Source organism: Desulfotruncus alcoholivorax DSM 16058, from assembly GCF_000430885.1.
Taxonomy (GTDB): domain Bacteria; phylum Bacillota; class Desulfotomaculia; order Desulfotomaculales; family Desulfallaceae; genus Desulfotruncus; species Desulfotruncus alcoholivorax.
In genome coordinates, this window is sequence record NZ_AUMW01000021.1 from 1 (window position 1) to 54,791 (window position 54,791).

General features: G+C 47.7%; 71 protein-coding genes and 1 pseudogene (1 of these 72 running past the window's edge). 19 read left to right on the forward strand and 53 right to left on the reverse strand.

Annotation, left to right across the window (positions count from 1 at the left end):
• Positions 1-299: P-loop NTPase family protein (locus H569_RS20140; protein ID WP_169726464.1), on the reverse strand; the 299-nt coding region annotated here is incomplete at its 3' end.
• Here H569_RS20140 and H569_RS23650 point away from each other — a divergent pair.
• The 3 genes and pseudogenes from H569_RS23650 to H569_RS0111085 all read left to right on the forward strand — a co-directional run.
• Positions 294-380, forward strand: a pseudogene (locus H569_RS23650) (hypothetical protein); the annotation flags it as partial. The gene H569_RS20140 and the pseudogene H569_RS23650 sit on opposite strands and share 6 nt — an antisense overlap.
• 12 nt (positions 381-392) lie before the next feature.
• Positions 393-845, forward strand: a complete 453-nt coding sequence (locus H569_RS22765; RefSeq protein WP_027365046.1) for a hypothetical protein — start codon at positions 393-395, stop codon at positions 843-845.
• Positions 838-2,646, forward strand: coding sequence for a UvrD-helicase domain-containing protein (locus tag H569_RS0111085; RefSeq protein ID WP_027365047.1), 1,809 nt, complete (start codon positions 838-840; stop codon positions 2,644-2,646). The genes H569_RS22765 and H569_RS0111085 overlap by 8 nt, the downstream gene beginning before the upstream one ends.
• Before the next feature lie 654 nt (positions 2,647-3,300).
• Here H569_RS0111085 and H569_RS20145 read toward each other — a convergent pair.
• Positions 3,301-5,016, reverse strand: a complete 1,716-nt coding sequence (locus H569_RS20145) for an ATP-binding protein (RefSeq protein ID WP_051273597.1) — start codon at positions 5,014-5,016, stop codon at positions 3,301-3,303.
• Positions 5,017-5,450: 434 nt separating this feature from the next.
• Here H569_RS20145 and H569_RS0111095 point away from each other — a divergent pair, with 434 nt between their 5' ends.
• Both H569_RS0111095 and H569_RS22550 read left to right on the forward strand, forming a co-directional pair.
• The gene (locus H569_RS0111095) at positions 5,451-5,768 is read left to right on the forward strand and encodes a hypothetical protein (RefSeq protein ID WP_027365048.1); all 318 of its coding nucleotides are present in this window, start codon (positions 5,451-5,453) and stop codon (positions 5,766-5,768) included.
• A gap of 310 nt (positions 5,769-6,078) precedes the next feature.
• The gene (locus H569_RS22550; protein WP_157833518.1) at positions 6,079-6,231 is read left to right on the forward strand and encodes a hypothetical protein; all 153 of its coding nucleotides are present in this window, start codon (positions 6,079-6,081) and stop codon (positions 6,229-6,231) included.
• A 62-nt stretch (positions 6,232-6,293) separates the two neighbouring features.
• Here H569_RS22550 and H569_RS0111110 read toward each other — a convergent pair whose 3' ends face one another.
• Complete coding sequence (locus tag H569_RS0111110; protein WP_027365049.1) at positions 6,294-6,608, reverse strand: SWIM zinc finger family protein; 315 nt, start codon at positions 6,606-6,608, stop codon at positions 6,294-6,296.
• Positions 6,609-6,834: 226 nt separating this feature from the next.
• On the opposite strand from H569_RS0111110, the gene H569_RS0111115 reads away from it, so the two are divergent.
• Both H569_RS0111115 and H569_RS0111120 read left to right on the forward strand, forming a co-directional pair.
• Complete coding sequence (locus H569_RS0111115; RefSeq protein WP_027365050.1) at positions 6,835-7,014, forward strand: hypothetical protein; 180 nt, start codon at positions 6,835-6,837, stop codon at positions 7,012-7,014.
• Positions 7,015-7,047: 33 nt separating this feature from the next.
• A complete protein-coding gene (locus H569_RS0111120; protein ID WP_027365051.1) occupies positions 7,048-7,242 on the forward strand; it encodes a hypothetical protein in 195 nt (64 codons plus the stop codon).
• A gap of 885 nt (positions 7,243-8,127) precedes the next feature.
• Here H569_RS0111120 and H569_RS20150 read toward each other — a convergent pair.
• From H569_RS20150 to H569_RS0111220, 15 genes are all read right to left on the reverse strand, one after another.
• Positions 8,128-9,207: a helix-turn-helix domain-containing protein gene (locus H569_RS20150; RefSeq protein WP_051273598.1), complete on the reverse strand. Its 1,080-nt coding sequence runs from the start codon at positions 9,205-9,207 to the stop codon at positions 8,128-8,130.
• Positions 9,185-9,772, reverse strand: a complete 588-nt coding sequence (locus tag H569_RS0111140; protein WP_027365054.1) for a hypothetical protein — start codon at positions 9,770-9,772, stop codon at positions 9,185-9,187. Before H569_RS0111140 ends, H569_RS20150 begins: the two co-directional genes overlap by 23 nt.
• 324 nt (positions 9,773-10,096) lie before the next feature.
• Positions 10,097-10,723, reverse strand: coding sequence for a D-Ala-D-Ala carboxypeptidase family metallohydrolase (locus H569_RS22885; protein WP_207637552.1), 627 nt, complete (start codon positions 10,721-10,723; stop codon positions 10,097-10,099).
• A complete protein-coding gene (locus tag H569_RS0111150) occupies positions 10,723-10,911 on the reverse strand; it encodes a YvrJ family protein (RefSeq protein WP_027365056.1) in 189 nt (62 codons plus the stop codon). Before H569_RS0111150 ends, H569_RS22885 begins: the two co-directional genes overlap by 1 nt.
• An 80-nt stretch (positions 10,912-10,991) precedes the next feature.
• The gene (locus tag H569_RS0111155) at positions 10,992-11,216 is read right to left on the reverse strand and encodes a DUF2922 domain-containing protein (RefSeq protein WP_027365057.1); all 225 of its coding nucleotides are present in this window, start codon (positions 11,214-11,216) and stop codon (positions 10,992-10,994) included.
• A 170-nt stretch (positions 11,217-11,386) separates the two neighbouring features.
• Positions 11,387-11,614 carry a DUF1659 domain-containing protein gene (locus H569_RS0111160; protein WP_027365058.1) on the reverse strand — a complete coding sequence of 76 codons (228 nt, stop codon included), beginning with the start codon at positions 11,612-11,614 and terminating at the stop codon, positions 11,387-11,389.
• Between the two features lie 212 nt (positions 11,615-11,826).
• Complete coding sequence (locus H569_RS22555; RefSeq protein WP_157833519.1) at positions 11,827-11,988, reverse strand: hypothetical protein; 162 nt, start codon at positions 11,986-11,988, stop codon at positions 11,827-11,829.
• A gap of 230 nt (positions 11,989-12,218) precedes the next feature.
• The gene (locus H569_RS0111175; RefSeq protein WP_027365059.1) at positions 12,219-12,902 is read right to left on the reverse strand and encodes a hypothetical protein; all 684 of its coding nucleotides are present in this window, start codon (positions 12,900-12,902) and stop codon (positions 12,219-12,221) included.
• A gap of 132 nt (positions 12,903-13,034) precedes the next feature.
• A complete protein-coding gene (locus H569_RS0111180; protein ID WP_027365060.1) occupies positions 13,035-13,493 on the reverse strand; it encodes a hypothetical protein in 459 nt (152 codons plus the stop codon).
• Positions 13,494-13,881: 388 nt separating this feature from the next.
• On the reverse strand, positions 13,882-16,167 hold the full coding sequence (locus H569_RS20155) for a heavy metal translocating P-type ATPase (protein ID WP_081410985.1): 2,286 nt from the start codon (positions 16,165-16,167) through the stop codon (positions 13,882-13,884).
• Positions 16,168-16,191: 24 nt separating this feature from the next.
• The gene (locus tag H569_RS0111195) at positions 16,192-16,545 is read right to left on the reverse strand and encodes an ArsR/SmtB family transcription factor (protein ID WP_027365061.1); all 354 of its coding nucleotides are present in this window, start codon (positions 16,543-16,545) and stop codon (positions 16,192-16,194) included.
• Positions 16,546-16,698: 153 nt separating this feature from the next.
• Positions 16,699-19,068, reverse strand: coding sequence for a heavy metal translocating P-type ATPase (locus H569_RS0111200; RefSeq protein ID WP_027365062.1), 2,370 nt, complete (start codon positions 19,066-19,068; stop codon positions 16,699-16,701).
• A gap of 222 nt (positions 19,069-19,290) precedes the next feature.
• Entirely contained in the window at positions 19,291-20,454 is a 1,164-nt protein-coding gene (locus tag H569_RS0111210; protein ID WP_027365063.1) for an anti-sigma-I factor RsgI family protein, read from the reverse strand.
• A 149-nt stretch (positions 20,455-20,603) separates the two neighbouring features.
• Positions 20,604-20,726 carry a hypothetical protein gene (locus tag H569_RS23345; protein ID WP_257720105.1) on the reverse strand — a complete coding sequence of 41 codons (123 nt, stop codon included), beginning with the start codon at positions 20,724-20,726 and terminating at the stop codon, positions 20,604-20,606.
• 11 nt (positions 20,727-20,737) lie between these two features.
• Positions 20,738-20,986: a hypothetical protein gene (locus tag H569_RS0111220; RefSeq protein WP_027365064.1), complete on the reverse strand. Its 249-nt coding sequence runs from the start codon at positions 20,984-20,986 to the stop codon at positions 20,738-20,740.
• A gap of 347 nt (positions 20,987-21,333) precedes the next feature.
• Between H569_RS0111220 and H569_RS0111225 the strand changes: the two genes are divergently transcribed.
• Genes H569_RS0111225 through H569_RS22775 form a run of 3 tightly spaced genes read left to right on the forward strand, consistent with a single transcriptional unit; the run spans position 21,334 to position 23,508 of the window.
• A complete protein-coding gene (locus H569_RS0111225) occupies positions 21,334-21,900 on the forward strand; it encodes a FeoB small GTPase domain-containing protein (RefSeq protein ID WP_027365065.1) in 567 nt (188 codons plus the stop codon).
• Positions 21,881-23,335: a ferrous iron transporter B gene (locus H569_RS0111230; RefSeq protein WP_027365066.1), complete on the forward strand. Its 1,455-nt coding sequence runs from the start codon at positions 21,881-21,883 to the stop codon at positions 23,333-23,335. Before H569_RS0111225 ends, H569_RS0111230 begins: the two co-directional genes overlap by 20 nt.
• On the forward strand, positions 23,335-23,508 hold the full coding sequence (locus tag H569_RS22775) for a hypothetical protein (protein ID WP_169726465.1): 174 nt from the start codon (positions 23,335-23,337) through the stop codon (positions 23,506-23,508). Before H569_RS0111230 ends, H569_RS22775 begins: the two co-directional genes overlap by 1 nt.
• A gap of 92 nt (positions 23,509-23,600) precedes the next feature.
• On the opposite strand, the gene H569_RS0111240 is transcribed toward H569_RS22775, so the two are convergent.
• Positions 23,601-24,842 (reverse strand): IS110 family RNA-guided transposase, encoded by a 1,242-nt coding sequence (locus H569_RS0111240; protein ID WP_027365067.1) that lies wholly within the window; start codon positions 24,840-24,842, stop codon positions 23,601-23,603.
• A gap of 290 nt (positions 24,843-25,132) precedes the next feature.
• On the opposite strand from H569_RS0111240, the gene H569_RS21855 reads away from it, so the two are divergent.
• Complete coding sequence (locus H569_RS21855) at positions 25,133-25,435, forward strand: FeoA family protein (protein ID WP_207637553.1); 303 nt, start codon at positions 25,133-25,135, stop codon at positions 25,433-25,435.
• A 154-nt stretch (positions 25,436-25,589) separates the two neighbouring features.
• Here H569_RS21855 and H569_RS0111250 read toward each other — a convergent pair whose 3' ends face one another.
• From H569_RS0111250 to H569_RS0111260, 3 genes are read right to left on the reverse strand one after another with little or no spacing between them, the layout of a single operon-like run.
• Positions 25,590-26,243 carry a hypothetical protein gene (locus tag H569_RS0111250; RefSeq protein WP_157833520.1) on the reverse strand — a complete coding sequence of 218 codons (654 nt, stop codon included), beginning with the start codon at positions 26,241-26,243 and terminating at the stop codon, positions 25,590-25,592.
• Between the two features lie 39 nt (positions 26,244-26,282).
• Positions 26,283-26,996: an RNA polymerase sigma-I factor gene (gene sigI / locus H569_RS0111255; RefSeq protein ID WP_051273599.1), complete on the reverse strand. Its 714-nt coding sequence runs from the start codon at positions 26,994-26,996 to the stop codon at positions 26,283-26,285.
• Between the two features lie 43 nt (positions 26,997-27,039).
• A complete protein-coding gene (locus H569_RS0111260; protein WP_027365071.1) occupies positions 27,040-27,507 on the reverse strand; it encodes a hypothetical protein in 468 nt (155 codons plus the stop codon).
• Positions 27,508-27,812: 305 nt separating this feature from the next.
• On the opposite strand from H569_RS0111260, the gene H569_RS0111265 reads away from it, so the two are divergent.
• Positions 27,813-28,496, forward strand: coding sequence for a response regulator transcription factor (locus H569_RS0111265; protein ID WP_034630364.1), 684 nt, complete (start codon positions 27,813-27,815; stop codon positions 28,494-28,496).
• 26 nt (positions 28,497-28,522) lie between these two features.
• On the forward strand, positions 28,523-29,920 hold the full coding sequence (locus H569_RS0111270) for a sensor histidine kinase (RefSeq protein ID WP_027365073.1): 1,398 nt from the start codon (positions 28,523-28,525) through the stop codon (positions 29,918-29,920).
• A 281-nt stretch (positions 29,921-30,201) separates the two neighbouring features.
• Here the strand turns inward: H569_RS0111270 and H569_RS22560 are convergent, their stop codons facing one another.
• The 8 genes from H569_RS22560 to H569_RS23350 all read right to left on the reverse strand — a co-directional run bounded on the left by H569_RS22560 (position 30,202) and on the right by H569_RS23350 (position 35,781).
• Positions 30,202-30,438, reverse strand: a complete 237-nt coding sequence (locus H569_RS22560) for a hypothetical protein (protein WP_157833522.1) — start codon at positions 30,436-30,438, stop codon at positions 30,202-30,204.
• 139 nt (positions 30,439-30,577) lie between these two features.
• A complete protein-coding gene (locus tag H569_RS22565) occupies positions 30,578-30,781 on the reverse strand; it encodes a hypothetical protein (protein WP_157833523.1) in 204 nt (67 codons plus the stop codon).
• 306 nt (positions 30,782-31,087) lie between these two features.
• A complete protein-coding gene (locus tag H569_RS0111285) occupies positions 31,088-31,528 on the reverse strand; it encodes a YqhR family membrane protein (protein WP_114679293.1) in 441 nt (146 codons plus the stop codon).
• 203 nt (positions 31,529-31,731) lie between these two features.
• Positions 31,732-33,288 carry a methyl-accepting chemotaxis protein gene (locus tag H569_RS0111295; RefSeq protein WP_027365077.1) on the reverse strand — a complete coding sequence of 519 codons (1,557 nt, stop codon included), beginning with the start codon at positions 33,286-33,288 and terminating at the stop codon, positions 31,732-31,734.
• A 221-nt stretch (positions 33,289-33,509) separates the two neighbouring features.
• Positions 33,510-34,046 (reverse strand): hypothetical protein, encoded by a 537-nt coding sequence (locus H569_RS0111300; RefSeq protein ID WP_027365078.1) that lies wholly within the window; start codon positions 34,044-34,046, stop codon positions 33,510-33,512.
• 93 nt (positions 34,047-34,139) lie between these two features.
• Positions 34,140-34,445, reverse strand: a complete 306-nt coding sequence (locus tag H569_RS0111305) for a hypothetical protein (RefSeq protein ID WP_027365079.1) — start codon at positions 34,443-34,445, stop codon at positions 34,140-34,142.
• Positions 34,446-34,494: 49 nt separating this feature from the next.
• Positions 34,495-35,082: a hypothetical protein gene (locus H569_RS0111310; RefSeq protein ID WP_027365080.1), complete on the reverse strand. Its 588-nt coding sequence runs from the start codon at positions 35,080-35,082 to the stop codon at positions 34,495-34,497.
• Between the two features lie 564 nt (positions 35,083-35,646).
• Positions 35,647-35,781, reverse strand: a complete 135-nt coding sequence (locus H569_RS23350) for a hypothetical protein (RefSeq protein ID WP_257720106.1) — start codon at positions 35,779-35,781, stop codon at positions 35,647-35,649.
• Positions 35,782-36,189: 408 nt separating this feature from the next.
• On the opposite strand from H569_RS23350, the gene H569_RS0111325 reads away from it, so the two are divergent.
• The 3 genes from H569_RS0111325 (at position 36,190) to H569_RS0111335 (ending at position 37,164) form a co-directional block, all read left to right on the forward strand.
• On the forward strand, positions 36,190-36,498 hold the full coding sequence (locus tag H569_RS0111325) for an SWIM zinc finger family protein (RefSeq protein WP_027365082.1): 309 nt from the start codon (positions 36,190-36,192) through the stop codon (positions 36,496-36,498).
• Positions 36,499-36,548: 50 nt separating this feature from the next.
• Positions 36,549-36,683, forward strand: a complete 135-nt coding sequence (locus H569_RS23355) for a hypothetical protein (RefSeq protein WP_257720107.1) — start codon at positions 36,549-36,551, stop codon at positions 36,681-36,683.
• Positions 36,684-36,966: 283 nt separating this feature from the next.
• Entirely contained in the window at positions 36,967-37,164 is a 198-nt protein-coding gene (locus H569_RS0111335) for a hypothetical protein (RefSeq protein WP_157833524.1), read from the forward strand.
• A 558-nt stretch (positions 37,165-37,722) separates the two neighbouring features.
• On the opposite strand, the gene H569_RS0111340 is transcribed toward H569_RS0111335, so the two are convergent.
• The 12 genes from H569_RS0111340 to H569_RS20165 all read right to left on the reverse strand — a co-directional run bounded on the left by H569_RS0111340 (position 37,723) and on the right by H569_RS20165 (position 45,342).
• Complete coding sequence (locus H569_RS0111340) at positions 37,723-38,088, reverse strand: hypothetical protein (RefSeq protein ID WP_027365084.1); 366 nt, start codon at positions 38,086-38,088, stop codon at positions 37,723-37,725.
• 11 nt (positions 38,089-38,099) lie between these two features.
• Positions 38,100-38,462, reverse strand: a complete 363-nt coding sequence (locus H569_RS23140; RefSeq protein ID WP_027365085.1) for a hypothetical protein — start codon at positions 38,460-38,462, stop codon at positions 38,100-38,102.
• Between the two features lie 51 nt (positions 38,463-38,513).
• On the reverse strand, positions 38,514-38,678 hold the full coding sequence (locus tag H569_RS23500) for a RusA family crossover junction endodeoxyribonuclease (protein ID WP_081410991.1): 165 nt from the start codon (positions 38,676-38,678) through the stop codon (positions 38,514-38,516).
• 229 nt (positions 38,679-38,907) lie between these two features.
• A complete protein-coding gene (locus H569_RS0111355) occupies positions 38,908-39,300 on the reverse strand; it encodes a hypothetical protein (protein ID WP_027365087.1) in 393 nt (130 codons plus the stop codon).
• A gap of 19 nt (positions 39,301-39,319) precedes the next feature.
• Positions 39,320-40,291 carry a replication protein gene (locus H569_RS0111360; RefSeq protein ID WP_027365088.1) on the reverse strand — a complete coding sequence of 324 codons (972 nt, stop codon included), beginning with the start codon at positions 40,289-40,291 and terminating at the stop codon, positions 39,320-39,322.
• Positions 40,292-40,308: 17 nt separating this feature from the next.
• A complete protein-coding gene (locus tag H569_RS0111365; protein WP_027365089.1) occupies positions 40,309-40,518 on the reverse strand; it encodes a hypothetical protein in 210 nt (69 codons plus the stop codon).
• A complete protein-coding gene (locus tag H569_RS0111370; RefSeq protein ID WP_027365090.1) occupies positions 40,515-40,856 on the reverse strand; it encodes a hypothetical protein in 342 nt (113 codons plus the stop codon). Before H569_RS0111370 ends, H569_RS0111365 begins: the two co-directional genes overlap by 4 nt.
• 76 nt (positions 40,857-40,932) lie before the next feature.
• The gene (locus H569_RS0111375; RefSeq protein ID WP_027365091.1) at positions 40,933-41,379 is read right to left on the reverse strand and encodes a DUF5348 domain-containing protein; all 447 of its coding nucleotides are present in this window, start codon (positions 41,377-41,379) and stop codon (positions 40,933-40,935) included.
• A complete protein-coding gene (locus H569_RS0111380) occupies positions 41,366-43,390 on the reverse strand; it encodes an AAA family ATPase (protein ID WP_027365092.1) in 2,025 nt (674 codons plus the stop codon). Before H569_RS0111380 ends, H569_RS0111375 begins: the two co-directional genes overlap by 14 nt.
• A 95-nt stretch (positions 43,391-43,485) precedes the next feature.
• On the reverse strand, positions 43,486-44,739 hold the full coding sequence (locus H569_RS23150) for an ATP-binding protein (protein ID WP_238492532.1): 1,254 nt from the start codon (positions 44,737-44,739) through the stop codon (positions 43,486-43,488).
• A 140-nt stretch (positions 44,740-44,879) separates the two neighbouring features.
• On the reverse strand, positions 44,880-45,104 hold the full coding sequence (locus tag H569_RS0111390; RefSeq protein WP_027365093.1) for a hypothetical protein: 225 nt from the start codon (positions 45,102-45,104) through the stop codon (positions 44,880-44,882).
• Between the two features lie 4 nt (positions 45,105-45,108).
• The gene (locus H569_RS20165; RefSeq protein WP_238492537.1) at positions 45,109-45,342 is read right to left on the reverse strand and encodes a helix-turn-helix domain-containing protein; all 234 of its coding nucleotides are present in this window, start codon (positions 45,340-45,342) and stop codon (positions 45,109-45,111) included.
• 163 nt (positions 45,343-45,505) lie between these two features.
• Between H569_RS20165 and H569_RS0111400 the strand changes: the two genes are divergently transcribed.
• The 3 genes from H569_RS0111400 to H569_RS20175 are packed head-to-tail and all read left to right on the forward strand — an operon-like array spanning position 45,506 to position 47,923.
• Entirely contained in the window at positions 45,506-45,916 is a 411-nt protein-coding gene (locus H569_RS0111400) for a helix-turn-helix domain-containing protein (protein ID WP_034630351.1), read from the forward strand.
• A gap of 7 nt (positions 45,917-45,923) precedes the next feature.
• Positions 45,924-46,355: an ImmA/IrrE family metallo-endopeptidase gene (locus tag H569_RS20170; RefSeq protein ID WP_051273603.1), complete on the forward strand. Its 432-nt coding sequence runs from the start codon at positions 45,924-45,926 to the stop codon at positions 46,353-46,355.
• On the forward strand, positions 46,352-47,923 hold the full coding sequence (locus H569_RS20175) for a recombinase family protein (protein ID WP_051273604.1): 1,572 nt from the start codon (positions 46,352-46,354) through the stop codon (positions 47,921-47,923). The genes H569_RS20170 and H569_RS20175 overlap by 4 nt, the downstream gene beginning before the upstream one ends.
• An 86-nt stretch (positions 47,924-48,009) precedes the next feature.
• Here the strand turns inward: H569_RS20175 and H569_RS0111415 are convergent, their stop codons facing one another.
• The 11 genes from H569_RS0111415 to H569_RS23155 all read right to left on the reverse strand — a co-directional run.
• A complete protein-coding gene (locus tag H569_RS0111415) occupies positions 48,010-49,104 on the reverse strand; it encodes a hypothetical protein (protein ID WP_027365095.1) in 1,095 nt (364 codons plus the stop codon).
• Between the two features lie 793 nt (positions 49,105-49,897).
• The gene (locus H569_RS0111425) at positions 49,898-50,299 is read right to left on the reverse strand and encodes a hypothetical protein (protein WP_027365096.1); all 402 of its coding nucleotides are present in this window, start codon (positions 50,297-50,299) and stop codon (positions 49,898-49,900) included.
• Positions 50,300-50,311: 12 nt separating this feature from the next.
• Positions 50,312-50,698 (reverse strand): PIN domain-containing protein, encoded by a 387-nt coding sequence (locus tag H569_RS22890; RefSeq protein ID WP_207637554.1) that lies wholly within the window; start codon positions 50,696-50,698, stop codon positions 50,312-50,314.
• Between the two features lie 65 nt (positions 50,699-50,763).
• Positions 50,764-51,084: a hypothetical protein gene (locus H569_RS0111435; protein ID WP_027365097.1), complete on the reverse strand. Its 321-nt coding sequence runs from the start codon at positions 51,082-51,084 to the stop codon at positions 50,764-50,766.
• A 123-nt stretch (positions 51,085-51,207) separates the two neighbouring features.
• The gene (locus H569_RS0111440) at positions 51,208-51,447 is read right to left on the reverse strand and encodes a hypothetical protein (RefSeq protein WP_027365098.1); all 240 of its coding nucleotides are present in this window, start codon (positions 51,445-51,447) and stop codon (positions 51,208-51,210) included.
• 26 nt (positions 51,448-51,473) lie between these two features.
• Positions 51,474-52,121 (reverse strand): RadC family protein, encoded by a 648-nt coding sequence (gene radC, locus H569_RS0111445; protein WP_027365099.1) that lies wholly within the window; start codon positions 52,119-52,121, stop codon positions 51,474-51,476.
• Positions 52,122-52,499: 378 nt separating this feature from the next.
• A complete protein-coding gene (locus H569_RS0111455; protein WP_027365101.1) occupies positions 52,500-53,336 on the reverse strand; it encodes an ArdC family protein in 837 nt (278 codons plus the stop codon).
• A gap of 69 nt (positions 53,337-53,405) precedes the next feature.
• A complete protein-coding gene (locus H569_RS21385; protein WP_051273605.1) occupies positions 53,406-53,996 on the reverse strand; it encodes a CHC2 zinc finger domain-containing protein in 591 nt (196 codons plus the stop codon).
• 126 nt (positions 53,997-54,122) lie between these two features.
• Positions 54,123-54,257, reverse strand: coding sequence for a hypothetical protein (locus H569_RS23360; RefSeq protein WP_257720108.1), 135 nt, complete (start codon positions 54,255-54,257; stop codon positions 54,123-54,125).
• Between the two features lie 67 nt (positions 54,258-54,324).
• The gene (locus tag H569_RS0111470; RefSeq protein ID WP_027365102.1) at positions 54,325-54,627 is read right to left on the reverse strand and encodes a hypothetical protein; all 303 of its coding nucleotides are present in this window, start codon (positions 54,625-54,627) and stop codon (positions 54,325-54,327) included.
• Positions 54,628-54,736: 109 nt separating this feature from the next.
• Positions 54,737-54,791 carry the end of a hypothetical protein gene (locus H569_RS23155; RefSeq protein ID WP_027365103.1) on the reverse strand. It continues 380 nt past the right edge of the window, so only the last 55 of its 435 coding nucleotides appear in the window; its start codon lies off the right edge, out of view; it ends in the stop codon at positions 54,737-54,739.

Below are 54,791 nucleotides of genomic sequence, written 5' to 3' on the forward strand. Positions count from 1 at the left end.
GGGTCAGAATTGTCATTTAATGCCTGTTGTAACCCATCCTCACCGGGTGGACAATTCAACCAGGTATGCACACTGAACTTCTTATAGTCTATATCCACCAATGCTATCTTATAGCCTTCCTGCACTACTGTAACTGCCAGATTAACAGCAACAAAAGTTTTACCTGACTGTACCGGTGAGCTAACGGCAACAACTTTCTCCAGTGACGATTTACCGTTGTTATTTGCTTTTTTAGGCAACCTCGGTACAGATACAGATATATTTTTCTTTAAATCTCCACCGAATATGGTTGCATTCATAGTTTTGCCGAAAAACTTGGCGTATCGCTAGATGATTACGGCATCTGCGTTATAAATGCAAGAGGCGAAGAGTCAATCAAGCCGCTTCGCCAATTGCTAGATAAATTCAAAATCCCAAGCATTGCTATCTATGACGGTGATGTTAGGACTGGACATACCCCAGCTAATAACGAGTTTTTCACACAAGAACTCTGCTTTGAAATTGAAATTGTTAAGAAACTATTTTCAAATGGTCAAACTGCCCTGGTAAGGAAAATTGCTAAGGATTTATCCAGCAATGCAGAATCTGTCGAGATGGATGCCGATTTTGTGCGGAAGCACTTCAAAAAGATGGGCATTGATATGACAGGCTATGTACCTAAGAAGCTATCAGATGTCAGTGATGATGATGAGAGTGAGTTCTGCCAAATGTACTCCGCTTGGTTTATGGCAAAGAAGGATGTTCTCCTGGGACGGATTATCGGCGAAGCGCTACCCGCTGACCTCATACCTGCTTGTTATGCCGATGCAATTAAAAAAGCGCGGAAGGTGGCGAGCAATGCCTAATGCCATTCTTGCTGAACTAAAGGAGAAAATTTCAAAGCAGCACGAGGGCGATGAAAAGCAACTTGAAGTTATCTTTTCAGACAGTCCACGCTTGATAGTGGAAGCACCCGCCGGGTATGGTAAAACGACCACTATGATTAGCCGTATTGCGTATCTGTTTGCTTCCGGTGGCATACCAAACCCAAAGCGTATACTTGGACTAACCTTTAGCGTGAATGCCGCACTGAAAGTCAAACGGGAAGTCGCAGAGAAATTGCCTGTACTCCTTGGTGAAAAAAACAGCCCGGTTGCCATAGGCGAGAAAGTAACTGTCACGAACTACCACGGGTTTTGTAAGGGGATTCTGAAAAAGTACGGCTATCTCATCTCTGACGTATTGCGAAAAGATATCAATCTATTCAAGGCGATCAGCGACAGTGAAATTAGCAGACGCCAAGGTCTAAATACTACTTTATCTGCATCAGAAACCCAGCGGCTTGAAGGTATAGAAAACTCCATCAAGGCTTCCAGTGCTCCTGATGCACAGACTATACACGAATACAATGACATCGTTATTAGGAAGCTCCTGCCTTTGGAATACATTACACACAACGCTGTCATTCTGTTTGTGCTGGAGATTTTCGCCCGCTTCCCTGAGGTACGGAAGTTCTATCAGAGCTACTACCCGCTACTCGTTGTCGATGAGTTTCAAGACACAAACTGCATTGCTTGGTCTTTACTGGAATCAATCATCTCCGACCATACCCAATTGGTTTTTCTTGGAGATCCTTTGCAGCGCATTTACGGTTTCATAGGGGCGTTGCCTGATATTATGTCCACGGCAGCAACGAAATATGGTATGGTTCAAGTAGCACTTGCCAGGAACTACCGCTTCCGCAACAATCCAGAGATGCTTAAGCTGGACACAAATATTAGGGCGAACGCAGCGACTTGCTTCGACCCAGAGATTACTGATTCTGATACTGCAAAACTACCAGCATTTTGGGGAAGCACTCAGAAGGAGGAGGCGTGCAAGGTTGTTGCGAAAGTTCAGAGCCTTCTACAAGACGATACGGGTAAAATAGCTATACTCTTTCGCGGACGTGGAAAAAACGCCGAAATTGTCGAAGAGGAACTTTCAAATAACAGTATCCCGTATTTCTACGGTATGTTTACTGACGAAGATTTGGAATATGTAGAGTTCCACAACAGATGCCAAGAAATGTTCATCAAGAAGTTTGACAAATCTAAGAACATAAATAAGAAAGCCCTAATCGCGTTTGCTGAAAGCGTAAAGACTGCTTATTCACAATCAAACGTAAAGACTATTGATTCCTTGCTTTACTTGCTTGACGCTCTTGTAGAGAAAGTATCGGTTGATTATTCCGATTTGTTGTCTGAGGACAAATACACGTTGTTATTGGATATCTTTGAGAACAGACAGCTGAAACAGGCAATGGAGTATGTAGATTCTCGGGTGATACTCTCGACTGTCCATGGAGCGAAAGGGCTTGAATGGGATTATGTTATTCTATCTGATGTTGAACAGTGGGTTTTTACTTTCTTGTGCAGAGATTGTCCAAGCCTAAGAAATACATCAAGCAGTACAGTATGCAAACTGCCGAAAACGCTACCTGAACAAATGAAGAACCTGATATTGGACGATCTTTGCGTGTTTTATGTTGGCTTGACAAGAGCTAGAAAACAAGCATATCTTTCAGCAAGCGGTGAACGGTTTAATGCACGAGGTCAACAGTTCACAAACGGAAAAATCTGCTGTTTAGCCTCGGTAGATGGCGTAAAGTTGGTGAAAGCCGATTAGTTGCAATTAAGGACACAATTTTAACGTTTCCCCAAACTTTCAACGATTACCTGATGGCGATGCACACCCCCTGCTAAATTTCAACGATTACTCCAGTCAACCTCAACGGAAAATGGCCGGATTATATTTCGTCATCGCCAAAATAACCCACCAGAAATCGAAAAACCGCTCCGCTAAAATGCAGGAACGGCTTTATTACTGGACTTTTAGTCAAAACATAAACCACCTGCCGGTAAAATATATTTTATCAATAGATGGTAGATAATCTGGTGGAGGCGGACCGTACCTTATGGTAACCAAATATATCCCCTACCTCCCACACAAATGATATATTAACTTAAAGACCAAGTAAATACTATACCCTTACAATAATTAATGCTTTATGCTTGAACCCCTAACTCTTTAAACAAAATATAAGTTACTTACATCATTTCATATTTACTATTAGTTTTACCAATAATCTGATTAACCTTCCGCAGCCTGGTGGAAGGGCGCAAGCGGTAGCGCGCGAATGGCCGCAGCCGCGGCCCCTGCCCTCGGGGGTGGCAGCGCCACCCCACCTTCATGGGCTTATTATGAAAAATATTTTTTCATATAAACTTCGGAAAATAAATTCCGAAGTCTTTCCGAAGTTCATTAAGCTGAAATAATTTATTATATTATTATATATTTTCTGTTACTAGCCTTTTCCCGAGTGTTTGTCGGAACTATAAGCTTCGCCTCTACCATTTTTTCTAGCCTGTAATCAATTTGGTTAGGAGAGAATGTATTTTTGAGACCTTTTATAATATCTTTCCGTGCTACCGGCTGGTTATCTTTTATATATTTCCAAATCAACTTGGAATCAGCAGGAAGATTCTTAAACTTCATATCTTCCTCAAGCCCTGATAGCTTTGGAGAAAGCTCATAAAAAGCCCACCGGCGCGTTCCCGTCATACTCAGCGCCCCAGCGTGGACCATTTCTCCGAGCTCGCGTGTGGCAATTATTGTATCTACACCGCATAGCCGTTGATACTCTCTGTTGGTTATACGTCCCTCATTTCTTGCATACACAAGAGCCAGCCTCTGGTTACTATTTAAGTGACCTATATTAGTAGTTTCAAGCCACATAAGGGCGTCATGCCCAAGTAAATGGTGATTCTTAAATGTTAAGCCAAACCGGCTCAAAGTATTCTTAAATAATGGCAGGGATAAATTATGCTTACGCATAGCTGAAATTATTGCACCGACACCTCCGCCACGGTTTTCAACGATTCCTAAATCCTCTGCAATACGCATTAAAGCCGAATTCCTTGCTTGTTGAACATCAGGTTGGTCAATATTATCCAGAGTTACTGTTCCAAAAAGACCACCCGGATTTGAAATAGTTAACCGGTCGGGATATAAGGCAACCTGAATCTGACTTCCCCTGGCTTGTGGTGAATAATCCCTGTGCAAAAGCGCATTTGCCAATGCTTCCCGCAATGCTTCCCGAGGGTATTCCCAGGATTCTTCGCGTTCGATAGAACCAGTAATCACAGTTCTCTTCTGCAAGTGTCTTCCTAATAATATAATTATTCTGTGTAACATAGCCGGAATATTACCTTCCACCGGTTCATTAACCAAATAACGTTCTCCGTTGGGACCAGGCTGGTTAGGATCACTATTAGGATAAACCAGGAACACGACACGTAAGTTTGGGAAAAAAAATTGGGGCACTTTACCAAACATTAATAGTCCGGATACAGTAGGTACCAATTTACCTTCTCTTTCAGCTAAAACATGAGTAGATCGTAAGATGGTAAAATTATCTGCATCAGCAATAGGGCCATGCGAACGTTCTCTTACCCTATTAACAAAAGATTCTAAAACTTTGCTGTCTAAAACCGCATCATAATCTACATCAACCACTTCCATGTCATGTCTTGGCTGCCCTCTGTTTTCCAGCAATTTTAACACTTCATATTCAGTAAGTTGGTGGTCACCATCAGCTTGACGTATAAAAGAACCATGATATATACCGCGAGCTCTGATATGAACAGGTTTTTCCGAGGTACCTGCTTCAGGTACCTCTATTATCAGTAAGGATCTCCCTGATATATTGTGCAGAGAAAATTGGGGACGTATTGGAGGATCGAGTTCCTGGGCACACATATTTGCTACAGCAGTTTGTAAACTCTCAATATTTTCAACCCCTAAAATAGGAAAGGTAGGTGCATCCCCCACTCCCAATAAAATAATTCCACCGCCGTGGGTATTACTAAATGCTGATAATGTTTCCGAAAGGCTACGCGGGATATTTCTACGGGCTTCTTTACACTCTATTTTTTGGGTTTCTACTCTACCCAGCTTTAACTCTTCAATTAATTCCAGCAATTCGTCAGTTAGCATAACAAACCACCTTATAATATTTCCCAAAAAGAAAAGTTTATCAATGCCTAAAAACTTACGTTAGGTTTATATTCAATCCTTAAAGACAATTACTTTTATATCAGTATTATTTTCTGTATTCTAACTTATACCATGTTAATTAGCAATAAATTGTAAGTCAGAACCGTACATTATGCCCGTCTGCTGATAGGGAGGATAAGTTTAATTAAATGCCTGGCGATCAACGCTTCTGCATCAGCTGTGGTGTGACATGACCAGTTCGCTGCTCCCAGCACCCGTATCCGTTTAACCAAGACATAATTGTCTCAGTTCCATTGAGGGCGCAGCCGCGCCCCACATGCCAGACCGCAGCAGCGGTCTCTGGTTAAATACATACCGGTATTGGTATACATGATAAAGCCAAATAATAACTAACGCAGTGGGGAGTTTATATCATGGACCCTCAAAGGCCGGCGAGCACGCTGCCGGGAATTCACGACCCCAGAGATTGCAACAGAGGAATTACCGGCAGGGTGCGGCCCCCGCCCCCAAAGGATGACCCCGATAGGACCGGAGCTGGTGCACGCAGTGAAACGGAGCCGCAGGGAGCGGAGCGGGACTTGCGGCTGACCCAAAAGGTATACCCCAAAGTGATAGCCGCTGGTCAAGCGGAGAGACCGGAGGCGCAGTGGAGCAGAATGCACGAGCGGAAGTCCCGGACCCGAAAGAAAAGCCCATACGAGGACCCCAAAGAATTGCCGTTAGGCACATGACCCCATAGCTGGCCGCACTCCGGGCCGGACCTGAAAGCTAAACCCTAAAGCTCGGCCCGGTGTGCGACCGACATGCACAGACCGCCTACCACCCACGTTTCTTCCGGGCAAGGTGTGGACGGCAATGACCCGTGAGGATGCCCACAAAAGGCCGGCCACACTTTGCCCGGCGGCAGTATGTTTGCCGAATCAGCCTGCCACTAGCCCGCCGGTTATCACCATCCAAGTAAGGCGGCACTTCGGAGCAGGGCGGTAAATTTCCTCTGTTTATAGCCCTGCTTCGATGTGCGCCGCGCCGTAGGTTGACCATGTGAGCGTTACCAACAAAGTGAGGCACACGACGGCCCGGGCCGGGACTCACATAGCCCGGCCTATAAGCGGCCCGGGCTGTGGTGTGCCCGGTGAAAGGCAGCTCGGTGGGGAGGCAGTCGATTCAGCAACCCAGCTGCTTACAGCTGCATAGGGGCGCAGCCGCGCCCCCGGTGGCAGGGGTGCGGGATACCGTGCGACCAAAAAAGGGGCGCCTTAGCGCCCCAGCTCCTCCAACTGCCGGTGCTTGCTGCGGGCCGCGGCAGCCAGCCCCAGCTCCGACATAGCCGCAAACGCCACATGCTTGCACAGCACACCGCGCTTGACTGCATCCTCGCAGCTGCACCGGGCAGCGCCACCGCGGCCCCGGCGCTCAATTACCACCATGCGCTCTTTAATGCCATCGCGCACGAAACCCTCAACCAACCCTGCTTCTCGATTCTTGCACTCCCACTGCCAGCCGGCCTGCATGCCAGCCAGCGCGCGGCCAAACCTGCCATCTTCAATTCTACCCAACAGCCTTCTTAACATCTTACCAACCTCCCGTTTTTCTTCGCACACCGCTGCCGGTGCCGCGTGTCAAGGGCCGGGCGCTTTTTACCCGGGCTGATAAAAAAATTTTTTCCGACATGCAGAATTAGCCCAAGGTAGAAAAATTTTATTTATCGGCGTACCCTTGACACGCGGCAGCCAGGGGCCGGCCACTGGCAGGCAGAGGTACAATAGAAAGAGCGGGAGGGGAGGCAACCACTAACGTTTGGGCCTGGAACACCGCTGGGGGTGTGGGGGCCGGCGGCCCCTGCCGGGGTGCGGGGCAGAGCCCTGCGGACCGAAAGAAAGACATGCAAGGACCCGCGAAGGCGAGGCCGGCGGGCCGGGCCGGTCCATCTTTTCCGGCCGGCCCGGCACTCTGCCCGACCGCAGCGCTGATGAATAAAAGCGCCAGGGGCGGGCCTGGCGGCCTAAGAGGATGCCCCCAGACCAGGGCCGCACCTGGCGCTACCTTTTGCCAGTGTTAGTGATACTGCTGCTGACAGCTCCGGTGCCGGCGCTGATCCGCCCCGCCAATGCCTGCGTTTTTCCCACTCGATTACGCTCACCCGCTGCCAACACCTGGTTACGTCCGGGAACCCGGGCTGCAGCCGCGGCCCCCTGGCATGTATAATAGAAAAAACGCGCTGCGACCGTTCCGGGAAATACCCGCTCGATCACAAAAAAAGGCTGGTTTTGTACAGGGAAACGTGTGTTTTGTCACACCTGGCGGGCTAGGCCTGGCCACGCCTTACTTCCAGGAAGTCGCACCAGGTTGTCAATCCGGAAGTCTTTACACGCAATGGAGGCCGGGCAAGTCCCGGACCAGCTTCCGGGCTTGGCTCACTGGTCGGCCCGGCACATGCCTGGCTATTATTAAACCTAGCCGGGACCCCACCCCGGCTTGTATGTCGGCCAGAGTGGCCGGGGAAAAGCGGCCAACCACCCTGGCCAGCCTTCGAGGTCCTCTTGCATGCCGGGCTCTGCGGGAAAGGGGCCGCAGTTGCGGCCCCCATTGGGCGACCGGTGGCACTAGAGAAATGCCCCGGACCGGATGCACCCCTGGCGCTAGCTTCTGGCGGGGGGAAGTTCGAGGGGGGACGGTGCCCCCCTGCGGAAAGTAACCTGTCGAGCGGGCGGTAAAACTTGTGGCACCGCAGTCAGGTATGGGCGTGGCCGACCCCAGAGCTGGCCAGTGTGCCGGAAAAGCCAGGACCGGTGAGCCAAGCCCTAAAGGGCTTTTCCGGCACTCTGGCTGACATGCACGAGACCCGGGTGTCATGGCATGCAGGGTACAATAAAAGCCACACATGACCAGGACCGACCCAAAAGGTTAACCCCAGAGCTGGGCCTGGTGATGTGTGGCTACCTTTGGATAGCCTGTCAATAGCTTTTCGGTGGCGGAAGGCAATTGAAAAGATGCAGTATCGGTAAGACGCGGCAGGGCTAATTTGCGATTTGCTGAAGGTGGTGAATGTATATGGGATTTTGCAAGGCCCATACACACCATTTTAAGAGTTTATTTAATTATTTTTAATAATTTATTGTTATTAAAATAAATTTGGCGTGTTTCCTGTTCCATCAAATTAAGTTTTTTACTTAATTCCTTCGCTGTATAGCCTAGCTCGTTTCTATAAACGTCAATAATTTCTTGAAAAAGGGTTGGTACTTCCTTGGGTATTTCAAGTGGTTCCTTTGTCTTGTAACCAAGTTTACTCATTTTCATCCATAAGAATCGATATTGTCTTTCAGTTATCTCTCCTAAATCAGCTGCACGCTTTAACAAAGCAGCCATAGAAACTTTCCAATGAATTTTTAATTCAGCTAATCGTTGAATAGATAAATTTCTTAAATATGGACGGATTTCCTTTGCAGGCATTAAAAACTCTGCGGAAAATCGGTCAGCTTCCTTCTCCATGTTAGGATTGGGATCTTTTTGGTGCATTATAATGTGTGCTAATTCGTGGGATAAAGTAAAACGCATCCTATCACCAGGGTAATTAATATTTATGAAAAATAGCGGTGGTAATTTAGGTAAGGCAAGACTTATTGCGTCAATTCTAGGCGTTCCAAAATCAAAAGGAATTATAATTCCACCGTTATCTTCTATTATTCTTGAAAGGTTAGCAATTGGGCCTGGTGGGATATGCCACAAGGCTCTTACCGTTTTAGCGATATTTTCGATGTTATTATCAAAATCCATAAGATCAAAAATAGGTATATTAACTTCGCAAATATCAACATCACGTAACAAGCGGGTTAACTGCATTCTTCTCAAATTGAGTTGGGCATGTATCGTTTGAAGCTTTTTGACTGGAATATCCTGGCGCTTTCTGTTAAATAGCTCGCTGGGTCCAAATCCATAAATCATATCTGTTTGATAAAAGAATTCAACAGGATACCCCAGAATATTTGAGAATTGCTCTACAATCTCATCGGAGATTGGCCTTAAATTGCTTTCAATTCTTGAAAGCCAACCCTGATTTACACCAAGTCTATTTGCTAAATCTTTCTGGGTTAGCGCACGTGATTCTCTCCCGATTACTAGCATTTCGGGGTTAAACTTCTTGTCTTGTTCATTCGTCACCTTCTTTAACATCTTGTTCCACCTTCCTAGGCGTTACGCGTTTACGCTTAGTTTGAGCATTAATAGGTATAAGTTCTGATATTGCAGATTTTTCCGAGATTAGTTCAATGACCCAAAGATTACTGCTTCCATCCGGGCAGGTAATAAAAAAACCTTCGTGTTCGGTTTGTAAATAATTCCACCTATATCCAGCAAATATATTGGTTACAGCCGGAGGTAAATCAGGAAAGTTAAGAAAATTTTCTTGCTGATTTATAAATTTAAGTACTTGTTGAGTAGGGATATTTCTAGTTTTTAAATTTTTATCAAACATTTTAAATTTAAGCTTGAACTTATCTTGTATAAAAAAGTAAAAACAATTCCTTTTAAAGCTCCATCTTATACCTGGTTCATTTTGTAAATATTTAAAAGCGTAATCAATTATTAAATCATTAATAATGCTAGCCCTTGTTCTTTTGGAAAATTGAATTCTACGAACGTTAAGTAGATATTCTTGTACAGCCGCTTCGATACATTTTGTTATGCTTGGAATGTATGGGGCAAGTATCTGTTTTGCTTCATTTTCGGGTATTGCCAAATTGCAAACCTCCTGATCTTGATTTTACAGAATTATGGTAACATATGGTTTGTCAAAAATCAAGTAAAATATGCCAAAAAATATGCCAATATCACGAGTTGGTTGGTGCTAAACCCCAAACACCCATCATCTCACACATCACTCGGTCGGTGTCCGTCATTGTATTTAATATGGTAAAAAACCCACGCCGTGTGCATGGGTTTTTGTGGGGGTAAGAAAAAGTTGAAGCGTAGAATATGCATTGTAAAGTATAAAAAATCAATCCTACTACCTGGTTTTTAAATTACATCAACTTTAATTGATTACCCCATCAAAGAATCCGATTTACCTTGTTTCCGTCCATCTAGCCGGCCCACTCTGCCTGACATCAACATGGGCGAATGTTGGGTAAAGTCCCACGCCCAGGAACCCGACCTGCCCGGCAGCAGTCGCCACTTCTCCCGGGACAAGTCCATCCACTTCAATATCCACTGCATTACCCAGCAGGTGCTGACTTTGCTTTGCGCCGCCCACTATACGGTTATGCTCCGGACAGCGGTAGCCGGAGGTAATAACCACCGGCCTGCCGCCCAGGCGCTCGCGCAGCTGCTCCAGCATATCCACCAGGTAAAGGTTAACCCGAACCAGGCCGCAGCAGCGGCAGGCGAACTCTTGCTCCTTAAAGTGCGGGCTGAGGCGGCGGCCGGGCTCCGGCCGGTGCGGTAAGTGGAATGCCAGCGCCTTTAATGTATTTGGCCCGGCGATGCCATCCGCTGCCAATCTGCAAATTTGCTGCAGTTGTACAACCGCCTGGCGGGTGCGCGGCCCATACACTCCGTCCGCCGGGCCCGGGTCAAAGCCAGCCGTGGCCAGCTGCCGCTGCAGCTCGTATACCGGCGCCCCTCTATCGCCCGGGAACGATACCAACTGCAACCCGGGAACCGGCACCCCTTTATCGCCCGGGGCCGGCATCAGCTGCCGCCCTCTACTATCTGGCGCATTTGTTCCACATCCACATCCGACTGCTTGGCCACCACCAGCGTTAGCAGTGTAATTGATTTTTGCAGCTCCTTGATCAGCGGCTCCAGCCTCACTAAAAGGTACCCTGCGACTACCATTGGAAAACCGTAGTTCGCTGCCAGTTTCATTATTTCTTCCATTATAATTTAACCCCCTCGAATAACAATAAAGGTGGGGCTGTATTCCCCACCTTGAACCTACCAGAAACCCCGTGTTAACTTTATGCCTCATAAATGATGTTGACGGTCCGGTCAACGATTTGCGCGCTATCCTTACTCACCAGGTCGCCGCCGCTGGTGACGAAAATATTTTTAGCAATGATTTGGTCCATTGCCGCAGTAACCTCGGCCTCGGTAAGAGTATCCTTTGGATTATCCAACGAAATAGTTACCCGGTTGCCCGCCTGGGTTACAAAACGCATTTGTAGGGTTTGCGTAGTAGCCATAGGCTATAACCTCCTTTCTTGGACCGATACACCCGGTCCATTAATCACCGCTTTATTGGGGACATACCTCCTACCTATAAGACTCGTCCTGAAAGCGGAGGTGTGTCCCCTTTCCTATTTTGCGGTCCGGTATTAATACGTTCGAGATGCCTTTATCTATGCCGGAAAGTTTAAATCGCTTCTTCCAGCCTGCCGTAATCAACGCGCATCACTGATTCAGCAGTGTATTCCTGCAGCTGGGCCAACGCCAGGGCCACATCGTAAATATCCTGGTCCGCCGCCGTGTCTTTGACATTATTCAGACTCTTGGTACTGTAAACCGGATTGCCGTTGCCGTCCACCCCGGTCTGGAACTGGATGCGCAGCGTAGTCCCTACAATAACTTTGTTAACTGCCATATCGTTTCATCTCCTTTCGTCAATGATATCTTTCTTAATACCTGTTTAATTAGTGTTTGGCGGCGGGAGTGGCCGGACCCCCGCCGCCAAAAAAGAAAAGCCGGAAAATTCCGGCCGATTTAAAGTTAGCACAGGTAAGTTACACTGATCAAGTAAAATTTTGCAATAATTTAAAAAATATCTTTCACCTTATTGTTTAATTATAGATACTGTTAGTGCCAGGTAATGCCGTCCAGGTAAATGACTGCTGCTTCCACCTGCTCCGCAACACCCAGCCGAAAATTCCGGTAAACCATGTCGATGTTCTGACCAAAGGTGGACTTTAGAATGGCCTCGTTATCCTTAAGGCCGGTAAACAGTGGGATATGCTCCACCGGTTGGCCAGGCTGGGTTACCGTCCGGTAGGGCTCGGGCAGTTCCTGACCCTTATTCCCGGAGACACGTTTTTTTTAAAACGTTTTTCATTTTTCTCGCCCGCTGGAATGCCACTGGGCCCGTACCTCTCCCTCGAAAAAGCTGCCGCTTAAATTATCCGAACCGGCCAAATTTCCATAACTATCAATAATTTGACATTAATTTGGCAGTAAAATGATTTGAAATTCAGTTAGTGATAACTATTACCTCTACTTGTAGACTGTCGACTCTTAAACCGCGGATAGAGTCGTCTTAACTTGGTTTTTGCATCGTCATTTATACCCTTTTGATTTTTAGCAGAGTCTCCATTTTGAGCCCCGGTATCATTAACTTCACTGGGTTTCCAGCCGATACAACTATTATGACGACTCTCAGGTGACAGCATTTTTTGCTGGATACCATTATCTGGCGGATAAGGACTCTCTTTAAAAAGAGTAGGATCTCCTAAGGCGGTGATGATTGAGGCAGCGGTTATTCCAAAAACTGTATGTATGCCTCTGCAAAGTATATTGCTGTTTGGATTTTGCTTAACCTGTGGCAATACTCTTGTAAAGGCATTAAAAACTTGATCTAATACCCCATTGCCGACTATAGTACCTTTCAACCAACCGTAATCCTTACCGGTGAGCGATAGGGTATAACTTATTAGAACACCTGTCAGACATGCAATGGTCATGTCTGTAGTCGTACCAAGAAACCAACCCTTCCAAGTTTTGGCGTCTTTTTTGTTTAATAATACTAACGGAACCATCCTTCTGCACGTGTATTTGGTCAGCCCTGAGCGGACTCCCGTTTCTGCAATTGCTTCCTTGACAAGGTTCGCTCCCAAGCCAGCGATTAATCCTAAAGTTATTCTATCTTTGATGCGTTGCACGTGATTGTTCCTCCCTTAATATTATTAAATTATCTTTAGATATCTTCCGTACAGCAGGTAGTCTATAGCTGTCTCGACAATGATTGCGATAATACCGGCCGTAACAATCCCCAGATAACATTGCTTAAAATTTTAATCACCTATTTTATCTGGTTCCTGCTTAGAAAGAAACTGCAAAACAAGACCTGTTACCAGACCAAATAAAGCTTCGAAAAAAAAGCAGGCCAAAACCATTACGGGAGGCAGGACTGAATAAACTCTTGGCACCATTGAATTAGGAATTATGGCCACGTGTACAGGCCATAAAACGACCCCAACTCCCATGCCTTTCAGCCAGGCATAGTCATTTCCCGTTCTTTGGAGAAGAAATGAGATTATTACACCTACAAATGAACCGGTGACAAATGAGGCTAGCACTCCTATAGTCATTGTTAATGTATTTATCGGGGTTCCGGGAGGATTTAAAAATACGGCATTATAATGGATTCCGGTATAAGGTAAAAGGCCAAAGTGATAAAGCAGCCAGTTGGTTCCCCCATATGCCGCCACCCCAATAGAACCGGCAATACCACCACGTAAAACTATATCCATCCACCCTGGTCAAATTTTATTTGACCATTTTCACCTCTTTCATCAAACTGTCCTTTGATTATCAGGTATCAGGGATCTTCCATGCTGGCTAAAAATTATATTTTCCAAAAAAAAAAAAACATGTAAATTAATAACATATAGTTTTAAACTAATTTACCGGGTATGGGCATATTTCTTAAATAATAGCAGCGGCTTTATTGAATAATTTTAGTTGGCAACTACTCAGTTCGAAAACGGCCGCTGCCATTAATTCGGGCTTATTGCCTTTTTCCCTGTTATTTTGCCAAAACATGGCACGAGCAGCACAAGAGGTGTCTTGGGCCGGATTAGTTTTAATTTCCATCTTGGTTTTGATTTTTATAAATTAGTGTTTTTTCCGGCCAAAGAACTAAGAATTCTGATATACCACATCGCCAACGATGTCTTGCTGAGGCCCCGCTAATGAAGTATTACCACTTACCCTCATCAGGCGCATACCATTAGCTATGACCATTAACGCCGCCCCGGTATCTGCAAACACGGCCATCCAGAGATTGGTCACCCCCCAAAGTGTGCCAGCGATAAAGGCGGCTTTAACCAGCAGGGCAAAAATAATATTTTGCTTGATAATCTTTAAAGCCCGGCGACTGAGGTCGACTGCGTAGGGTAAGTTGGACAGGTCGTCCGCCATCAGCGCGATATCGGCAGTTTCCAGGGCCGTATCCGTGCCCGCGCCGCCCATTGCAATACCTATATTGGCGGTGGCCAGTGCCGGCGCGTCATTGACCCCGTCACCGACCATACCCACCTTGCCGTACTGCTGCTGTAAATGCTTAATTACTTTCAGTTTGTCCTCCGGTAAAAGCTCTGCTCTAAAATCATCAAGCTTTAGCTCGGAAGCAATAGCCCGGGCGGTATCAGAATTATCACCGGTTAACATGATCATCTTTTGGATGCCGGCAGCCCGTAAACCCTGCACAGTATCAGCGCTGTTCGTCCGCATCTGGTCCGCCACGGCAATGATGCCCATGATGGTAGCGCGCGAGCCGATCAGCATGGCCGTTTTACCTTCCTTTTGCAGCCTGGTTAGAGTTTGGCGCAGGCCGGTTGTATCCACCCGCAAGTCGTCAAACAGCCTGGCGTTGCCGATATAATAAGGATTACCGTTAATTATAACGCTAGCCCCCTTACCGGTAATGGACTGAAATTCCGTGCTTGCAGGAGGCGTTACCGCCAATTGCCCGGCATGGCGCAGAATGGCGCGGGCCAGGGGGTGCTGGGACCGGTTTTCCACTGCGGCAGCAATGGCCACCACGTCTTTTTCAGCATGTCCACCCACGGGGATAACATCGGTTACCGCGGGGCTCCCCTCGGTCAGAGTGCCCGTTTTGTCAAAGGCCACTACTTTTAGCGCGCCGGCTTCCTCCAGGTAAGCGCCCCCTTTGATTAAAACGCCCCGCCGGGCGGCGCTGCCGATGGCCGAAACGATTGATACAGGCGTGGAAATAACCAGCGCGCAAGGGCAGGCAATCACCAGCAGAATCAGCGCCTTTTCCAGCCAGGGCTCAAACGGCAGCCCCAGCGCAAGGGGAGGGATGACAGCGATGGCCAATGCCGCGGCTATTACAACCGGTGTATAATACCGGGCAAAGACGTCCACAAACTGCTGGGAGGGTGCTTTTTGCGCCTGGGCCTCTTCCACCATGTTGACAATTTTGGCCAGTGTAGTATCCTGCACCAGCCTGGTAACCTCGATTTCCAGCGCGCCCGCTTCATTGATGGTACCGGCAAATACTTCGGCGCCCGGACTTTTCTCCACCGGCATGGACTCACCGGTAATGGGTGCCTGGTTAACCATTGAAGTTCCTATCAGCACCCGGCCATCCATTGCGATACTCTCACCCGGCTTAACAATAACGATGTCACCGATTTTAATTTCTTCCACCGGCAGCACCATTTCCCGGTCACCACGGCGCACCAGGGCCTGCCTGGGTGAAAGCTCCATCAGCGCCCGGATGGAATTTCTGGTTTTATCCATACTGTAGGCCTGCAAAGTGTTACCGAGGGCAAAAAGGAAAACCACCGTGGCTCCCTCGGCCCACTCGCCGATGGCGGCTGCCCCAATTACAGCAACAGACATGAGCACGTTCATATCTATGCTTAACGATTTAATTGAGTAATAAGCGTTTTTGGCTGTAATGAGCCCGCCGGAAAGCATGGCTGCAATAAATAAGGCCACGATCGCCTGGTTTGGCGCATTAAACAATGATGCCGCAAATCCTGTCAGCAATAACAGCCCGGAAAACGCGGTCAGCAGCAGCTTGACATCTTCCCAAAACAGCGCCGGTTTGTTTTCTACGGTTACCCCGGCCGGTTCAGCACCGTAACCTGCTTCTTCCACCGCCCGGATGATTTCCTTCACACAGGCGCTGTGCCGGGCAGTCAGCTTGGACGCGCCGAAGTTTACTTCAACACTCTCCACCCCGGCCATTTGGGCCAACCTTTTTTCCAGTTTGGCCGCGCAGTCCGCGCAATCCAGGCCGGTAAGCCGAAAGGTATCCAGCCTGCTCCGGGCATCCTCACCCGATAATACCTGGCCGGCCCGCCGCACGGTTTTTATGCCCTCTAATTGGGCTGTAGATCCACGATTATTGGAACAACTGCAGCTGCATTTAGGGTCGTTGCATTCTGCCATGATTTAACCTCCCATACTGTGCTTTTATTTTGTTGCGCCATGTTCCCCTTGATAATGCCGCAGGGCGGCTTCGACAATGGTTTTGGCACAATTATCGCTTAAAGAATAAAAAACCATCTTGCCCTGTTTCCTGCTCCTGGCCAGGCCCATGTTTTTCAGCAGCCGCAGGTGGTGAGAGGCCGCCGCCACGGTGGCGTCAATAATCTGAGCCACATCACACACGCACAGCTCCTCCCGGGAAAGGGCATAGATTATCTTTATCCTGGTTTCATCGCCCAGGGCCTTAAATATATGCCCCAGGCCTTCGGTTGCCGCCACTTCTTGCTTAATGCGGTTAACCTTTTCTTCATCAAAGCAAAATATCTCGCAGACAGACATATTTCCTCACCCCATTCTCATTCTCATATTTAAATGCATGTTTGAATGTTAAAACGCAATAGGTCTTTTGCACCGGCATGAATCTCGGCCATGAGGCTAAAATATATTTTTTATAAGGATAACAAACCATTGTTTCAGCTTTGTTACATTTTTTTAAACTTTTTGTGACATTAGATGGACATTCATTACCCGCATCGCGTTGATAATCGCCAGCAGGGCCACTCCAACATCGGCAAAAACCGCCTCCCACATGGTGGCGATGCCGCCTGCGCCGAGTGCCAGAACTATGGCCTTCACCCCCAGAGCAAGGATAATGTTCTGCCACACAATCCCTTTGGTACGCCTGGCAATCCTGATAGCCGTCACCAGCTTGGAGGGCTCATCGGTCATCAGCACCACGTCCGCCGCCTCAATGGCGGCGTCGGAGCCCAAACCGCCCATAGCCACACCCACGTCGGCCCGGGCCAGCACCGGGGCGTCGTTGATGCCGTCCCCTACAAAAACCAGTTTTTCCCCGGGACCTTTGACATGGTTCAGCCGCTCCACTTGCTCCACCTTTTGGTCGGGCAGCAGCTGGGCATGCACTTCATCCAAACCCAGGCGCCGGCCCACTTCCTCTCCCACCGCCCGGTTATCCCCTGTCAGCATCACCAGTTTCTTCACCCCGGCTTCCTTTAAGCCGCGCATGGCCCGGGCGGCATCCTCCTTGACTTCATCGGAAATGGCCAGGTAGCCGGCATATTTGCCGTCAACCGCCAGGTGCACCACCGTGCCGGCGATATTGGCTTCGGCATGACTGATTCCCTCCCTGACCATTAACTTGGCATTGCCGGCCAGGATTGTTTTCCCATCTACTTTAACTTTAATCCCGTGACCGGTGATTTCTTCATACTCAGCGATCTTTTTGGTATCAATATTTTTGTTATAGGCTTCCTGCACCGACCGGGCAATGGGATGGTTGGAGTGGACCTCGGCGTAAGCGGCGTATTCCAGCAGCTCAGCTTGATCAAAGCCTGCCCCGGGAACCACGTCAGTAACCTTAAAAACCCCTTTGGTTAAAGTGCCTGTTTTGTCAAAAACGGCTATTTTCACGTTGTTCAGCGCTTCCAGGTAATTCCCGCCTTTGACCAGCACCCCGTTCCTGGAGGCCCCGCCGATGCCGCCGAAAAAGCCCAGCGGAATGGAGACCACCAGCGCACAGGGGCAGGAAATAACCAGCACCACCAGGGCCCGGTATATCCACTGGCTAAAGGTGGCCCCCGGGATGAAAAGGGGCGGCAGCAAGGCTATAGCCAGCGCCCCGAACACCACCACCGGGGTATAATACCTGGCAAACCTGGTGATAAAATTTTCCGTGGGCGCCTTTTTACCGGCAGCGTTTTCCACCAGGTCCAGAATTTTTGCCACCGTGGACTCCCCGAACCCTTTGGTCACTTCCACGGTTAAAAGACCGCTTTTATTAATAAAGCCGGCCAGCACTTTGGCCCCTGAAACTACTTCCCTGGGGACCGACTCACCGGTCAGGGCGGAAGTATCCACCATTGATTTGCCTTCTAATACTTTGCCGTCCAGAGGCACCTTTTCGCCGGGCTTAATCACGATTACGTCCCCGATGCCTACGCTCTCCGGGCTGACCTGCTTTATTTCATTACCGGATTTCAGGTTGGCATAATCCGGGCGGATATCCATCAGCGCGGCGATGGACTTGCGCGAGCGATTTATCGCCACGTCCTGGAAAAGTTCCCCCACCTGGTAAAACAACATCACCACAACCGCTTCGGGGAACTGCCGGATGGCCAGAGCACCCAGCGTGGCAACGCTCATCAGGAAGTTTTCGTCAAAAACCCGCCCCCGGGAAATGTTCCGGGCACTTTTAAGCAGTATTTCCCCGCCCACCAGCAGGTAGCTGATTATGTATAACAATGCTTCCACGGCAAAAGGAAACTTAAAAATCAGGGCCACGGCAAAAAAGGCCGCCCCGACGGTCAGGCGCGCCATTTCTTTCTTTTCGCCCGCTTTTTCTTTCGAAGGAGAGATCACTTTATCCTGCTCAGCCAATTCTTTCAGCTCGATATCGGGCTCAATGCTCTGCACCGATTGTTTGATGCTATCCAAAAAATCTTCAAAATTAGCTCCTTTTCCCACTTCCACCAGCAATTTTTTGGCCGGGAAGTTGAGAGTGGCGCTTTTAACGCCACCGATTTGGCGCACCCGGTCTTCAATCCTGGAGGCGCACCGGGCACAGTCCAACCCCATCAGCAAAAAAGCTTTATTGGTGGTAAAATCGATCTTTTTCTCCTGAACAATTACATCCGGCTCCAGCTTATTAACGATGCTTCTTACCTCGTCAAACACCCGGTCCATATCCAGCGCCCGGTCTGTTTCCAGAGTCAGCTTCTTGGTGGCAAAGTTCACCGATACCCCGGTGACCCCTGCAATCTTACTCAATTGTGCCTCCATTTTTGCCGCACAGGCGGCGCAGGAAAGCCCCTCCAGGGTTAATTCTCTTTTTGCGGTGACCATAGCGAACACTCCCATCAGATATAGCCGGATATTCTAAAACCATTGCAATGTCGTAAAATACATTACCAGCACTTAACAGGCCGGGGATGCTGGTTTTATTATGCGTCAACAAGTTAATTTTAACCTCTGCGCATCAAAAAGGGGGCGGGGCGGATTTAACCGCCCCACAAAGGAGGTTTATGTTGCTGGCATTACACTAACTATATGTTAAACAGCTGATGATCAATCCCAGCTATGGGATTCTGATCTTTCATTATCCTGATAACTATCCTGATAATTATCCTGATAGTTATTTTGATCAACTCTGTCATTGCTGTCATGTTCCCCGGCAGGCATGGTGTTATTTGGTGCCGAAGACTGCCAGGCGGCATTTTGCCCGTCCATCTGCCCTGTAACTGCTGCATGTTGATCCGGTGAAGCGCAGCCGTCATCATCAGAAAAATTTAGTGCCCCATTTTGTGTATTGGCATTGGTTTGGCCGGCTGGTGGGCTTGTGGGCCGCCATGTTTGCTCTCCATGTTCCTCATTACCTTCATCTTCCCCGGCAGGCCGGGAGTTGTTTGTTGCTGTGGGTTGGCCGGCTGAATTACGGCCCGGCCAGGTTACCTCACAGCTGTTCTCCCCAAACCACCGGGGTATATCCGCCTGATGGTCTTCCATTACCTGCGCGAGACCCTGGTTTTGTAACTCCTGCTGGTCTATATTGACACCATTTTCCCTGGCCCGCTCCGACATAATGACCTGGTTTACCGAGTAGCCTGATTGCTTGGCGCTTTGCCACTGGTCACTGTCGGCCACGTTTACCACCACATAGCCGGGGTAATGTCTGGCGCTCAGTTCATCATGGATAATGGTGCGGAGTTTAGCTTCGTTAATCCGATAACTGGATGAACCACTGGCCTTAGTGATGCCGGCCATCACAATATTATCTTTTTGGCCGTCTAAGTAGCCCGCTTTACCGGCATTTTGAACGATTTCCCTAACAGCCAGGTAAACATCTTTATTTTTTAAATCCAGTTGATCCAACAGGGCTTTACCCGCTTCATTAAGCGCGGTAACCTCCGTTATTTTTCCCCGGTCATCTACGGCTAATTGCAAACTGGGTTTCATGTCCAGGGTAACATAGGCGGATACGGGCGTTACACCAAATGTGCCGAACATGCCGATGGCCAGCACCACCAGCAGCACGGCGGCGGCCGCCAGCCATTTGGTATGCAGCAGGCCGCCGATAGCCCTTTTTTCAGCAGGCAAATCAACTTCTATAGTTGCCCCTAAGGGCGGGACAACGCCAGGCAAAGGCAGGCGCCTGATTTGCTTGTCAGCTGTAAAAACCACCATTACTCCGTTTTCTTGATCAACTTTGGCCACGATGGCTTTTACCCGCATGTCCCACTACCCCTTTTCCACCAACATCCGGTCCGACAAATACATCATCATTCAAGACTATGATTCCGCTTGTATAAATTTTCGAAACCAGATGTGATTTTATGTGGGTAAATTTCAAGAAAGAGGTTGTCTTATTTAATTAATTTTGATTATGATTTAGCCTTTTTGTGTTCATCCTGAAGAGCTATCTCGACAGCCATCATTTCCGCCTGGTAGAAAGGCTGCTCCAGGTTTATTTCCATCCATTTACATAAATAGCTCAATATTCTCATACTAATACTCCTCACATACAAATAGCTGCTCTCATTACCTTCATCATCATCCTGTATCCCGTCCCGTTTATTAGTAATCGATCTCCCGGCCGCAGATCATCAATAAGTATGTGACTACCGTCGGTATCAAACAAGTTTGATGGCGTAATATTGTAATTTGTCACATGACCCAAAGCATCACTTACCCCGATTAAACCGTTTTCCACGTCTATCTTGACTATCGTTCCGGTGGTAGCCAATACGCGCATGTTTTTTCTCATGTTGCACCTCCAGAATTAATTAAGTTATGTACGGAACCAAACAAAAATAAGTATTCGGCTGACGCTATTAAAAAAGGGGGAATAGGGGCGAGTTTTCCCGCCCCCACAGGGAATTAAGAGGAAAGGTGCTGGTTATAAATATAACTTATTAATGTATTAGCAGTGTTACAACAATTTAAATTATTTGTGACAAATCGTCACTGCTAATGTGCAACCATTAAAAATCCGGGACTTTTCCAATGTCACAAAAATGTTAAACAACTGTCACATAGTTGTAACATTTATGCGGTAAGGTTTAGTATATAAATGATAACGATTATCATTATTAGTCAAGGGAGGCTGTCTCAATGCTTAAAAAGTTTAAAAAGCGCAGTAAATGCTGCGGAGGAGAACAAAATCCATTGGAATTTCACGGCCTGAAAAAGATTGTTTTGGTGGGTAACCCCAACGTGGGTAAAAGTGTTTTGTTTAACCGTTTAACCGGGGCTTATGTAACCGTATCAAACTACCCGGGTACGACCGTTGAAGTGTCCCGGGGCAGGGGTAAAATCGGAGACGAATATTTCGAAGTGGTGGATACTCCCGGCATGTATTCCCTGCTGCCGATCACTGAAGAGGAAGCAGTTTCCCGCAGGTTATTGCTCAATGAGCACCCCGAAGCAGTGGTCCACGTGGTAGACGCCAAGAACATCCAAAGAATGCTGCCGCTGACGCTGCAGCTAATTGAGTCCGGACTGCCCGTAATTTTGGTATTAAACATGATGGACGAAGCGAAAAAGCTGGGCCTGGAAATTGACTTACCCGGTCTGGAAAAAAGCCTGGGTATTCCGGTAATCAGTGCAGTTTTTATTAAAGGCACGGGTATAGAAGAACTGAAAAGGGTGATCAAAGAAAATGCCAGACTTATTAGCTAGTGATATAAATTATGGCGATGCAATACGGGCCGCACTGGAGAAAATCGAGGGCAGTTTAAAACATTCTTATCGGCTTTCCCGAAGGACTATAGCCTTGCTTCTGTTACAAAACGATGAGGAAATCTACGAGATGGTCAAGGCGAGGGAGAATTCTTTCTCCCATATTCAAGAGATTATTACAGCAACCGCAGCGTCCTTTGACCAGCCACTGAACTATGTTATTACGATCAAAAAACAAGAACTGGTAAATGACTTGGTAACAGCTCATGTAAAAGAAAGAAATAATACAGAAACCAATAGTTTCTCCGAGTTACTTAACAAGTTAACCATTACCCCCGTGACCGGAATTCCGATTTTGCTGTTGGTGTTGTATTTCGGCCTGTATCAGTTTGTGGGAGTTTTTGGCGCGGGAACCCTGGTGGACTTCCTGGAGGCTGATATTTTTGAAAGGTATATCAACCCTTTGGTGAACGCTTTGACCGACCGGTACATACCCTGGCCGGCTATCCAGGATTTGATCGCCAATGATTACGGGATTATAACTTTGGGCGTCAGGTACGCCATCGCCATTATCCTGCCTATTGTGGGAACCTTTTTTATCGCTTTTTCCATTATCGAGGATTCGGGTTATTTACCCCGCCTGGCCTTGCTGGTGGACCGGATCTTTAAAAAGATCGGCTTAAACGGCCGGGCCGTTATCCCGATGGCCCTTGGATTCGGTTGTGACACTATGGCCACAATGGTTACCAGAACCCTGGAAACTAAAAGGGAACGGGTGATATCTACCCTTTTACTGGCCCTGGCCATCCCTTGTTCCGCTCAGCTGGGAGTCATTTTGGCCCTTTTGTCGGGTAAGCCCCAGGCCCTGGCCGCATGGGTGATCTTTATTTCCCTGGTCTTCCTGTTTATCGGCTACCTGACGGCGAAATTAATGCCCGGCGAGAAACCGTTGTTTTACATGGAAGTACCGCCGCTCAGAATGCCCACGTTAGCCAATGTTTTCAGCAAAACTTACACCCGGATGCAGTGGTACTTCCTTGAAATTTTACCGATTTTTATTCTGGCCAGTGTACTCATTTGGGCCGGGAAACTTACGGGTTTATTCGATCTTGTAATCAAGGCCCTGGAACCGGTCATGGAACTTATCGGCCTGCCCCCCGACGCCGCAGTAGCCTTTTTATTCGGTTTCTTCCGGCGGGATTACGGCGCCGCAGGGCTATTCGACCTGCAGCAAAGCGGGGCCTTGACTACAACTCAGCTGGTGGTGGCGGCGGCAACGTTAACTCTTTTTGTCCCCTGTATCGCTCAGTTCAGCATGATGCTTAAAGAGCGGGGCCTCAAAACCGCCCTGGCCATCGCCGGATTTATTTTTCCCTTCGCTTTCCTGGCGGGGTATACATTTAACCAGTTATTAAAATTGATCGGAGGGATTTGATGAAATGCAGTTTTTGCAGTATGGAATTTGATGCGGATGAGTCCAGGCAAGGCTGCTGCGGGTGTGCCATGAGCAGCTGCTGTAAAAAAATAAAATGCCCCAGGTGTAATTATGAGATGGTTCCCGAAGCCGGTTTAATCAAGCTGATTAAGAAATGGAGGGAGAAAGTCTGAAAAGAGTTGTCTGGGGTTACCTGTAAAGTAACGGACATAGCAAATAAGCCACCCAATGATGACTTAAAAAGAAAAGTATGGATTAGAAGAGATCAGGACGCCGTCATAATGCGGTAACCTTGGGTTTTAGCCAATAAAATTGCTTGTTCTACTGTTATTTCACGGGTTACTGGAAGAACATCAGCTTTTCTATATAAATCAGAATTATACAGTTCTTTCTTTTTGAGGATATTGTAAATAGCAGTAAGGAGCATTCTTGCAATTGCAATGATTGCCCGTTTATGGCCACGACGCTTTTTAAGTCTTAAATAGCGGTTACGGATTTCAGGATGCTTTGCGCTTTTAACTACAGCGGTAGCACACTGTACCAGGAGTGGCTTTAAGTAACAGCCAGCTCTTGAAATCCTTACTGACTTTTTCTTTCCGGCACTTTCGTTATTCGTAGGTGTAAGCCCTGCCCAGGAGCATATATGCTTAGCTGTCGGGAACACGTCCATATTGGCACCTATTTCAGAGACCACTGTTATGGCTGAAAAGATGTTCTTAAAGGACGGAACAGTTAAGATCAGATTAATTTCTTCTGCGTAGGGTGCGGAAAGGGAAAGGATAATTTTTTCAAGATCAGCCTTTCGTAACTTAAGATCTTCATAATGCTGTTTAATAACTTTAAGTTTTTCAGCTTGTTCAGGCGTGATTAAACCGTCAATAGCAAGCTCCAATTCGGGGAGCTTATTCTTCATAGAACTGTGAATAAGAGGTGCAATGTCAAAACTATTATCCAAAGGGTTTGCAAGAAGCCTGTTAATAATGTTCATAGAACTTTTGCCAAAAGTATCCGAAACAACATTTCCAAGCTGAATATTGGATACAGTTAAACAGTTTTGAAGCCGGTTTTTCTCGCTTGACATAAAGTTGGTAAGTTTAAAGCGGTAACGCATAAGGTCACGAAGCTGCCTGATAGCAAGAGGTGGCATAAAGCTTCCAGCTATAAGGTCATGTTTAAAAAGATCGGCAATCCATTTAGCATCCTTTTTGTCAGTTTTTTTACCACGTATTGCTTTGACATATTTGGGATGTGCCAGCGTGATATTGCAGGAATCTTCAAGTACATTAAACACGGGAATCCAGTACTTCCCGGTAGATTCCATACAAACATCCTTACAGTTGTTATCACAAAGCCACTGTAACAGCTCTTTCAATCCTTTTGTAAAGGTAGAAAAGCGATGGCTTTTGTAAGTTGTAACCCCTTTATTAGTAGAAGCAATACAAGCAACAACGAAAGTTTTGTGAACATCAATGCCACAACAAATTTGGTAAACGATTTTTAACGCCATAGATAAAATTCCTTTCAAAAAATTACGGGGATAGACAGCATTGACTGATTGCCTGGCAATAAACGAGTATTGTTTATACAAAGATAAGTCTGCGTGCTCGAAGTCACACTTATTTGTGCTTGGAAAGGCAATCTTCACATATAAAAATGCGGTCACTCCGATATTGAAGCGGCCCACTCACCTCCCCGTGATTTGTAGTTAACTGTTATCCCTATGTCTTAGAATAATAAAAGAATAGCCCGGGGCCAATACATTTCATCATGTTTTGTGCCTTGAGCGAAGCGAAAGGAATGGGAATAAAAATGAGTGTGGGCCAGGCGGCAAACTTACCTAAAAGTCTCGGTCAATTTTCAGATCAGATCAAATCAAATCTATTATTAAGTCTTGATACGGGAATTGCAGGCATGATCACGGGAATTAACACGCAAAATACCGGCGTTTTAAAAAAAATAATGGCAATGGGATTATTACCGGGTATGCCCGTTAAAGTTATCCGGAAATCACCATCATTGGTATTCAAGATAGGCAACACAACAATGGCTATCGATCATACCATTGCTCAATACATTGAAGTGCAAAGATTGGCACCATAGGAATCTACAAGAACGGATAAGCTGCCTCTGGTAATAGGCATCACTTACAGGCGGCAATATATTCGGAAACGGAAATAAAGCCGAAGCATTTTTCTGCTTTATTTCCGCTTCCGAAGTGGAGAAAAGGGATGTGGCTGTATAGATTTAGCGCCATTTAACCCACATCATTTTTATAGACTAAATTTTTAAGCCAATTGCGAACTTTCCACGGCCAGCGCTCATCCTGCTTTTCGTTAGTTCTCAACAGGTCTTCATAACAAACACCATGCTCTTGCAATACATGCTTATGTTTTTCCCAAAGGTCGAGTATTTTTTGGCTTCTGTCTTCAGCTTCAGGTTTTTGAATCAACGGGATAACATTTGTAGATGCAGCGTTTATTATGTCCAGGCCGCTCAATTTACCTGCTCTTTCAAAATGTTCATATAGGCGTAATTCAATAACCCTGCGGGCAAAGCTTAAAAAATGTCTTTCCTTCGTTTTGGGAAATATATCAATGGCTTCATCAAAAGCACTAAAGGCAATTTCCATTACTTCATCGCTACTTGTTTGTCTAAAGCGGCTGCAAATATTGGCGGAAATTTTTTTCACAAAACCTTCATTGCGTATAAGCAAAAAATTGCGGGCGTAGGGGTCACTTTGAGCCAATGATACCATCTTCCTATTTTGATCATATAACAAAAGAGCCACCTCCTGTTCAACAATATTCGAAAAACATGTCTTTATTAGATGGGTAAATACTAAAAAAAACAGGAAAGCCATTTTTACCGGCTTTCCTTTGGAGGAGGCTTGTTGATTAACTTTGGCCACGATGACTTTTACCTGCACGGGTAAACTATTCCTTTTCCGCTACTCATCCAGCCCGGCAAAATGTTTCAGCGCCGAGAATCTTTCCTCGGTCATGATCACCGCCAGGGCAATTATGTATTTGCGCCCGTTCTCCAGTATACGTTTGCTGACTTTGGCCGCCCGGGCCAGTTCTTTGGCCGACAGCCGTTTATTTTTGCGCAATGTATCCACCAAATTTAGATCGCTGCATAAGACCCTGGCCACCCGCACTAATTTTTCCCGGGCATCCCGGTGCCTAGGGCAAATATCGGCCAGCTCGTCCAATGATGTGCCGAATTCCCCCAGCCGCCGGTCCAATTCCAGCATCGTTTCCGCCAACTCCTCCTGTTCAGTTTGCAACTGGTGATTTTCCCTGTCACGGGCACATTCCACGAGGCTGATCTCCATCTCCTCTTCTGCGTTAAAACCGGATAAAGGCTGGTGCTGATGTCTTGCCTCTTTTCTAAAATAATCAATTAGCCTTTGACTGATCAGCCCGCGGGCAAAGTTGAAAAAACTGGCTCCCTTGTCCGGGTTGTACGAGTTTATGGCATCATTAAAGGCAATTAACGCAATACTTAACTCGTCATCATTTTCCCAGCTTAAAGGTCTTTTGCAAACATTAAAGCTAGCCTTTTGGATAAAAGGTTTGTATTGCTTGATTAATTCTTCCCGGGCCAGGCGGTCGCCCTTTTGAGCTGAATTAATCAGGTTTAAGGCGGTGCTGTCGTTCAAGGCCATCACTCCGCTTTGCAAATATGTTCGAAACATTAAAAAATTACCAGCACCCGTCCCGGTCCCAATAACCGTAATAGGTTTGGGGAGCATTATTCACGTCTGGTTGCTGCTTGGGGCTACCGGCGCTGGTATTGCCCGGCTTTCCGCCCGTTGTTCCGGGACCGGCCACGTAAGATGGATATGCGGGCACAGGGGGGACGGGATTTACATTATTTGTTTGCTGCCTGGGCGGTGAATCTGAAACATTGGCTGAACTGCCCGATTTTGGGTTTATATTGCTTGTTTCCTGCACCTGGCTGTTTTTTAAGTTGTTCTGTTTTTGATTCTGTTTATTTAAATCACCCTGTCCGGCTGCGGTTGCTGCAGGCCGGGCCGGCATTATATCAGTATTGAGGTATACATCGGGATTGGTGTTGATTTGATTCGCCGAAACCGTTTTCATGCCGTAGAGGGCAATCCCCACGATTAAAATGCCAATCAATAAAATGCACCCGGCAGCTTTATTCATACAGGATGCCTCCTTTACTTGTACTTTTTTAAAACTAACCTGGCCATATATATGGCCAGGAGTAGGGAAGAAAGTACTGTAAAGCGCGCATAAAGGGAACCGATTGGGCGCGCTTTACTTGTTTTTTTAGTATAATTGCTCAACTTGTCCGGCACGTTATCTAAACTTAACATTTTTGTGACATTTGAGGTTCGATTGTAATAAAAATGTTAAACTACTTAATAACTTCTGTAACAAAATTGGTTTATAATAATCTATCTATCTGCAGGTACTATTTTTTAGGTGGTGGGGATACTTTGTCCAATATGGTGATGATAGCCGATGATGACCCGCGCATTAGAAGCGTAGTGCGGTTGTACTTAGAAGCCGAGGATTTCCAGGTTATTGAAGTGGAAAACGGCGAGGCGGCGATTAAACAGCTAAGCGAAGCCCAAATAGATTTAATTATTCTGGATCTGATGATGCCGGCGATAGACGGCTGGACGGCCTGCAAATACATTCGCAAAAATACCGCGGTGCCGGTGATCATGCTTACCGCAAAAGGCGAAGAAAACGACCGTATCCTGGGGCTGGAGCTGGGGGCTGATGACTACATCGTCAAACCTTTCAGCCCGCGCGAACTGGTGGCCAGGGTCAAGGCGGTGCTGCGCCGGTCGGAAAGCAAGCAATCCGAAACTTATACCTACAAGTTTCCGGGGCTGGCTATAAATGCAGTGACGCGACAGGTGGAGGTCAATAACCGGGAAATCAAACTCACTTTAAAAGAATTCGATTTGATTCACTTGCTCGTTCAGGCCCCCGGCAGGGTTTATACCCGGGACGAGCTGCTGGAGCAGGTTTGGGGTTTTGATTATTGCGGGGATACCCGTACTGTGGACACGCACATCAACAGATTAAGATATAAAATCGAGGAGCAGGGCGGCAGCAGCGGTTTTATCCAAACCGTCCGGGGGGTGGGTTACAAATTTCAACCGGAAGATGGTCAATAAAAAACAGTATTGTAGTTAAGTTCTGGGTGCTTATTGTTACCCTGATTTTAATTGTTCTGTCTGTTTCGATTATCATCCAGTCCAATCAAATCAAGTCATTAATCTATAACCAGCAGGCCCAGTTTTTTATTTATGAGGCCAAAGAGGTATCCACCATCATTAAAGACAAATCATCACCGGAAGTGGTTAATGAACGGTTGCGCATTCTGGCCCAGTTTTTAAACGCCACCATTTTAATTTATAACCGGGACGGTGATTTAACCACGGCCCAGAAGACGCAGCATGAGGAACATGACCACGTTATTTTGGATAAAGAGTTTTTAGCGAGGGTATTGCAGGGGGAAAATATCATCCATTCCGGCAAGGTGAATAACTACCCGGTTGACGTTTTCCTGGTTGCCGTGCCGGTCAAAGATCGCAATAAAATTACCGGGGCCGTGGTGATCTACAGCCCCCTGGCACCCCTGGAGCAGCAAATAAAAAACATCAGGCAAATTTCCTTTTGGGGTGCCCTGCTGGGCATGGGGCTGGCCACGATCCTCAGCGTGTTTATCTTAAAGACCATGACCAGGCCGCTGTTAAACATGGAAGCAGTGGCCCATGCCATTGCCGCCGGCGAATTCGGCAAACAGGTGCCCGTGGTTACCAATGACGAAGTGGGGAAACTGGCTTCTTCGCTCAACAATATGTCTTTACAGTTAAAGGAAAAAATTGAGGCCATCGAGCGGCTGGATAAAACCAGGCAGGAGTTTGTCTCCAATGTTTCCCATGAACTGCGCACACCGCTGACCGTCATCCAGAGTTTTTCGGAGGCAATTTTGGACGGGCTGGTTAAAGGGGAAAAGGAAAAGGATTTTTACCTTAAAAATGTTTTGGAGGAATCCAAGCGGCTGAAGCGCCTGGTAAACGACCTGCTGGACTTGAAAGCCCTGGAGGCCGGGCCAACCCTGGCCGATATGGAGTATGTATTGATTTCCAAGCTGGTTATGGTCACGGCGGGGAATTTTATGAGCCTGGCCCGGGAGAAGAATATAGATTTAACCGTGACCATTAAAGACAAAGGGGTTACTGTTTACGGCAATATCGACCGGCTCAAGCAGGTGATGACTAACCTGATCGGCAACGCCATTGCGCACACCCGGCCGGGGGGCCGGGTGGCAATCAGGGAAGAGCAAAAAGATGACCTGGTATTGCTCAGTGTGGCCGACAACGGTCCGGGCATCCCGCCGGACGAAATGGAAAATATCTGGGAGAGGTTCTACAAAGTTGATAAGTCCAGGGCCAGGGGTGCGGGGGGCACGGGGCTGGGCCTTGCCATTGCCAGGCGGATTGCCGAGCTGCACGGCGGGACAATTACGGTGGATAGTGTATTGGGCGAAGGGGCGGTTTTCACCATAGCCCTGCCCATTGCCAATGATGTTTAAAGCCGGTGGTCATGTAAGCGTGAAGGCAGGTTACCCAGCCTGCCTTTTTTGTTTATTTCTTTATAAGCATAGAAATGTTCAATAGCTCCTCAGAGTTACATGAAATATTATTATTTGATTAATAAACTAATTATATATATAAGCATCTTATTATTTTTAATCAAAAAGGCATTGCTATGGACTTAAATTTTTTTGATAATTGGCATGTAATGTCACTTTGAAGCTGGCTGGCGGGCAAAAAAAAGAACTGCTTTTTAAAGCAGCTCCTTTTAATTGGCAGCCTACCAGCAGCCCCAACCCCAACCATTACCATTACCATTACCCCAACCCCAACCACAATTGTACCAGTAACCATTATTGTTATGATTGTAATTGTAGGTGTACTTTTTGCTAGATTGGTTCCAGTTGGAATAATTACTCCCGTTGTTACCGCCTGAATAAGCCATCGCGGCTCCGCCAAAGGCCATAGAACCAATTAATGCCCCGGTGATAATGAACATCCGAATTCTTTTTTTCATGTACTACTACCTCCTAAACTTTTTTGGAACTTAATCTTGTTCCTTGGGATAAGTTTTCGTATGACAGGAGGAGTTTACGTGGGTAATTTATATGTAATTTTATGCCATATTTTATTCAAGTTTCCACCCGTCGGCCCAGCTAGCGCAGCGTTTCAGCCAGCACCAAACCAAAGATCGAAGAAGTGATAATGTATGATATCGCTATCTGGATAGTTACATCTCCCAGAACATTTAACCGGCGGCCTAAAGCATAAATAGCGAACCACACCAAAATTCCGTATATCAAACCTTCGAATAAATAGCGCCTGCCCTTTTGATTAAAGATTAAATAAACAAACACCATACCCAATATACCTGCGAATAATAGTTGCGCGCTTTTAGCAATCACAACCTGGGTAAAAATTAGGGCATGATGCTTATAAATTAGCTCTGCGGCAAATTCCAAAATACGTTCCTTTGAAAATGCAACAGGTAATATGATATATAATCTAATATGTACATTATTAATCCGGCAATCAGCCCGGCAATGAACCCTCTGCTTAACCTGTCTTTGAGCTGCAAAAGTCCACCTCGCTTCAAGCAATTTTTTTAAAATCAGCTCCACGGCGTTTATACTAATCCAGGTGGTGTATTATCTTAAAAAGGGTGTTTAAGTTTCCACGGTCTGATCCATCCAATGCAGCGTGGCCGCCAGCACCAGGCCGAAAACCGAAGCAGTGATAACATTTGATGTTGCCGTTTGCCAGGGTAGGTGCTCCAGCGTACCAAAAAGACGTCCCACGGTATAAATGGCAAACCATATCGTAACTCCGTAAAGCCAGCCTTTAAACAAGTAATTCTTACTCTTTACGTTAATGATAAAATAGCTGAATACTACCCCCAATACACCAGCAAATAAAAGCTGCGCCCCCTGGCCGATTAAGGCTTCAATCAGGGACGCCGCCCGGTGACCCAAAATTATCTCCGCCGCATAGTCCAACAGCCGTTCCTTGCCAAAATGCAGATAAAAAGAAATGTAGTCCAGTAAACTCATGACAATTCCCCCGGACAGCCCGGCAAAAAATCCTCTCGTCAGCCTGTCTTCCATCATAACAAGGATCACCTCGAAAGCAGTTTTCTTTATTCTGCCCGGTAAATTGGATAGTATTCTTTATTCCGACCGGTTCCTACAACCAACCTTTAAACTGCTTATAAAAAATAACACCGGGGAAGAATTAAATTTATTCCCGGTGCTTGCCATTCATTTAATATATGTTTTTATCGGCCATAAATAAAAACCAGTCAATTTTAAAGTTAGATGTTAAACCGTCCGGCCATAGTTTTAAGCTCATGGGCCATTTTGGTCAGCTCACCGGTGGCCGCCGATACTTCCTCAACTGCGGCGGTTTGTTCTTCAGTGGTGGCCGCCACATTTTGCACCCCGGCGGAGATTTGCTGTGTTGCCGCGGCCAGGTCTTGCACCTGCCCGAATAGACCACTGATGGCATCTATGATGGACTTGAAACCGTCACCAACCTCATCAATCACCACCGCGCCATCCCGCACCCTGGCGTTACCTTCACACATGGCCGCCACCGCCCGCGCCGAACCTTGCTGTACATTATTAATCAGCTTGTTTATTTCCCCGGCGGCATTGCCCGATTGTTCCGCCAGCTTGCGCACCTCTTCGGCCACCACAGCAAAACCCCTGCCCTGCTCACCGGCCCGGGCCGCCTCGATAGCCGCATTTAAAGCCAGCAGGTTGGTCTGATCGGCGATTTGGGTAATCAGTTCAACAATTTGATTTACCTGCCCCAAAGTCTCCGCCAGCTCATTTAACACCTGGTTGGCCTGGTTGCTGGACCTGATAATAACTTGCATTTGTTGGTTTACCCGCTCGATCTCTTGCGCCCCGGCTTCTGCTCGTTGGGCCGTGTTATCAGAAACTGCCGCCACATGCTGCGTATGCTTGGTAACCTGATCCACCAAAGCGGAAATCTCGCTGGTGGTGGAGGCATTTTCATTGGCGGCTGCAGCCGTCTGCCTGGCCTGATGGGACAAGTTTTCAATGGCCGCGGTCATTTTAGCGGAGATATCAACCAGTCCCTGAACCATTGTTTTAATATTTGAACGCATTTGATTAAACGTGGCGGCCAGGACACCCAGTTCATCCCTGGAATTAACCGCCAAATCGGCACCGGAGAAATCCCCGCCGGAGATCCGCTTGGCTTCCCGGGCCACATTTTTTAGTGGTACGGCAATTGCTCTACCAATCAGCAGCGCAATGGTAACACCCAACAAAAGGGTAATCACTGAAAGAATTATTATAAACCGGTTGGTTTTATCGGCCTTTTCCTGTACCATTTGCTGCATGGCTACACTGTCTTTTTCCTGAAACTGTACTAAATTATTAACCGCCTGGTTGAAATCCTTTACTATGTACTCGTTGTCCATTAGATATCTATGCAGCTCGACCGTTTTCCCTGATTGCTTTAGCAGTAAAGCCTGCTTTACATACTCATCATACTTCCCCATACGATCTTTTATCTGACTTGCTAATTGCTTAGTTTGTTCTTTATAGGCTAATTTATCAAGCTCGTTAATATGCTTATCAGTTTGGCCATCCAGGCTTTTATATTCATCTAAATGCTGTTGATCGCCAAACGATAAGTAGCTTTGCAAAGCCGATTCCGATACAATAAAAGAAACCTCAACATCTCTGGCTTCATTCAGTAGCGCCAGGTCCTGCTTGATGAAATCTGTAAATATATGTTCAACGTTCTCCAAACGAGTATAAGACACTATGTTTAAAACCAGGAAAATGGTTAATATCATCGCAAAACCTGCGAACAGCTTAATGCGAATACTCATTAATTTTCCCCCTAAATAATTGCTTACCATATTTCGACATATATTTAAATTCTAGTTTATAAGATTAATTTGTCAAGCCAAATAATACCGGTAGTTATTAATCCCCCCAATATGTCCAAAGGCCGACACAGGCTTTCCATAACAGAAAAAACGGACAGAGTACTATAAAAACAAAGCCGGGAGATTACCCGGCTTTGCAATAGAGGAAGGGGAGGAGGTTTTTACCAACAATATCCGCGTCCGTATCCGTATCCGTTGTTCCAACAATTCCAGCCATAATACTGCCTGTTGCTGTTATTATATTGCGGGGCTTGGGCAGGCGGGTTACTGGGCGCAGTTGCGTTTTGCTGGACTTGCTTGGGTTGCTGGGTCTGCTGGGTCTGCTGAACTTGCTTGGCCGGCTGGTAATTGGCCAAGTAATTTTGCATCCAGGTCTGCTGCATTTTTAACGCATTTTGGGTGTTCAGGTTGGGGTTTTGCTGCATTACGCCCTGCATCCAGGCCTGCTCCATCTTAAGGAGATCTTCTTTACTCAACCCGGTAGCTTTAACCCACTGGTCAACCATAGTCTGGTCAAGCTGCCAGCAATTCTGGATCATTTGTTGCACTTGCTCTGGTGTTACACTGGTCTGCACCGCCGCCGGAGCCTGGGCCGGCGCGGTCTGGCTGGCCTTGACGGTAGCTGCGTTGGCCACCCCCACAATGGCAATCCCCAGCGCTATGACCACTAAGGTCAAGAGCCATTTCCTGTTTTTCATTTTCCGCACATCCTTTCTTTTTATTTGAGTATTTTGCACCCGCATTATATTGTTCGTATCAAATGTTTTCTTTACGTGGGTTTTTTTATATGTTCATGCTTCCAATGCAACTTTAGTCTTGATCTGGCGAGGCGGTCGGCACTCTCTTTGATTGGCGAAACTTTCAGCCAGGTTAATATTCTTGTTAATGGGGAGATTTTGACCGGATACAATTGTTTTAATCCAGCGGAGCAAACTTTGAAAGCCTTTTGCGGTGTTCTCAAAATGTAACGGCTGCCACAGTTCCACTCCGCGATAATCATAAACTCTGGCGATGTTTTGATTATTTAACCTATTTCTACTGATAATTAAGGACTTTTCATAAAGTTGAAAGACCAGTTGTTTTTCCTTTAAGCCCATATAGCTTATCCTCCGGTAAGTGAATTATTATTATGTTTTTAATTGCATTCTATTTTCTCATTAAATAACTATTTTTTAGATGTGCTTCGATAAACTCCCTATCCCTTTCTCTTCTTAATTTGGATAAATTGTTTGCCAGATTATCATTATGATCAAATAAGCTAAACACCAGCCTGTCCATAGATAACCTGGACAGTATCACCGCATCCGGCTTATTGGGGCCGGTTTTTCTTTTATAATAGTATTCGCCCGGTTTTATCGGGACGCCAAATACATCTACGTATTTTTTCCCGGCCCGGACTTGTTTCCATTCATTCCAGGTATGTGCGCCGCTAATTCCGTTCAGCGTATCCACATATTTTTGTAGTCTTTCTTCGGAATAAATGCCAGTTTCTCGCGAACCCTGTTTAACCGCCAATTGGGAACCGATTTCTGCCACTTCTTTTTTTAACGCCCTGATGTCGCAATTAATCTTTGCTTTAATAAACGGGCAATCACCGTTGGCTTTGATGAATTTAACCCCACCGGGGCACTGGTTTTGAGATTGCAATACCGCACAGTAATTTGTTAGCGTTTCTCTAACATTGTTGGCACGTTCTTTCAATGACATCTTGGCTGTTTCCTTATCCATAGGCATTTGTTAACCACTCCTTACTGGTAATACATTGAAGATAATAACAACTTGTTTCGGTATAGCTAAAACACCGGTGGTAGCGACAACGATAATTAGCCGCTCTATTTAAGCGTTCTTCTTTAACTATGTACGGCTGAAAAACAAGTTTTATCTTTCGTAGTATAAATATAAACTATTGATATAACACCCAAGTGGCAGGAACTTAAAATTTTTGTGATATTAAAGTTTCTACGGATCAGAGCGAGCTTGACATTTGCCACCTGATGATGCAGTAATAAACTCGCTCGTTTTTCCCCTGCTAAAACGGATTGAGGAAAGAGGAAGCCACACATCACCAGGCCCAGCTATGGGGTCAACCTTTCTGGTCGGTCCTGGTCATGTGTGGCTTTTATTGAACCCTGCGTATCGTTTCCTCCCGGGCCTGCGTGCATGTCGGCCAGAGTGCCGGAAAAGCTGCTTTGGGGCTTAGCTCATCGGTCCAGCTTATCCGTCACACTGGCCAGCTCTGGGGTCGGCAACGCCCATACCTGATTGCGATGCCGCAGGTTTTACCGCCCGCCCGTCAGGTTATCTTCCGCAGGGGGGCACCGCCCCCCTCGGGCTCCCCCCCGCCAGGTGGGCCATGCCCCCCTGGACCCCCTTATGGGCTTCGCCTCTGCCCGGCGAAACCTGGGTGGTAGCCTCCCCCTCCCGCTCTTTCAATTCTACCACTGCCTTGCACCGGGGCTGGGCAGGTTCTATACTTTCTACGCTAGTGATATCGTAGTTTGGCGTCGCAGTAGAAAGGTTTTATCTAACCCTCTTGCCACTGTACTAGTAACGTGTCACGAATGTTCTATGCTTTCCAGGTGAGGTTAGTGTCTTGTTTTCCTGGCCTAAAAAGTTACTGTTGTGTGCTGCGCCGCCAAACAAGCTGATTGTGCTTTCACAAAGGGTTGGTTGCAAGTGTGCCCAGCCCCGGTGCATGCCGGCATCAAGGGTGTGCTGCGCCCTTCTCAAAAACAATTTTCAGCTTTTTGGCCAACCTTTTGGGTCGAAAATTCTTTTTGCTCCGTCCCTTGACACCGGCACCGGCAGCGGTGTGTGTAGAAAAACGGGAGGTTTAGAAGAATGTTAAGAAAGCTGTTGGGTAGAGTTGATGATGGGCGGTTTGGTAGGGCGCTGGCTGGCATGCAGGCTGGTTGGAAGTGGAAGTGCAGGATGCGGCAGGCAGGGCTGGTAGAGGGTTTCGTGCGGCATGGCAGTAAGGAGTACATGGTGGTTATTGAGCAGCGGGGCCGCTGTGGTATAGCACGGTGCGGTTGTGAAGATGCGATCAAGCGCGGGGTGCTATGCAAGCATGTGGCGTTTGCAGCTATGTCGGAGTTGGGGCTGGCAGCCGCGGCGCGCAGCGCGCACAGGCAGTTGCCGGAGCTATAGGGCGCTAAGGCGCCCCTTTTTTGGTCGTGCTGCCCGCCGCCCACGGAGGGATGGCGCTGGGTCAGAGGGGTGCGGCTGTGGCCTTAATGCAGCTGCATTATGCCGCTCCCGCATCACAACCCAAACTTTTAGCAGAACGATTTGCACTTTACGCCGGTAACTTGAGACTTTACACGAAAAGCTAGTGGCCAACGTTGGCTACCGGGGGCGCGGCTGCAAAGGGCTGGGCTATTGCACCAGCTGCCGATTGCACCGATCTGCTTGCCCCGGGCACACCACGGCCCAGGCCACTTACGGGTCATGCTATAGGGGTCATGGCCTTGACCGTCGTGTGCCTCACTTGTGTGGTAACGCTCACCTGATCCTCCTTATGGCGCGGCGCACATCGAAGCAGGGCTATAAACAGTGGAAAATTAACCGCCCTACTTCGAAGTGCGCCTTACCCGGGTGGTGTTAACCGGCGGAAGGGTGGCAGACGGATCTGGCAAACAAACTGCCGCCGGGCAAAGTGTTATCGGCCTTTGTGGTCATCCTCACAGGTCAGCGCCGGCAACAGCTTGCCCGGGAGAAACGTGGGTGGTAGGTGATCTGTGCATGTCGGCCACACACCGGGCCGTTTTATCCTGTATACCTTTGGGGTCCGGCCCGGAGTGCGGCCAGCCATGAGGTCAGTAGCTTTCGGGTCATGCTTCGGGGTCCTCAAAAGGAACGGCTGGGAAGTGCACCCAGGATGAATGCCTGCATATCGGGTCGGGCACACATCCCAACCTCATCCAACAGGCCGCCGGCTTTCGCCCGCGGCCTTCTAACGCGCAATCGTAGCAACGCATATACGCGCTGCTTTAATGGTTCCTAAACGCGCAAAGGCTCGTGCCAAAAAAAAGGCGGCAGTTGCCGCCCCGAGGGCAAGGGCCGCAGCTGCGGCCCCACGCGCGCTACCACGCGCGCCCTTCCGCCAGGCTGCGGAAGGTTATTGAACATGTTCACGCGTACAATAAGTAAAAAGCAACAATGTGGGTCAATAACGCATATTTACCGGCCCGAAACCGATTAATTGGAAGATGTTCGATACTCGGCCAGATCCCTGGCATTAACGGATAAACACACCGGAATATCTGGTTCCGCGCCGGCCGGAGGATATTCGATACCTGGACAAGGCCCCTGGCATCATCGAACGCCGGATTCGAACGGCAGGGCAAAAAAAATAACCCCATAAGGGGCTTTTTAGTCTTTGTTCTTTATTTCCCTGGCCCATTCCCGAGCTATTCTGCTGATCTCTTGGTCCGCGCTAACTTCGTTGGGGTCGTCCTCATCAACGGGCGCAAACTGGTACATCTCAATCACCTTTCCATTGCCCCTTAACCTGGCTTCCCGCTTTTGCAGCAATTCTTTATATTCTTTGATATAGGTTTGGGTCCAGCCCTCCATAGATATATGGGCATGTATTTCGCGGGCGCTGGTCAGTAAGTCGTGCACCTGCTGGGCTTCTGCGGCCCGGTCGATTTGGTTGGTTCTTTCGTAAAAATACCGGGCCATGTTTAGAGCGTTCATTAGGCAGTATCTTTCTTCTATCTCCAGTACAATCTTCACGTCGTCACCTCCTAAACTTTGAATTCCCGTACTACTTTCCCGGGTAATGGTTCGTCATGGTCTTCTTCTGTAAAATTTAGAAACTTTTCATCTTCTCCTGCATCGTCCAGGGCCAGTTCCTGGTTTGGAGCGGTGCCGGGCCGGTTAATATTTCGAGTCTGCAGTGCCGTCACGTCAAACAGGGTGGGTTGGACTGGTTCAATAACAACTTTTACCTGTTCATTGGGCCGGAACTGGCGCAGTTCTAATAAGTTTTCATTGGTCAGTTCAATATCTTCCAGGCTCACTCGGATAGATTGAGCCCAACCGTCAGCCAGTACTTTGTTGACAATTTCAATTTTTTTGATTCGAGCCTGAAAATCTGCATAATGCATTTATTCTCACTCCTTTTAAAGATTACCTTTGGTTATTTGGAAAAAACTTTATTATATTTTGTGGATTATTACTTCCGCCCGTTCCTTCACCCCGGGCCGTACAAATAAACCCGCTTTCAGCCGGGTAACCTGCCGGTCATCCCGCCAGGCGATACCGTTTAACCCGTCCTGGATGCTTTTAATGTATTTGTCGAGGTCACCCCCGGGTTCGGCCAGGTAAACTTTACCTGCAGGCTTACCGGGCCGTCGTAGGGGTTTTTAAACGCCTGCCGTCCCCCCCAGCCAATGGACTGCTCGTATTCCCGGCTTTTTTTCGGGGTTTATAGGTAAGGGGACACACCTCCCTTAAATGGGTCGGAGGAATGTCCCCAAAGGTGCCACCGTTTTTACCCATCCGGGGACGCTGCTTGGGCACGGGTCGGCCAGGAATAACAAAAGATACCAATCAGATCACCCCCGCTTGTTTTAATTTCATAAACATAGACTGGCAAGCCCGGGGAGACCTGGCCAGCCGGACCGCCGCATGTTGGGGCTTTTTGTTTTCAAGGCCCATGAGCACGGCCAGCTGAAATATATCTGCATCGCTCCAGGCATGTTTATTTTTGCGCTGCCGCCAGCTGCCGTTGAATTTTTTCACCCGATACCGGAGTGCTTGTTCCAGCCCATCGTCCAGCTGCGGGACAGGTTTTTTGTCCAGGGTCTGGCTATGAAAAGCCGGGTTATGGCACCAAACCGGGTCGGGCAGGTAACTGCACATCCCCTGGCAAACCCAAAACTCGCGCAAATTGTTTTCCAGCACCTGGCCGGTGACTATATCTACTTTGATAATGATCTGCATGTTGCCACTCCTCAGTCCTCTAACTCTTATACAGTGATCTAATTAATTCTTTTTTCTTATTCAGCTGGGTATTTGATTGGTTATTGGATGCGGCATTAGCTGCAGGTGCATTAATCCAGTCCATGTATGGTTTATCCGGCCCCAAAAAGGTAGCGGCCAGTTTGATGTAACGCTGCTGGGTGCCATTTTTTTGGCATTCGTAGGCATAATGTTTTGCTGCGTCCACCAGGTCCCTAACCAGGCCTTCCATAGTCAGGCCTTCCGCTAGACCTTCCCTGATCCGTATTTTCCAGCATCTATAAGCACGCTGCTTTTCAACTTTTCGGGGATAGACAGTCCAAAATTTTTCAAAGTAGGTGTCATACATACAGGTTTGTTTTTCTTTACTTTTCTTTAATGTTTCTTTAATGTTTCTTTCGGTATAGTCTGAGCAATTATCGCCGTTGGCCTGCAGGGTTTTAGGAGTTGGTGTTTTACCAACTACGGAGTTGGTATTTTGCCAACCATCCGGTTGGTGTTTTACCAACTGGTTAGTTGGTATTTTACCAACCGGTATGCCGGTGGGGGTTGGTATTTTACCAACTTCCGGGTTGGCGTTAGCTGGTGTTTCACCAACTGTTTCTGTTGTTGTTTTCACCATTAGGTTTCTGGCCAGGAGTTGTTTAAATTTATCCTGCCCGCCGGGCTGCGCCCGGGGAATGCTCCACCGTTCATAGTCTTTATTCAGCGTTATACGCTCGCCGGTTAAGGATATAGATAACACGCCTGATTCAACCAGCAGGTTAAGTTCTTTTTTAATGTCGCTTTTATCTATGCCGATTAGTTGGAAGTCGGCCTGTCGCAAAATGGCATACTTGTGTCCACACCCGTAACTTAAACGGATTACCAGCAGGATAATATTCAGCTGCCGCTTTTTAAAGTTGGACAATATTATTGCCTCAAATAATTCGTTGGAAATTCTGGTGAATTCGTCGGGTTGTGGGTTGGCCATTTTATCCCCCTAAAATATCAAATCAAAAAAGCGCATAGCCTCACCAAAATGTAGCCTGCCGCCAGTGCCAGAATAACGTAAGCGGTTTTTTCTTCCCAATGATCCGGCGGCGATTCCAGCCATTCTTGTACTCGTGTGACCAGCTTGTCCATTGTTTCAACAAAACATTTGGCTGGTCCGGGTCTGGTGGATGCCACTGGCTTTATAACTTGTAACTTTGCTTTCATTCCTCCAGCACCAGCTTTACTTGCCGGTCAAACATCGTCTGTGCAATTTTCTCCAGTGCCCTGGCGCGCAGAAATATTTTCTTGGCCCGGGGCTTTAAGTGCCGGGTTGCTATCTCCATATCTTCCAGGCTTTCTATGATAAAGTAGCCGCCGGCCCCGGGCTCGGTGCTACTGCCAATAGGAAGGCCATGTTGCACTACCAGGTTATAAATAATTTCTCTTACGCCGCGCTCGTCCATGCCGGCCAGTTTGGCCAGCCGGTGCTTGTGGATGGCCTGCCTGCAGCCGCTTGGTATAAGCCCCAGCACCAGACACTCCTTTTCGGTTAATTGCTGCATACTACATTCACTCCTTTCGGGGGGATTAGCCCCGCCTGTTAAAGACGGGGCATTAAAAAGACCCGGCCAGGTATGATTATGTGTCCCGAACAGCCACCAGCAGCCCGCTTTGCAAGGGATAGTGCTCCTCATCGCCGGTTAGGCTGTAAAAGTAATAGCCACCGTGCCGGTGGGCGTGCTCCACTCTGCCGATCTGCCACCCGCCGCCCGGGCCGCAGGGGATATAAACTTCGAGGGGTCGGCCGCAGGTAAATTCGATGCCGGTGGTGTCCATGACGTACCGCCCGTTATCCTGCAAAAATACCCGCCCCTCTGTGCGGGGCTTTTGTAGGTACCTGATCCAATGTGCCAGGTCCGCGGTTTCTGCGGCGTTTTCACACAGGCTGATCAGCTTTTGCAGTTCCACTTGCTCTATACCCTCCAGCCGTTCTAGGTGGGGGTAGAGGCCGGCCACCCGGGACATTTGGTCCAGGGCGGCGGCCAGCAGTTCGCTCAGTTTGCTGACTTCTTTAAACCGCAGCAAGTGATTCACTCCTCTCCAGGGAGTTTCTTTTTCCCCCGCTGCTTATTTCGCTAACCACCCCGTTTTCCACCCAAAACATTTTTAAACCGGGCAGCCCGGGGTTCTGTGGAATTACGTCACCCACAGTACAGAACAGCAGTATCTGGTCGAGCTGGTCCAGTATCTCCAAAAGGGAGCCTGTCAGCAGGTCCCGGTTATCCTGGTCCAGCATATCCACTTCGTCTACGGCCAGAAAGCTCAGCCCGGTCATTTTAGCGATAGCGGCTTGAAACGCTATGCCCACCCGGAGCTGTTCGCTTTTGGAGAGCAATTTAAACGGCAGGGCGTGTCCGTTTTGAGTGATCAGCGGAGTGAAATCCACCTGCCAGGTCAGCTGGTAGCGCCCTTCGGTGCAAGCGGCCAGCAGCTTATTTATTTCACTGGTAAGCCCGGACAGCCGGTCACCCAGCAGGCTTTGCCTGATTCCATCCGGCCCCAGGGCTTTTACCATGCGCTCGGTGATGGCCAGTTCCTTTTCCAGCATTTCCAAGTCTTGCTGCAACTGTCGGGCTTGACGGCGACCGTACCCGGCCACTTCCAACCGGCGAAGAATTTCCCGCCCTTGGACGATGCGTTCCTGTATGCGATCAATTTCTTCCGGGTTTGCGCCGCCCTTTTGTAGTGTTTCTTCCCAGGTATACACCTCGCCCCAGGCGCTATCCAGTTCCTTTTGAGTGCGCTCAATGGCTGTATCAAGGCTGAGGAGCTTTTGCCGGGTGGTGTCCAGGTCAGCTATTGTTTTCTCTATGTGGTTGATCCGGTGCTGTAAATCCCGCTTTTCCGCCTGCAGGTTTTGCATACTGGTCAGAAGGCTTTTATTATTTTGCATGCTGGCTTTGATTTCTGATTCCAACTGATTAACCAATTCCGCCACTTCACTTCCCGACATGCGACAGGCTATCAACTCTGCCGCCAGGGGGCATCGGCCGTCAAAGGCCTGGAGTTTTTCAACTACTGCGCGCCTGGCCCGATTCGCGGCCTCCAGCGCGGCCAGTTCCCGGTCCAGTTCAGCCGCCGTGCCAGCCAGCTGTTCCAGTCTCACTTTGAGACGGTTTAATTCTCCGGCCAACCGCCCGGGCTGATCCTGACCCGGCATTTCCCCTTCCAGTGTGGCTTTCTCGCTGTTTAGTCGCTCTAATTCAGTTGCCAGCTTATTTACTCTGTCCCGGCACTTGGCCATGTTTTTTTCCGCAGCCTGGCCCGCGCCGTGTGCTTTAAGCAGTTTATTTTTCTCTATTTCCAGCTCGGCCAGCTGTTTTTCCACGGCATCTTTATCCTCCAAACCTATGCCATCCGGTAAATTGGGCAGTTCCATCTCGGCCAGTGCCGACCGGGTCCGCTCCAAATCCTTTTTGGTCTCCCGGCGCTGTTCCCGCGCCCGTTTTTCCATACCTTCCAGGATAGCGGGGTCACCACCAAAGCCTCGTGGCAGCAGAGCTTTTACCCTGGTGGCTACCTCCCCGGCCTGGTCCACTGGAATCCCGGTCCGCTGCAAGTACTGCACCGTGGCTGAGGCGATTTCCTCCGCCGTGCAAGAGATGCCACACAGGGCAAATAGGAAAGTTTTTTGTTCCGCGGGAGTCATGCTGGTAAAAGCGCCTGCATTTAGCGCTAATTGAACCAGCTGTTCATCTGCCCCCAAATGATGGTAAATGGCGACCTGTGCTTCCTGGATGTTTCGGCTTTTGCCCACGGTAAGGGTATGGGGCGGCAAGGCCCGCACCACTCCGCCCAGGCCCGCAATTTCCAGCCCTACCTGGCAGGTTTTGGCCCCCTTGGTGATTAGGTCGCCGGCCCCTCGGCCGGCCCGGTCGGTCCACAGGTTCCGGCCCGTCAGTGCCCATTCCACAGCAGCCAGGATACTGGATTTACCGCTGTTATTGCGCCCGACAAAGATGTTCAGCTTGTCCAGCCCGATGGCGTTATTTATATGGTTGCGAAAACCTTGGATGGCCAGTTTGTTAATGCGCATTTATTTACCTCCTTAATTGATTAGGTTCATTTGGCTTTTGCCCCATGCAAAAGGGTGCGCGTTAGCGCATGAGGCGGCACAAGCCGCCCTTAACGCTAAAACAGTCTCATTCTGCTGCCACCCGCCGCCCGGGGTGGGGGTACTGCCGTCTCCGGTTTGGGGTTTTGTATACCGCCTGCCATACCAAGAAGCACATCAATCACCCGGCTGGCCTCCGGTTTGGTCAGGTCTTTGACTGATGCTTTGCCTGTTTCTTGTTCAATCAGCTGGCTTAGCATCGTTTCAGCCAGCCCGGCCTCGCCTGCTGTTATAAATATCTTTCTAAGCTGGGCCTGGGTGGCGGGTGCCTGGCTGCCGTTTGCGGGCGGGTGGGCAGGCCGGTTGGATGCGGACGGTGGAGGTACAGTGTTATCCAAACTAGCTTCCCAGTTGTTTTCTGGCGGATACCATTTTTCTGCCATCACTTTTTGCTGCTTAGTGGCAGGCTGCCCCTGGCCCGGCAGGTTACCCGGCGCCCCTGGCTCGCAGCCTGCCGGATTGCCGCCGCCGTTAGCCGCATCAAATCCCGCGTTATTTTCCGGGGTGCTAGCTGCCGCTCTGCCTGCCTCGGCCTGCCCGCCGCCCACCACCACCAGGTTGGGCTGCCGCCCGGATCGGGGCTGCGTCTCCGTACCGGACTCCAGCCACTCCAACAGTTTCCCGCCAACTTCTAGTGCAGGCTTAAACACCTGCCCGTCGAACAGTCCGGTCCGGTCTTTGCTGGCGCTGGCCGTATGACTGTTGTCCAAGTCCCAAAAAACTGTAAACTCATATTCCAGCCCATCCCGCTGGATGGGATTCATGCCCACCTTCTTGATTACAGTTTTGCCGTTTTCACTGGTTTGCACATGTTCCATCTTCGAGCGCAGGGTGGCAATGATGTGGCACCTGCTAAGCAACATGGCATCCACCAGTTCGTTGTGGCGCGGGGTCACCTGTCGCCAGGCGGTCCAGGAGTTTCCGCTTTTGTCCGCCGTGTGCCCGTGGATGTCCAGCACACCGCCAGGGCCGGCCCAGGCATGGGAAAGGCTGTCGATGATAATAATTTGGTAGCCTGCGCTTTCCGCCGCCCGTATCGCCTCTACATATTTTTCCGGGGTGAACGGGGCCTCCAGAGTGCAGACATCGTATTCACCTAAGTGAGCATACAGCTCACCAGATCCGCGTTCCGTATCGATCAGAGCAATCCGGTCGCCTAATCCGAATGCGATCAACAGGGCACTGTAAGTTTTTCCGCTGCCGGCCGGGCCGGCGATGGCCAGGCGCAGCCTGGCCTTTTTACGCTGAGCACGTTGAAATTTAACTGGCATAGGTTTTTCCTCCTTTTAAAGTAATTTTGCGCAGCCCACGCTAACAGCTTCACAACCAGCGGCAGATAGCTCAGAGCGCCGACTCTACTTACAGTGACCGCCGCACGGTGCTGCACCGTAAGCACTGGCCTTCATGGTATTTACAACCCTACTGTCTTTTGTTTAAAACCCGCTTGGATTTGCTCGTTAAATTTTTTCACCCCTTTCTTGTTGCGCTCGTTAAATAAACCACGCGCCAGTATCCTGGCCAACCGGTCCAGGTATACATCGGGATCATCCCCAGTTACCCCAATAACCTCCCTCTTGGTGGTTACCAGGCCCATCCTTGTTCGCCTGGCGGTAACTTTATATAACACCACCTGCATATAACTACCTCACCTGCCGTTCATTAAGCGTTTCGCTTACATCATCAGCCAAAAAAAACCGGGCTACCTCCACACCTAACACATCGGCTATGGTCTGTAGTTTTTCCACAGACGGAACCCGTTTGCCGTTTTCTATCATCGAAAGATACCAAAGCGATATACCGGCTTTTTTGGCCACATACTTAGCCATAAGGCCCGAGGCTTCGCGAATTTCCTTAATACGCTTGCCAACATGCATTTGCACCTGCTATACCTCCTTTCTAAGCGTTACGCTTACCTGTCAAATTCATTGTAATCTAAGCGTTATGCTTATGTCAAGAAAATATTTAGCATTTCGCTTAAACCTATGTTATCAAATGTAAGCGCTGTGTTATACTAACCTAAAGGAGGTGATAAGCAGAATGCGCAATGAAACTTTTGCCAGGCGGCTGAAGGATGAGCGGGAAAAAAGAGGCTGGACTCAGGAATATATGGCCAATTTACTGCAAATTAAAATTGGAACATTGTCCGGTTACGAGCGTAATTACCGGACTCCTGATTTGGAAATGACCAAAAGAATTGCGGAATTACTGGGGATTTCAGTGGACTATCTGCTGGGGTTGGATGAAAAGGATACGACACCCTGGTGGGAAAAGGACTTGCCGCCTACGGACATAGAGCTGGAAAAATTCATCCGGGAGCAGCCCAACCTGCGCATCTTCGGGGACCCGCTTGATGAAGAAGTGAAAGACGATGTAATGCTGGCACTTAGGACAGCATGGGAGGTATTAAAAAAAGAAAGGACCGCTACAAAGCAGCCCAAAGGAAAGTGATTAGCTTATGTCATTATACAAAAAAGCAAGAGAACTTGCCAAGAGCGGGGAAAAGCCATTGGACATAGCCCGCAGCTTGGGATTTAAAGTATTTTTCGTTCCTTTTCAAAGAATCAAGGGCCTTGCAATTTCACTGGGCGATAATAAATTAATCATCATTGATAGCGGCCTATCTGATGCAGAACAGCAATTTGTCTGCGGTCACGAACTGGGCCATTTTTTATTGCACCCTTCGACAAATTTTGTATTTATCTTACATAATACATTTTCTTACTCCAAACAGGAATACCAGGCCAACCGTTTTTCCTGCGAGCTGATTCTGGGGGAAAAGGCAGAAGAATACAAGTACATAATTTTAGAAGCTGCCGCAGCCGGCAAGCTGGATCAGCTGGTCCAGTTGGTTTGGGGACTTTCCGCAAAGGAGGACGAGATACCGTGAAAGCTGTTATCTACGCCCGGTTTTCCAGCGACAACCAGCGCGAGGAAAGCATCACCGCCCAGGCGCGGGCCTGCACTGAATACGGCAGGCGCAAGGGGTACGTAATAGTTAAAACATACACTGACGAAGCCCGCTCCGCCCTGACCGACGACCGGCCCCAATTCCAGCAAATGATCCAGGATGCCCGGGACGGTCTGTTTAATGTCTTAATTATTCACAAACTGGACCGGTTTGCCCGCAACCGCTACGACAGCGCCTTTTATAAGCGGGAGCTGCGCCGGGCCGGGGTGAAAATAGAATCTGTGCTGGAACACCTGGATGATTCTCCGGAAAGCATTCTACTAGAAAGCCTATTGGAAGGACTGGCCGAATACTACAGCAGAAACCTGGGCCGGGAAGCTATGAAAGGTATGAAAGAAACAGCCCTGCAGGCAAAACACTGCGGCGGCATTCCACCCCTGGGCCTGGACGTTGACCAGGATCGGCATTACATTATCAATGAATACGAGGCGAACGCCGTGCGCCTTATCTTTGAAATGTATGATAATGGTTTTGGTTACGACAGGATTATCGACGAATTAAATTCTTTTGGTTACCACACAAAACGAGGCGGTCCGTATGGAAAAAATTCACTACATGAGATTCTAAAAAATGAAAAATACATTGGGGTTTACACATTCAACAAGCGCCAGGGCAGGACTGCAGATGGGTGTAAAAACAACCGCCGACAAAAGCCCAAGGATGAGGTAATTCGCATCCCCGGGGCCATTCCGGCTATTATCGACGAGGACTTATTCAACCGGGTGCAGGAAAAAATGCTTAAGCGCAAGCACAACCCTGAAAAGGCCAGGCAGAAAGCAAAAACGGTATTCCTGCTTTCCGGCCTGGTTACGTGCGGGGTATGCGGCACCCCATATATAGGCAATTCCGCCACCAATAACGGTATCCGGTACGGCTATTATGAATGCGGGGCCCGTGACCGGACCCGGACCTGCACCAACCGGCGCATCAGAAAAAAAGTACTAGAAGGCATGGTTCTGGACGAAATCGACCAATCCATTTTTGCACCGGATGTACGGACCGTGCTGGTGGATAAAATCCTTGATTTTTATAATCAATTATTTAGCCAGTCTGATGATGAGACAAGATACCTGGAAAAAGAATTAAAAAGAGTTCAAACGGCAATAAACAACCTACTGCGGGTAATAGAGCGGGGACAGGCATCGGAAGCTCTGGTGGAACAGTTAGCCAGGCGGGAGCAGGAAGCGGCCCTGTTGCAGCAGGAACTGGACAGGCTGGCCGCCAGGGCGGCCATTTCGTTAACCAGAAAAGATGTTGAACAGTATCTTGATGATTTATATGAAAGGTTTAAAGACAAAGAAAACGAGGAGCAAATAAAACCCCTCGTCCAACAATTTGTTGATAATGTGACCGTTTTTGAAGATGAGATAAAAGTTGTATTGAAAATATTTTTGGTTACCAGTGGTGGAGGCGGGCCGCTTGTCGACGTATGCACAGTTAAAGACTTTCCTTACATAACCTTGAAATACAATGATTTACGACCTTAATTAGGACTTGCTGATTTCAGGCTGCGCCTAGTTCACAGTAACCGCCCTCTGTTTTTCTCATTTGCCATTTCTAATGAGCAGCCATTTCACTTGCTCCCTTTAGGTTTCGGCACATACCTATAAGTAACCTCAATCCTGTTATGCCCTAAATCCTTTGACAACTTTAACCGGGCTAGCTTATCAACTGTTTTTTCATGAGGGTTTTTACATATGGCCTGGGCTTTTTGTTTAGTAACCATAAACTCCTTTGTTAGGGCACGCCAATCCTTCTTATTAATCAATTCATTAATTCTTTGAACATACTCACCATGGCGCTGCACAGCAAAAGTTTTACGCATCCCATGCAAACCACGTCCCTCAATCCCTAATTTGTAAGATGCAGCTTTAATCCGGCTATACATAGTTGGCTGGTTTAATCCAGCAAAAATTGTCCCACTTGGATTCCTTTTCACCAATCTCTCCATAAAGCCCTGGTAACGCCTGTCATACTTTACCGTCCGCCACTTCCCACCTTTTTCACAAAGGGTAACGGTACCTTTTACCAGATCAATCCTTTCAGCGGTAATAGCCTTTTTAAAATCTCTGGATACTTTTGTACCCTTAACTACCTTCCCATCAACAACAATTTTACCTCCGGTTTTAACCAACCGCCCGAATATTGTTTCCGCCCTGCAGCCGGTGGCGCGAATAAAATTCATTGCATCTGCGGCACGTTTATCCACCTGGCCTATTTTTTTAATTAACTGGTCTGCTTCCCGGGTAGTATAGGCAGGTCCACGCTGAACAGTAACATCCTCCCGTTTTCTTCTGGGCTTTTCAAACTCATCTATTTTCCACTTTACCTTACCAAACCGTTCATTGGTCATATTTTCAAGCTTCTGCAGCGCCGCGCAGTATTGATGTACCGTTTCCGGCCGATGAGTCATAGCAATCCGTTCTAAAAAATTCTTAATTTCCTCCGGTTTTACGCTGCAAATCTGAAATTTACTACTACCACGCCTCTCAGCTAAATCCTCCGCCCACCTCATACAGGCAGCCCGGTAATCATCATAAGTCTTAGCTCCCGTCATGGCTTTCGCCATCTTTCCCTGATTTTTAATCGTTGCTTTTGATTCGCCGAACCTGCGGCTCATTGCAAAAAGCTGGTCTACCTGCCGGTAGATAGTCTTATTTTTTGACAAAAACGCTCCCTCCCTTCCGGTCGGTTTAAACATCGGTTACTCATTATTTTTGCCCCAGCTACTTCCGTATCTGATATTCCCGGACTGCCGCCCGGGAATTAACCTACCGGCACCCATCTTTAAGGCCAATCTGCATTGCTGCCGCAATGCCAAAAGCCCCTCCCGGTGCCGCATCAGCCTGGACTGCCGTCCAGATGCTTTGCTAATCGCCTTGCGCTACCGCATCAAGGCAATAGCAAAGCTAAGGTCAAAACCGAACGACCTTCGGTCGTTTATTTATGATTATCACTACCGTCATAATCATAAATAAACGCCCGTGCGGTCGTACTGCCGCCCCTACTCATCACCTTCCCTGCCGGTCAGGTAATTCGTATCGATGCTGCTGCCACATCTACCGATGAGCCACCAGCTTTGTCCATACATTCGTCGCCCCGCAGCTCCGAATGTATAACAGTCCCTGCATGCCCATGCGCCTATGCGCTCTCGACCGGGCTCCGTAGCCGCACTCGCAGGCCGCCTCTAATCCTGGTCATCATCGTTAAAGCTCCGCCACATTTAAAGTGGGGAAAAAGCTCTTCATTGGGAAATGAAGATGAGGCTGTTTGCAGTTACCACTGCATGGGGTTCTACCGAACCATTTTGATAGATCTGGTGTCCACCAGATAAATAAATGTGCTGTTATCCCATCACTTCTAATTAAACGGCAACTCTGTCGCCCAGCGATCACCAGGATCACTTTCCCCTTTCGGGGTGGCCCGGCTTACGCCAGGCCAGTTAACTTACAATTCAAAGCTTACTTTAGCCTTTCAGCAAAATACATATAACCATTGCCGTCAAAGCATTCCTTACAAGCAACGCTTCCACTATTTGCGCATGTAAGACAAGGATAAAGCGGATCTGTCTTCATGTTATTATCATGTTCCTGAATCCAACTCAACGCCTCTTCGCCGGTATAGGCATAACCGTCAGCAACATTGTCAATACCACCAACGTCCTTGCGGTCCTGATGGTAGATCGCAATGACGCCTGTATTTAGATCAATCCAGTAGCAGCTATTAGGGTGAAAATAGAAACTAATTCCGCCGGCTTCGTACCAACCGGCAGCTTTAATGACTTTTTCCGCCTCTTTCATCCGGAAGGATTCTTGCTCCGATGTCTCATTCATTAAATCTTCAAAAGTCAGCTTCTTGACCATACGATCATCCCCTTACTTCTGAATAAATTCAGATATATGCGGTGCCTTAATTTTTTCAAGCTTACTCTCACATACAGGGCATTTATTATTAGCCTCAGACAGGCTAAAAACTTCACCACAGCCTGTACACCTGTATTCCCAAACTTTATTAACACCGGTTTTTACCGCATTCCAACATTCTAATAGAGGCCCGGCGACATGCAATATTTCTTTTTCAATAACTCGTTCATTTCCATTGCGCAATGCGCCAAGTAGGTGCCCCATATGTTCAGCGGCTATTACCCCCCATTCCATAGGTTTACGCTGATCATCCAACTCCGTATCCCCGTGAACTTCACGGTTAATTTGCTGTTGCAATAAAACTGCTTTAACAAAGCTTTCAGCTTCTTTAATCGTCATTGCTATCACTCCATTCTTAAATAACTGATTATTAGGTTAAAAAAGTGCTGTCCGATCTTAAAAAATTACGCTCCAAGGTGCTTTGCACATGCCATCGCAGCTTTAGCGGCATAATCAAAACCTTTGTAAGTCACACCAAATAGTGCTATTTCACGCGTGCCTTTCAGATTTACAACTTCAATCAAAATATAATGTCCCTCAATCACCCCGGTTGACGGGTAACATGCAATCCAGCGATATTCCGGAAACTTCCGTTCCAGGTCTGTCGAAGGTGGAGTATCGAAATACTCCTCTGGATAACAATCTTCGCTTCTAAGGCGATTTTGGAGCTCCTTTAGTACTTCACCGATGGTTTTGTTACTTAACTCAATTGGCTTTGTTTCCATTAGCTTTGGGATGAGCCGTCAGGCCCACCCCCAACACCTCCTTTTTGCCGTTGGGTTTAGCCTGACAGGCCCACATTAAACTTATCAATAAAATGAGAAACCTTCGTGGAGAAGCCTCTGGGCTTATCCCGGAGGAGGTTCACAATCTTTACCCCATGCCATTATTACTAGCTCTTTATAAATTTCTTGATCGATTTTATGTTCATTGCTCATAATTCCAGCTACCCTAACTAATGCTCTTAGAATGCCCATACCGTTGTCTAGCCCTCTGGCATTATTTAAACCATTATTTTTCATATAATGATAGTCTTCAAATTCATCACAAGCCATTTCAAGTAATTCACAATAAATCCTTTCAAACATTTTTACACCTCCCGGTTACTGCATCTTTACATCAAACCTCTGGCTTTAAAGCTCACAAACTTTTTATCTCCGATCACCAAGTGGTCTAAGACATTGATGCCAATAATATTACCCGACTCTATTAAACGTTTGGTTACCTCTATGTCTTGCTGGCTTGGTGTGGGATCACCGCTGGGATGGTTGTGAACCAATATTACCCCGGCCGCGCTGCGCCTGATGGCAGCTTTATACAGTTCCCTGGGATGAATCGATGAAGAATTCAAACTACCGATAGAAATGGTCTCCCGGGCCAATACATGGTTCTTCGTATTTAACAACAAAACCCAAAACTGCTCCCGGTCAAGGTGGCGCATTTCTTCCATCACCAGAGCGGCTGCGTTTTCCGGGGAATTAATAACCGGTCTATCCTCCGGCATGAGCTTGACCATGCGCCTGGCAAGTTCAAATGCAGCAGTAAGACGTACAGCTTTTTCTTTACCTATCCCGGGTAAATTCCTAAGTTCTTCAGATGACATCTGAGCAAGTGTCCGTAGTCCCTGTTTCATTAAAAATTCCATTGTTTCATCGGGTACAGGTCCTAGAATGGAAGCTAGTACGCCAGGTAATTCAATCGACTCCACCCCATACCGAATAGCTTCTTCCCTAACTTGCAAGGACAGTGTTCTCACTTTCATGTCCCGTGAGCTGGGTACTTCTCCGGTATATTGTTTTAATTGCTCATCGCTCCATAAATTCATTATCACGGATACGGGCTTACGGCCCGTATCCAATCCCTCCTTTCGGATGATTGATCTACGGGCGTACGCCCGGTTAACTTAGCTTAAATTCACGCTATAGTTTTATAACAAACTCTTGTTTTCTCTCCACATTCAACACATTTCCGTTTATGGCCCGGTGCTGCATAACAAGCGGTTACCGGCTTACCGTCCAATAAAAAGCCTTTTACGAAATACTCTCCTTGCACAATCTGTAACCTTTCGTTAATTAAATTTGCGCACCTTTCACAAATAAACAACACTTTACCCATTGCTACCTCTCTATTTTTAGTATTTTTAGTGCGGTTCTTGTTCTAATTCCCGGTACCCCAGAATATAGTCAGCAGCTTTTTGTGCTTGCCCAGCCGCTAAGACCACCATTCTGCTGTCTTTCTTCAAGACTCGGAGCCATGATTGAATATAGGCTGCTGAATTCTCCAGGGTTTTGTTTTCAATTCCTGCCGTCCCGCAGAGCATGGCTGCACCGATCTCGGCTACCAGTTCTTCTTTGCTATATGTTTCTGAACCGAAGGCTGCCATTTCTGTGAGTGTGGCCCGGTTTAGCCTTGTTTTGTGGCCGGTACTGTGAATGGCCTCATGAAATAAAGTGCTGTAATATTCCTCCGGTTTTTGGTAATCACTTAGCGCCGGGACGCTTATACTGTCCGTTATTGGACTGTAAAAGGCTTTCCCTGGCGCAAAGGTTATTAGGGGTCGGGATTGATAGCCTTCGATTATTTTTTCAGCCGCTTCTATTGGGTTATGGTTAAAGACTTCAGTATCTTTTCTACGGCTCTTCAGGCCTTCAGTCTGGCTTAGTTCAAATACCCGATAGTACCGAAGAAATGGGATTTTCTCGAGCTCGCCGGTTTCTTTATTCTCTGTTTCCAGCCACTTCCAAAATACTACTATGTGAGATTTTGCGCCTTTCTTTACTTTGCCACCGGCTTCTTGCACTTGTTTAAAGGTCAGATACTCGCCCGGGTCAAGGAGTATGGCGTTTATCCCCCGGTAGGGTTTCTGGGTTTTCCAGTTCACTGCCCCGGGATCCCGCCATGGCTTCCGCCAGGGGATTGTTCCAGCCTCTAATTTTTTAATTATTTCGTTCGTTACTATTTGGTAAACTGTTGCCATATAATTTTGCCGGGATTGCCCAACCGGGCAATTTATACCCGGCCGGCACCTCCCTTTTATGGATTTCCACTAAACATAAAACTCCCTATTGAAGCTGTTTAAAGCCATCAGCTGAATTTCGGCGTTATTGCTTAGTAAACAGTCAATCAGGTATTTATAGTAGTCAACTTTATGCAGCAGCTCTGCCAGATCGTAATGTGCTTGATAACCGCCTGTTGCAAGTCTTCTATTTATGGTCCGGACAAGCAGCGCTAGTGTTTCATGTGCTTGTTCCAGCTTCTCGCAAAAAGCCCGTTCCATTTCACGCTTCCTGGCCTGACGTATAACTTTTTTACGGTCTGCCGGTGATAGCGGCTTATTTGCTTCAATGCCAAAATCCCGGGCTACCATCCGTGCAGCCTCAATTAGTTTTAATTTGAATACTTTTGCTACTAAATCCACAGCATCGCCATACTCACCGCAGCCGAAGCATTTCCATTTCCCGTTTGGGAAAACAACGAATGACGGTGAGTGATCATCATGTAGCGGGCACCGGGCCATCCAGCGCCTACCGCGTTTCTTTAACTCGACGATGTTGTAGCGATTAATAACTTCCACAATATTTATCGGTTTAACCAGTTGGAATATACTAATTCGCTGTGTTGCGTTTACAGCGCCCATAATATCACCTCACCGGTTTTCAGTTGTTTTCCCTGTTTTTTGCAATTTCACTTTGATTTGCGTTTAATTTTGAATTATAATTATGGGTAAGTGAGGGAGGAGCCAGCTCCCCCACAAAGAGTAACCCTATTTGGTATGGCGATTGGGTCGTTTCCCTGTCGCTTTTCTCTTTTTCATCACGGTAGCTATTGCAGCCAGTGCCGTAATGATTTGAGAAATAAGCTTAAAGTAGTCCGCCACTATCATCAGCCAATCCCGCATAGGCATCACCCCCTTTTCCTCACAAGGAGGCTTCACCTACCCCAAAATTACCGAACTCCCCTTTTTGTTACCAAAGTCCTAATTCTTCGAGTATCTCAACTGGTTTATCAACAAAAGCCAGGATCGCTCCGGGATAACGGTCCCAGGCGTATGAAAGAGTCATGTCAATTTCCCTCGGCAGTCCGGAGCCGTCTATCCCATGTACGCAAACCTGAGCTATTTCAACCTCATTTTTCTCAGCATCAAACGCGCCGTTTAAAAGCCGGCGCCGGTACTCCAGGTAACTCATCCAGCCGTAGGATGTTCCAGTTAATTTGCCATGTATATAAACTTCTTTGACGTAAGGATCTTTTAACGCCACAGCTCCCATTTTCTTTCAACCCCCTTTTAAAAAACACAAAAGGAGAACGCACGGGGTAATTCCCCGAAATTCGTTCTCCCAAAAGTCTCCTGTCTTACAATATGCCCTTTTTCCGCGATTAAAGCTCTTTAGCCTTGATCGCAAACCAGGCAATGCCATCTTTCATGACATTA

Bases quoted from the DNA above. Each gene is read 5' to 3' on its own strand.
- H569_RS0111085 (WP_027365047.1), top strand. From the start codon at position 838: ATGCCTAATGCCATTCTTGCTGAACTAAAGGAGAAAATTTCAAAGCAG.
- H569_RS20145 (WP_051273597.1), bottom strand. From the start codon at position 5,016: ATGCTAACTGACGAATTGCTGGAATTAATTGAAGAGTTAAAGCTGGGT.
- H569_RS0111095 (WP_027365048.1), top strand. From the start codon at position 5,451: ATGGACCCTCAAAGGCCGGCGAGCACGCTGCCGGGAATTCACGACCCC.
- H569_RS0111110 (WP_027365049.1), bottom strand. From the start codon at position 6,608: ATGTTAAGAAGGCTGTTGGGTAGAATTGAAGATGGCAGGTTTGGCCGC.
- H569_RS0111120 (WP_027365051.1), top strand. From the start codon at position 7,048: ATGCCCCCAGACCAGGGCCGCACCTGGCGCTACCTTTTGCCAGTGTTA.
- H569_RS20150 (WP_051273598.1), bottom strand. From the start codon at position 9,207: ATGTTAAAGAAGGTGACGAATGAACAAGACAAGAAGTTTAACCCCGAA.
- H569_RS22885 (WP_207637552.1), bottom strand. From the start codon at position 10,723: ATGCCGGCCCCGGGCGATAAAGGGGTGCCGGTTCCCGGGTTGCAGTTG.
- H569_RS0111150 (WP_027365056.1), bottom strand. From the start codon at position 10,911: ATGGAAGAAATAATGAAACTGGCAGCGAACTACGGTTTTCCAATGGTA.
- H569_RS0111155 (WP_027365057.1), bottom strand. From the start codon at position 11,216: ATGGCTACTACGCAAACCCTACAAATGCGTTTTGTAACCCAGGCGGGC.
- H569_RS0111160 (WP_027365058.1), bottom strand. From the start codon at position 11,614: ATGGCAGTTAACAAAGTTATTGTAGGGACTACGCTGCGCATCCAGTTC.
- H569_RS0111180 (WP_027365060.1), bottom strand. From the start codon at position 13,493: ATGGATATAGTTTTACGTGGTGGTATTGCCGGTTCTATTGGGGTGGCG.
- H569_RS20155 (WP_081410985.1), bottom strand. From the start codon at position 16,167: ATGGCAGAATGCAACGACCCTAAATGCAGCTGCAGTTGTTCCAATAAT.
- H569_RS0111195 (WP_027365061.1), bottom strand. From the start codon at position 16,545: ATGTCTGTCTGCGAGATATTTTGCTTTGATGAAGAAAAGGTTAACCGC.
- H569_RS0111200 (WP_027365062.1), bottom strand. From the start codon at position 19,068: ATGGTCACCGCAAAAAGAGAATTAACCCTGGAGGGGCTTTCCTGCGCC.
- H569_RS0111210 (WP_027365063.1), bottom strand. From the start codon at position 20,454: ATGCGGGTAAAAGCCATCGTGGCCAAAGTTGATCAAGAAAACGGAGTA.
- H569_RS23345 (WP_257720105.1), bottom strand. From the start codon at position 20,726: ATGAGAATATTGAGCTATTTATGTAAATGGATGGAAATAAACCTGGAG.
- H569_RS0111220 (WP_027365064.1), bottom strand. From the start codon at position 20,986: ATGAGAAAAAACATGCGCGTATTGGCTACCACCGGAACGATAGTCAAG.
- H569_RS0111225 (WP_027365065.1), top strand. From the start codon at position 21,334: ATGCTTAAAAAGTTTAAAAAGCGCAGTAAATGCTGCGGAGGAGAACAA.
- H569_RS0111230 (WP_027365066.1), top strand. From the start codon at position 21,881: ATGCCAGACTTATTAGCTAGTGATATAAATTATGGCGATGCAATACGG.
- H569_RS22775 (WP_169726465.1), top strand. From the start codon at position 23,335: ATGAAATGCAGTTTTTGCAGTATGGAATTTGATGCGGATGAGTCCAGG.
- H569_RS0111240 (WP_027365067.1), bottom strand. From the start codon at position 24,842: ATGGCGTTAAAAATCGTTTACCAAATTTGTTGTGGCATTGATGTTCAC.
- H569_RS21855 (WP_207637553.1), top strand. From the start codon at position 25,133: ATGGGAATAAAAATGAGTGTGGGCCAGGCGGCAAACTTACCTAAAAGT.
- H569_RS0111260 (WP_027365071.1), bottom strand. From the start codon at position 27,507: ATGAATAAAGCTGCCGGGTGCATTTTATTGATTGGCATTTTAATCGTG.
- H569_RS0111265 (WP_034630364.1), top strand. From the start codon at position 27,813: ATGGTGATGATAGCCGATGATGACCCGCGCATTAGAAGCGTAGTGCGG.
- H569_RS22560 (WP_157833522.1), bottom strand. From the start codon at position 30,438: ATGAAAAAAAGAATTCGGATGTTCATTATCACCGGGGCATTAATTGGT.
- H569_RS22565 (WP_157833523.1), bottom strand. From the start codon at position 30,781: ATGGTGTTTGTTTATTTAATCTTTAATCAAAAGGGCAGGCGCTATTTA.
- H569_RS0111285 (WP_114679293.1), bottom strand. From the start codon at position 31,528: ATGATGGAAGACAGGCTGACGAGAGGATTTTTTGCCGGGCTGTCCGGG.
- H569_RS0111295 (WP_027365077.1), bottom strand. From the start codon at position 33,288: ATGAGTATTCGCATTAAGCTGTTCGCAGGTTTTGCGATGATATTAACC.
- H569_RS0111300 (WP_027365078.1), bottom strand. From the start codon at position 34,046: ATGAAAAACAGGAAATGGCTCTTGACCTTAGTGGTCATAGCGCTGGGG.
- H569_RS0111305 (WP_027365079.1), bottom strand. From the start codon at position 34,445: ATGGGCTTAAAGGAAAAACAACTGGTCTTTCAACTTTATGAAAAGTCC.
- H569_RS0111310 (WP_027365080.1), bottom strand. From the start codon at position 35,082: ATGCCTATGGATAAGGAAACAGCCAAGATGTCATTGAAAGAACGTGCC.
- H569_RS0111325 (WP_027365082.1), top strand. From the start codon at position 36,190: ATGTTAAGAAAGCTGTTGGGTAGAGTTGATGATGGGCGGTTTGGTAGG.
- H569_RS23355 (WP_257720107.1), top strand. From the start codon at position 36,549: ATGGCGCTGGGTCAGAGGGGTGCGGCTGTGGCCTTAATGCAGCTGCAT.
- H569_RS23140 (WP_027365085.1), bottom strand. From the start codon at position 38,462: ATGCATTATGCAGATTTTCAGGCTCGAATCAAAAAAATTGAAATTGTC.
- H569_RS0111355 (WP_027365087.1), bottom strand. From the start codon at position 39,300: ATGCAGATCATTATCAAAGTAGATATAGTCACCGGCCAGGTGCTGGAA.
- H569_RS0111360 (WP_027365088.1), bottom strand. From the start codon at position 40,291: ATGGCCAACCCACAACCCGACGAATTCACCAGAATTTCCAACGAATTA.
- H569_RS0111365 (WP_027365089.1), bottom strand. From the start codon at position 40,518: ATGAAAGCAAAGTTACAAGTTATAAAGCCAGTGGCATCCACCAGACCC.
- H569_RS0111370 (WP_027365090.1), bottom strand. From the start codon at position 40,856: ATGCAGCAATTAACCGAAAAGGAGTGTCTGGTGCTGGGGCTTATACCA.
- H569_RS0111380 (WP_027365092.1), bottom strand. From the start codon at position 43,390: ATGCGCATTAACAAACTGGCCATCCAAGGTTTTCGCAACCATATAAAT.
- H569_RS23150 (WP_238492532.1), bottom strand. From the start codon at position 44,739: ATGCCAGTTAAATTTCAACGTGCTCAGCGTAAAAAGGCCAGGCTGCGC.
- H569_RS0111390 (WP_027365093.1), bottom strand. From the start codon at position 45,104: ATGCAGGTGGTGTTATATAAAGTTACCGCCAGGCGAACAAGGATGGGC.
- H569_RS20165 (WP_238492537.1), bottom strand. From the start codon at position 45,342: ATGCATGTTGGCAAGCGTATTAAGGAAATTCGCGAAGCCTCGGGCCTT.
- H569_RS0111400 (WP_034630351.1), top strand. From the start codon at position 45,506: ATGCGCAATGAAACTTTTGCCAGGCGGCTGAAGGATGAGCGGGAAAAA.
- H569_RS20170 (WP_051273603.1), top strand. From the start codon at position 45,924: ATGTCATTATACAAAAAAGCAAGAGAACTTGCCAAGAGCGGGGAAAAG.
- H569_RS0111425 (WP_027365096.1), bottom strand. From the start codon at position 50,299: ATGGTCAAGAAGCTGACTTTTGAAGATTTAATGAATGAGACATCGGAG.
- H569_RS22890 (WP_207637554.1), bottom strand. From the start codon at position 50,698: ATGACGATTAAAGAAGCTGAAAGCTTTGTTAAAGCAGTTTTATTGCAA.
- H569_RS0111435 (WP_027365097.1), bottom strand. From the start codon at position 51,084: ATGGAAACAAAGCCAATTGAGTTAAGTAACAAAACCATCGGTGAAGTA.
- H569_RS0111440 (WP_027365098.1), bottom strand. From the start codon at position 51,447: ATGTTTGAAAGGATTTATTGTGAATTACTTGAAATGGCTTGTGATGAA.
- radC (WP_027365099.1), bottom strand. From the start codon at position 52,121: ATGAAAGTGAGAACACTGTCCTTGCAAGTTAGGGAAGAAGCTATTCGG.
- H569_RS0111455 (WP_027365101.1), bottom strand. From the start codon at position 53,336: ATGGCAACAGTTTACCAAATAGTAACGAACGAAATAATTAAAAAATTA.
- H569_RS21385 (WP_051273605.1), bottom strand. From the start codon at position 53,996: ATGGGCGCTGTAAACGCAACACAGCGAATTAGTATATTCCAACTGGTT.
- H569_RS23360 (WP_257720108.1), bottom strand. From the start codon at position 54,257: ATGCGGGATTGGCTGATGATAGTGGCGGACTACTTTAAGCTTATTTCT.
- H569_RS0111470 (WP_027365102.1), bottom strand. From the start codon at position 54,627: ATGGGAGCTGTGGCGTTAAAAGATCCTTACGTCAAAGAAGTTTATATA.